Source organism: Gymnodinialimonas phycosphaerae, assembly GCF_019195455.1.
In the GTDB taxonomy this organism is placed as follows: Bacteria; Pseudomonadota; Alphaproteobacteria; order Rhodobacterales; family Rhodobacteraceae; genus Gymnodinialimonas; species Gymnodinialimonas phycosphaerae.
Genome location: NZ_JAIMBW010000001.1, coordinates 2,644,888 through 2,701,963, shown reverse-complemented (window position 1 = coordinate 2,701,963; position 57,076 = coordinate 2,644,888). Strand labels below are relative to the sequence as shown.

Annotated in this window: 53 protein-coding genes and 1 other RNA gene (2 of these 54 running past the window's edge); 43 read left to right on the top strand and 11 right to left on the bottom strand. The window is 62.3% G+C overall.

Annotated elements, in window-relative coordinates; all coding sequences use genetic code 11:
- On the bottom strand, nt 1–1,256 hold the 5' portion of the coding sequence (locus KUL25_RS13375; protein ID WP_257893395.1) for a DNA polymerase III subunit gamma/tau. 499 nt of this gene lie to the left of the window's left edge; 1,256 of the gene's 1,755 nt are visible here — the first part of the coding sequence; the start codon lies at nt 1,254–1,256; its stop codon lies off the left edge, out of view.
- A 282-nt stretch (nt 1,257–1,538) separates the two neighbouring features.
- Between KUL25_RS13375 and KUL25_RS13370 the strand changes: the two genes are divergently transcribed.
- Together KUL25_RS13370 and KUL25_RS13365 are read left to right on the top strand one after the other, a co-directional pair.
- Nucleotides 1,539–3,068 (top strand): ankyrin repeat domain-containing protein, encoded by a 1,530-nt coding sequence (locus tag KUL25_RS13370; RefSeq protein WP_257893394.1) that lies wholly within the window; start codon nt 1,539–1,541, stop codon nt 3,066–3,068.
- A 72-nt stretch (nt 3,069–3,140) separates the two neighbouring features.
- On the top strand, nt 3,141–3,494 hold the full coding sequence (locus tag KUL25_RS13365) for a DUF6404 family protein (protein WP_068359735.1): 354 nt from the start codon (nt 3,141–3,143) through the stop codon (nt 3,492–3,494).
- Nucleotides 3,495–3,505: 11 nt separating this feature from the next.
- Here KUL25_RS13365 and rsgA read toward each other — a convergent pair whose 3' ends face one another.
- Nucleotides 3,506–4,555, bottom strand: coding sequence for a ribosome small subunit-dependent GTPase A (rsgA, locus tag KUL25_RS13360; protein WP_282563168.1), 1,050 nt, complete (start codon nt 4,553–4,555; stop codon nt 3,506–3,508).
- 77 nt (nt 4,556–4,632) lie between these two features.
- Nucleotides 4,633–4,731, bottom strand: an RNA gene (gene ffs / locus KUL25_RS13355) — signal recognition particle sRNA small type.
- A gap of 186 nt (nt 4,732–4,917) precedes the next feature.
- Between ffs and KUL25_RS13350 the strand changes: the two genes are divergently transcribed.
- The 3 genes from KUL25_RS13350 to KUL25_RS13340 are packed head-to-tail and all read left to right on the top strand — an operon-like array spanning nt 4,918 to nt 7,114.
- Nucleotides 4,918–5,571 (top strand): lamin tail domain-containing protein, encoded by a 654-nt coding sequence (locus tag KUL25_RS13350; RefSeq protein ID WP_257894863.1) that lies wholly within the window; start codon nt 4,918–4,920, stop codon nt 5,569–5,571.
- Entirely contained in the window at nt 5,538–6,131 is a 594-nt protein-coding gene (locus KUL25_RS13345) for a Hint domain-containing protein (RefSeq protein ID WP_257893393.1), read from the top strand. Before KUL25_RS13350 ends, KUL25_RS13345 begins: the two co-directional genes overlap by 34 nt.
- 53 nt (nt 6,132–6,184) lie before the next feature.
- A complete protein-coding gene (locus KUL25_RS13340; RefSeq protein ID WP_257893392.1) occupies nt 6,185–7,114 on the top strand; it encodes a DMT family transporter in 930 nt (309 codons plus the stop codon).
- A gap of 92 nt (nt 7,115–7,206) precedes the next feature.
- On the opposite strand, the gene KUL25_RS13335 is transcribed toward KUL25_RS13340, so the two are convergent.
- Both KUL25_RS13335 and nudC read right to left on the bottom strand, forming a co-directional pair.
- Nucleotides 7,207–7,677 (bottom strand): SRPBCC family protein, encoded by a 471-nt coding sequence (locus KUL25_RS13335; protein ID WP_257893391.1) that lies wholly within the window; start codon nt 7,675–7,677, stop codon nt 7,207–7,209.
- Nucleotides 7,678–7,767: 90 nt separating this feature from the next.
- Nucleotides 7,768–8,751, bottom strand: a complete 984-nt coding sequence (gene nudC, locus KUL25_RS13330) for an NAD(+) diphosphatase (protein WP_257893390.1) — start codon at nt 8,749–8,751, stop codon at nt 7,768–7,770.
- 154 nt (nt 8,752–8,905) lie between these two features.
- Between nudC and KUL25_RS13325 the strand changes: the two genes are divergently transcribed.
- Complete coding sequence (locus tag KUL25_RS13325; protein ID WP_257893389.1) at nt 8,906–10,795, top strand: bifunctional 2',3'-cyclic-nucleotide 2'-phosphodiesterase/3'-nucleotidase; 1,890 nt, start codon at nt 8,906–8,908, stop codon at nt 10,793–10,795.
- A gap of 143 nt (nt 10,796–10,938) precedes the next feature.
- On the opposite strand, the gene KUL25_RS13320 is transcribed toward KUL25_RS13325, so the two are convergent.
- Nucleotides 10,939–11,769 carry a prephenate dehydratase gene (locus KUL25_RS13320; RefSeq protein ID WP_068359725.1) on the bottom strand — a complete coding sequence of 277 codons (831 nt, stop codon included), beginning with the start codon at nt 11,767–11,769 and terminating at the stop codon, nt 10,939–10,941.
- A gap of 108 nt (nt 11,770–11,877) precedes the next feature.
- Between KUL25_RS13320 and KUL25_RS13315 the strand changes: the two genes are divergently transcribed.
- The 5 genes from KUL25_RS13315 to KUL25_RS13295 all read left to right on the top strand — a co-directional run bounded on the left by KUL25_RS13315 (nt 11,878) and on the right by KUL25_RS13295 (nt 18,608).
- Entirely contained in the window at nt 11,878–12,390 is a 513-nt protein-coding gene (locus KUL25_RS13315; protein ID WP_257893388.1) for a c-type cytochrome, read from the top strand.
- Between the two features lie 224 nt (nt 12,391–12,614).
- Nucleotides 12,615–14,531 carry an extracellular solute-binding protein gene (locus KUL25_RS13310; RefSeq protein ID WP_257893387.1) on the top strand — a complete coding sequence of 639 codons (1,917 nt, stop codon included), beginning with the start codon at nt 12,615–12,617 and terminating at the stop codon, nt 14,529–14,531.
- A 6-nt stretch (nt 14,532–14,537) separates the two neighbouring features.
- A complete protein-coding gene (locus tag KUL25_RS13305; RefSeq protein WP_257893386.1) occupies nt 14,538–15,689 on the top strand; it encodes a microcin C ABC transporter permease YejB in 1,152 nt (383 codons plus the stop codon).
- Nucleotides 15,690–15,693: 4 nt separating this feature from the next.
- A complete protein-coding gene (locus KUL25_RS13300; protein ID WP_257893385.1) occupies nt 15,694–17,013 on the top strand; it encodes an ABC transporter permease in 1,320 nt (439 codons plus the stop codon).
- Nucleotides 17,010–18,608 (top strand): ABC transporter ATP-binding protein, encoded by a 1,599-nt coding sequence (locus tag KUL25_RS13295; protein WP_257893384.1) that lies wholly within the window; start codon nt 17,010–17,012, stop codon nt 18,606–18,608. The genes KUL25_RS13300 and KUL25_RS13295 overlap by 4 nt, the downstream gene beginning before the upstream one ends.
- Before the next feature lie 32 nt (nt 18,609–18,640).
- Here KUL25_RS13295 and KUL25_RS13290 read toward each other — a convergent pair whose 3' ends face one another.
- Nucleotides 18,641–19,984 (bottom strand): radical SAM protein, encoded by a 1,344-nt coding sequence (locus KUL25_RS13290; protein WP_257893383.1) that lies wholly within the window; start codon nt 19,982–19,984, stop codon nt 18,641–18,643.
- 87 nt (nt 19,985–20,071) lie between these two features.
- Between KUL25_RS13290 and fnrL the strand changes: the two genes are divergently transcribed.
- From fnrL to ccoS, 9 genes are all read left to right on the top strand, one after another.
- Nucleotides 20,072–20,821, top strand: a complete 750-nt coding sequence (gene fnrL / locus KUL25_RS13285; protein ID WP_257893382.1) for a transcriptional regulator FnrL — start codon at nt 20,072–20,074, stop codon at nt 20,819–20,821.
- A 253-nt stretch (nt 20,822–21,074) separates the two neighbouring features.
- Entirely contained in the window at nt 21,075–22,676 is a 1,602-nt protein-coding gene (gene ccoN, locus KUL25_RS13280) for a cytochrome-c oxidase, cbb3-type subunit I (protein ID WP_257893381.1), read from the top strand.
- Nucleotides 22,677–22,690: 14 nt separating this feature from the next.
- Nucleotides 22,691–23,413, top strand: coding sequence for a cytochrome-c oxidase, cbb3-type subunit II (gene ccoO / locus KUL25_RS13275; protein WP_257893380.1), 723 nt, complete (start codon nt 22,691–22,693; stop codon nt 23,411–23,413).
- Between the two features lie 14 nt (nt 23,414–23,427).
- Nucleotides 23,428–23,637: a cbb3-type cytochrome oxidase subunit 3 gene (locus KUL25_RS13270; RefSeq protein WP_068359704.1), complete on the top strand. Its 210-nt coding sequence runs from the start codon at nt 23,428–23,430 to the stop codon at nt 23,635–23,637.
- Complete coding sequence (gene ccoP, locus KUL25_RS13265; RefSeq protein ID WP_257893379.1) at nt 23,634–24,521, top strand: cytochrome-c oxidase, cbb3-type subunit III; 888 nt, start codon at nt 23,634–23,636, stop codon at nt 24,519–24,521. Before KUL25_RS13270 ends, ccoP begins: the two co-directional genes overlap by 4 nt.
- A 405-nt stretch (nt 24,522–24,926) precedes the next feature.
- Complete coding sequence (gene ccoG, locus KUL25_RS13260) at nt 24,927–26,348, top strand: cytochrome c oxidase accessory protein CcoG (RefSeq protein WP_257893378.1); 1,422 nt, start codon at nt 24,927–24,929, stop codon at nt 26,346–26,348.
- Nucleotides 26,345–26,827, top strand: coding sequence for a FixH family protein (locus KUL25_RS13255; protein ID WP_068359700.1), 483 nt, complete (start codon nt 26,345–26,347; stop codon nt 26,825–26,827). Before ccoG ends, KUL25_RS13255 begins: the two co-directional genes overlap by 4 nt.
- A complete protein-coding gene (locus KUL25_RS13250; protein WP_257893377.1) occupies nt 26,824–29,013 on the top strand; it encodes a heavy metal translocating P-type ATPase in 2,190 nt (729 codons plus the stop codon). Before KUL25_RS13255 ends, KUL25_RS13250 begins: the two co-directional genes overlap by 4 nt.
- On the top strand, nt 29,013–29,168 hold the full coding sequence (gene ccoS / locus KUL25_RS13245; protein WP_068359696.1) for a cbb3-type cytochrome oxidase assembly protein CcoS: 156 nt from the start codon (nt 29,013–29,015) through the stop codon (nt 29,166–29,168). The genes KUL25_RS13250 and ccoS overlap by 1 nt, the downstream gene beginning before the upstream one ends.
- A gap of 257 nt (nt 29,169–29,425) precedes the next feature.
- On the opposite strand, the gene KUL25_RS13240 is transcribed toward ccoS, so the two are convergent.
- On the bottom strand, nt 29,426–30,826 hold the full coding sequence (locus KUL25_RS13240) for a D-alanyl-D-alanine carboxypeptidase family protein (protein ID WP_257893376.1): 1,401 nt from the start codon (nt 30,824–30,826) through the stop codon (nt 29,426–29,428).
- Nucleotides 30,827–31,069: 243 nt separating this feature from the next.
- Between KUL25_RS13240 and hemF the strand changes: the two genes are divergently transcribed.
- From hemF to KUL25_RS13210, 6 genes are all read left to right on the top strand, one after another.
- Nucleotides 31,070–31,948, top strand: coding sequence for an oxygen-dependent coproporphyrinogen oxidase (gene hemF / locus KUL25_RS13235; protein WP_257893375.1), 879 nt, complete (start codon nt 31,070–31,072; stop codon nt 31,946–31,948).
- Nucleotides 31,939–32,991, top strand: coding sequence for a glycosyltransferase family 4 protein (locus tag KUL25_RS13230; RefSeq protein WP_427854434.1), 1,053 nt, complete (start codon nt 31,939–31,941; stop codon nt 32,989–32,991). The genes hemF and KUL25_RS13230 overlap by 10 nt, the downstream gene beginning before the upstream one ends.
- 61 nt (nt 32,992–33,052) lie before the next feature.
- The gene (locus KUL25_RS13225) at nt 33,053–33,760 is read left to right on the top strand and encodes an FkbM family methyltransferase (protein WP_257893374.1); all 708 of its coding nucleotides are present in this window, start codon (nt 33,053–33,055) and stop codon (nt 33,758–33,760) included.
- Nucleotides 33,757–34,515, top strand: coding sequence for a glycosyltransferase family 25 protein (locus tag KUL25_RS13220; RefSeq protein WP_257893373.1), 759 nt, complete (start codon nt 33,757–33,759; stop codon nt 34,513–34,515). The genes KUL25_RS13225 and KUL25_RS13220 overlap by 4 nt, the downstream gene beginning before the upstream one ends.
- Nucleotides 34,512–35,549, top strand: coding sequence for a glycosyltransferase (locus tag KUL25_RS13215; protein WP_257893372.1), 1,038 nt, complete (start codon nt 34,512–34,514; stop codon nt 35,547–35,549). The genes KUL25_RS13220 and KUL25_RS13215 overlap by 4 nt, the downstream gene beginning before the upstream one ends.
- Nucleotides 35,550–35,557: 8 nt before the next feature.
- Entirely contained in the window at nt 35,558–36,316 is a 759-nt protein-coding gene (locus KUL25_RS13210; protein WP_257893371.1) for a glycosyltransferase family 25 protein, read from the top strand.
- Nucleotides 36,317–36,347: 31 nt separating this feature from the next.
- Here the strand turns inward: KUL25_RS13210 and hemE are convergent, their stop codons facing one another.
- A complete protein-coding gene (gene hemE, locus KUL25_RS13205) occupies nt 36,348–37,379 on the bottom strand; it encodes a uroporphyrinogen decarboxylase (RefSeq protein WP_257893370.1) in 1,032 nt (343 codons plus the stop codon).
- A 102-nt stretch (nt 37,380–37,481) separates the two neighbouring features.
- Here hemE and hemC point away from each other — a divergent pair, with 102 nt between their 5' ends.
- From hemC to KUL25_RS13170, 7 genes are all read left to right on the top strand, one after another.
- Nucleotides 37,482–38,438, top strand: coding sequence for a hydroxymethylbilane synthase (gene hemC, locus KUL25_RS13200; RefSeq protein ID WP_257893369.1), 957 nt, complete (start codon nt 37,482–37,484; stop codon nt 38,436–38,438).
- A gap of 136 nt (nt 38,439–38,574) precedes the next feature.
- Nucleotides 38,575–39,141, top strand: a complete 567-nt coding sequence (gene rfbC, locus KUL25_RS13195; RefSeq protein WP_068359674.1) for a dTDP-4-dehydrorhamnose 3,5-epimerase — start codon at nt 38,575–38,577, stop codon at nt 39,139–39,141.
- Entirely contained in the window at nt 39,138–40,178 is a 1,041-nt protein-coding gene (rfbB, locus tag KUL25_RS13190; RefSeq protein WP_257893368.1) for a dTDP-glucose 4,6-dehydratase, read from the top strand. Before rfbC ends, rfbB begins: the two co-directional genes overlap by 4 nt.
- Complete coding sequence (rfbD, locus tag KUL25_RS13185; protein ID WP_257893367.1) at nt 40,175–41,020, top strand: dTDP-4-dehydrorhamnose reductase; 846 nt, start codon at nt 40,175–40,177, stop codon at nt 41,018–41,020. Before rfbB ends, rfbD begins: the two co-directional genes overlap by 4 nt.
- A 118-nt stretch (nt 41,021–41,138) precedes the next feature.
- Nucleotides 41,139–42,011 carry a glucose-1-phosphate thymidylyltransferase RfbA gene (gene rfbA / locus KUL25_RS13180; protein ID WP_257893366.1) on the top strand — a complete coding sequence of 291 codons (873 nt, stop codon included), beginning with the start codon at nt 41,139–41,141 and terminating at the stop codon, nt 42,009–42,011.
- A 7-nt stretch (nt 42,012–42,018) separates the two neighbouring features.
- Nucleotides 42,019–44,478 carry a glycosyltransferase gene (locus KUL25_RS13175; RefSeq protein ID WP_257893365.1) on the top strand — a complete coding sequence of 820 codons (2,460 nt, stop codon included), beginning with the start codon at nt 42,019–42,021 and terminating at the stop codon, nt 44,476–44,478.
- A complete protein-coding gene (locus KUL25_RS13170; RefSeq protein WP_257893364.1) occupies nt 44,475–45,284 on the top strand; it encodes a sulfotransferase family protein in 810 nt (269 codons plus the stop codon). The genes KUL25_RS13175 and KUL25_RS13170 overlap by 4 nt, the downstream gene beginning before the upstream one ends.
- Here the strand turns inward: KUL25_RS13170 and KUL25_RS13165 are convergent.
- Nucleotides 45,281–46,336 (bottom strand): ABC transporter ATP-binding protein, encoded by a 1,056-nt coding sequence (locus KUL25_RS13165; protein ID WP_257893363.1) that lies wholly within the window; start codon nt 46,334–46,336, stop codon nt 45,281–45,283. The genes KUL25_RS13170 and KUL25_RS13165 overlap by 4 nt on opposite strands.
- 21 nt (nt 46,337–46,357) lie before the next feature.
- A complete protein-coding gene (locus tag KUL25_RS13160) occupies nt 46,358–47,152 on the bottom strand; it encodes an IclR family transcriptional regulator (protein WP_257893362.1) in 795 nt (264 codons plus the stop codon).
- A gap of 184 nt (nt 47,153–47,336) precedes the next feature.
- Here KUL25_RS13160 and KUL25_RS13155 point away from each other — a divergent pair, with 184 nt between their 5' ends.
- The 10 genes from KUL25_RS13155 to KUL25_RS13110 all read left to right on the top strand — a co-directional run.
- Entirely contained in the window at nt 47,337–48,599 is a 1,263-nt protein-coding gene (locus KUL25_RS13155; protein ID WP_257893361.1) for an ABC transporter substrate-binding protein, read from the top strand.
- Between the two features lie 132 nt (nt 48,600–48,731).
- Nucleotides 48,732–49,229 (top strand): hypothetical protein, encoded by a 498-nt coding sequence (locus KUL25_RS13150; RefSeq protein ID WP_257893360.1) that lies wholly within the window; start codon nt 48,732–48,734, stop codon nt 49,227–49,229.
- 35 nt (nt 49,230–49,264) lie between these two features.
- The gene (locus KUL25_RS13145; RefSeq protein WP_257893359.1) at nt 49,265–50,299 is read left to right on the top strand and encodes a carbohydrate ABC transporter permease; all 1,035 of its coding nucleotides are present in this window, start codon (nt 49,265–49,267) and stop codon (nt 50,297–50,299) included.
- 4 nt (nt 50,300–50,303) lie between these two features.
- Nucleotides 50,304–51,155 (top strand): carbohydrate ABC transporter permease, encoded by an 852-nt coding sequence (locus KUL25_RS13140; RefSeq protein ID WP_257893358.1) that lies wholly within the window; start codon nt 50,304–50,306, stop codon nt 51,153–51,155.
- Entirely contained in the window at nt 51,155–53,263 is a 2,109-nt protein-coding gene (locus tag KUL25_RS13135) for an alpha-galactosidase (protein ID WP_257893357.1), read from the top strand. The genes KUL25_RS13140 and KUL25_RS13135 overlap by 1 nt, the downstream gene beginning before the upstream one ends.
- On the top strand, nt 53,260–54,030 hold the full coding sequence (locus KUL25_RS13130; RefSeq protein WP_257893356.1) for an SDR family NAD(P)-dependent oxidoreductase: 771 nt from the start codon (nt 53,260–53,262) through the stop codon (nt 54,028–54,030). The genes KUL25_RS13135 and KUL25_RS13130 overlap by 4 nt, the downstream gene beginning before the upstream one ends.
- Before the next feature lie 8 nt (nt 54,031–54,038).
- A complete protein-coding gene (locus KUL25_RS13125) occupies nt 54,039–54,950 on the top strand; it encodes a 2-dehydro-3-deoxygalactonokinase (RefSeq protein ID WP_257893355.1) in 912 nt (303 codons plus the stop codon).
- Entirely contained in the window at nt 54,951–55,568 is a 618-nt protein-coding gene (locus KUL25_RS13120) for a 2-dehydro-3-deoxy-6-phosphogalactonate aldolase (RefSeq protein ID WP_257893354.1), read from the top strand. It begins immediately after the preceding gene.
- Nucleotides 55,565–56,416 carry an SMP-30/gluconolactonase/LRE family protein gene (locus tag KUL25_RS13115; RefSeq protein WP_257893353.1) on the top strand — a complete coding sequence of 284 codons (852 nt, stop codon included), beginning with the start codon at nt 55,565–55,567 and terminating at the stop codon, nt 56,414–56,416. The genes KUL25_RS13120 and KUL25_RS13115 overlap by 4 nt, the downstream gene beginning before the upstream one ends.
- On the top strand, nt 56,413–57,076 hold the beginning of the coding sequence (locus KUL25_RS13110; RefSeq protein WP_257893352.1) for a beta-galactosidase. Its footprint extends 1,235 nt past the window's final position; the window shows 664 of its 1,899 coding nt (coding positions 1–664); the start codon lies at nt 56,413–56,415; its stop codon lies beyond the right edge, outside the window. Before KUL25_RS13115 ends, KUL25_RS13110 begins: the two co-directional genes overlap by 4 nt.

The window sequence follows — 57,076 nt, the reverse complement described above, 5'->3', positions numbered from 1 at the left end:
GACGCAGGCCCCGAAACCCGCGCCGTGGGCCCCGCGCCAACCGGAGACTGCCCTCCGCCACCGGACGGCGCACTGCCCGAAGGGCGTGGCGTCTCGGCCAGTTTTTTCACCAAATCGCCCGGCGTCGGCAGGTCTGCCACGTGAGTCAGGCGGATCACGGCCATCTCGGCCGCCATCATGGCGTTGGGGGCCATCGCGACTTCTTCCAGCGCCTTCAACAGCATCTGCCACATGCGCGTCAGCACCCGCATTGGCAGGCTTGATGCAAGGGCCAACCCTCGCGTCCGCTCATCGGGCGAGATCGTGGGATCTTCGGCGGCATCGGGCGTAATGGAAATCACGCTCAACCAATGGGTAATCTCGGCCAGATCACGCAGCACGGCCACGGGATCTGCGCCATCGGCATACTGCGCGCCCAGTTCGTCCAGCGCTTTCGCCGCGTCGCCTTTCATGATCGCCTCGAACAAGTCCAGCACCCGGCCCCGGTCGGCGAGGCCTAACATCGCGCGGACCTGATCGGCGGTAGTTTCGCCCGCGCCATGGGCAATCGCCTGGTCCAGCAAGGACATGGCATCGCGGACGGAACCCTCGGCCGCGCGGGTGATAAGGGCCAGCGCATCCTCGGCAATTTCAGCGTTTTCCAACCCGGCGATGCGCTGAAGATGCGCTATCATCACCTCGGGTTCTATCCGACGCAGATCGAAGCGTTGGCAGCGCGACAGGACCGTGACCGGGACCTTGCGGATCTCGGTCGTCGCGAACAGAAATTTGACGTGGGCGGGCGGTTCTTCCAGCGTCTTGAGAAGCGCGTTGAAGGCGCTGGTCGACAGCATGTGAACTTCGTCGATGATGAAGATCTTGTAGCGCGCTTGCGCCGCGCGGTAGCTGACCGTCTCAATAATCGCGTCGCGGATGTTCTGCACGCCGGTGTTTGACGCCGCGTCCATCTCCATCACGTCGACGTGGCGGCCTTCGGTGATTGCGACGCAATTCTGGCAGACGCCACAGGGGTCCGTCGTTGGCCCACCCTCACCATCGGCACCGATGCAGTTCAAGCCCTTCGCAATGATCCGGGCTGTCGTCGTTTTGCCCGTTCCCCGGATACCCGTCAGCATGAAGGCCTGCGCGATGCGGTCGGCATCAAACGCGTTCTTCAGCGTGCGCACCATTGCCTCTTGCCCGATCAAATCGGCAAACGTCGCGGGGCGGTATTTCCGCGCGAGGACTTGGTAGCCTTTTTCGGGGGTCTCGGTCATATCGCCTCACGCTTTCGTCGGCGTCAAACTAGGCCCCCGCTGGCGCGCCGTCCACCGGATTAGCAGAGCAGATGCTGCGCGGCGCGATCTGATACGGCAACACACTACTTGCACTTGCAAGGAACAGGGCTAGGTTTTATTCTACGGGTGCTGCTAGGGGCAGCATCCAGATCCGCGGAAAGCCGTCATCGGCACCCCTTATGAGCACACGACAGACACGTTCTCGGTGTCTCTCAGCCCTTCCAAGCGGATCGTGGGGCATGATTGAGGGAACCGAATATGATGACAATCGACCAACTTCGCCGTGATGCCACGGTGCTCAAGAGGGCGTACTCAGGGCAACATCCCGACGCTCTCTTGCGCGTGGCGGCGCACCGGCCCCGGCCGGACGGCGTGGCCTTGAAACACGCTGATTTCCTCCATGTGATCGCCCGCGAGCGCGGCTTTGCCTCTTGGCCACACCTGAAAGTGTCGGTCGAGACCCAGGGCATGGACCGCGCGCAGCGGCAGCAGCGTTTGGCGCTGGCCCTGAAGAACCGGCAGGATCATGTCGTACGACAGATGTTGGATACGGATCCGAGCTTGCCCGAGGGCAACCTTGCGCTGTCTTTGCTGATCTATGACCGCGCCGCCGTGGCGCAGATGATTGTGGAGGATCCGTCACGCGCCACGGCGCCTGCGCCGTTGATCCCACCCCTGACGGTCTTGGCGCAATCCACGGCGATCCACCTGTTCCCGGACCGCGAGGGTGAGATGCTGGCAATCGCCGATCTCTTGCTTGCCAACGGCGCGGATGTGAACCATGGGGTGCCGGAAGAAGACGGTCACGCCCTGTCGACCCTTTATTTTGCAATGGGCCACGCCAACAACATGGCGCTGTCGGAATGGCTGCTGGATCACGGCGCGGACCCGAACGATGGCGAGTCCCTCTACCATGCGACGGAGCTTGGGCATCACGGGGGCTTGCGGCTTTTGCTGGCCCACGGCGCTGACCCCAGGGGCAGCAATGCGCTGCTGCGGGCGATGGATTTCCACGATGTGGACGCCGTGCAGATGCTGCTGGATGCGGGCGCGCGGGCCGATGACTTCAACCCCGAGGAAGTCGGTGGCGAGGCCCCTTGGACTGTACCCGCCCTGCATCAGGCCGCCCGCCGCATGTCGCCGCCCGAGATGGTGACGCTTCTGCTGGACAACGGCGCTGATCCCCAGCGGATTTATGATGGGGTCACGCCCTACGCCTATGCGCGGATCTTCGGGAACACCGCCCTCGCGCAGCAGCTGGAGGCGGCGGGCCATGCCACTCCTCTGACGGAAGTCGAGGCGCTTCTGGCAGAGGTCGCTGACGGGGTAGTACCGGAAGGACGCTATATCGATCCCGCCAAGCTGCCGCCCGCCGCCCGCAACATCATCCGCGATATCCTGCATCTGCCGGGGAAGCTGCCTCATGTGCAGCGTCTGGTTGCAGTGGGGGTGGAATATGACCGCCCCGACGCTTCCGGCGTGACCCCGGTGCAGGCCGCAGGCTGGAGCGGTCTGCCCGACGTGATGGCGACATTTTTGCACCTGAAGCCGGATTTGGCGCATATCAACAGCTATGGCGGCACCCTTTTTTCAACCATTCTCCATGGGGCCGAGAACAACCCCGATCGCGAGGGCCGGGACTACATCGCTTGTTTGCGTTTGGCGCTGGAACATGGCGTGGCCTTGCCTCGCGCCGTACCGGATCGGGTCGGCGACCCGGAGATTGCGGCGTTCCTGCGTGATTGGGCCGAGGCCAAACCGGGCCAGGTGGTGGAGAACGGCCCCGTTTGACTTGCCCCTTGCGATCACCACGTTTACAAGAGGCGCGCCCATCAGGGCGTGCTTCAGCCAAGGAAGGCCGCCATGGACGACAGCTACGAAGATAGGCTCGCGCGCGCGTTAGCCGAGTTGGATGCCTCCTCCATCAGTGCCCTCAACTACGCGCCGCCCCTGTTCCGCATTGCGCGCCGGTTGGGCCTGCGCCCGCGCCCACCCCATTACATGAGCTTCCGCCGGGCGGTCCTGCTTCTGGGCCCTGCCTTTGGCGTGCTCTGGGGTGCGATGATGTGGCTTCTTCAATGGCAGAACGCCGAGGTGCCCACGGTTGTGGTCCTGCTTGCGTCCCTCCTTGCGGGGGCGTTGTTTGGCTTGGCGATGGCGGGATATTACCGCTGGGCCGGGTCACAAGCTGGCTTGTCGAAGTGGGAAGATCTCTAGGGCTGCCCAGGCTACTTCTTCCCACGCTTGTGCTTGGACGCGGACATCGCGGTCTTCACCATTTTCTTGAAGTCCTTTTCGCGCGCGCGCCGTTCGTGGATGGCTTCTTGGTTGATCTCATCCTCTTTGACCAGCTTCATGAATCGTTTCACGCGGTCGGCCTCCAGTTCACCTGCGGCAACGGCGGCTTGCACGGCGCAGCCCGGCTCGGACGCGTGGAGGCAATCGCGAAATTTGCAGGTCTCGGCCAATTCCTCGATATCGGCGAATACCGCGCCGATGCCGTCGGCGGCGTCATTCAGACGCAACGCGCGCATGCCCGGCGTGTCGATCAACCAGCCGCCGAAGATCGTCCGCGCCAGCCCGCGCGATGTGGTCGTGTGACGGCCCTTGGCGTCATCCTCGCGGATGCCTGCCGTGGCCTCGGTCGCACCGGTCAGGGCATTGGCCAAAGTGGTCTTGCCGACGCCGGAAGACCCAACCAAGGCAAGGGTCTGTCCGTCCTTGGACCATGGCTTCAACACCTCTGCCGCATCATCTGCCTTGGCGTTCAGCGCAATGGCAGAGGCAATTGGCGACAGGGCTTCAGCCCGCCGCTCATACTCGCGGGGGTCATCGGTCATGTCGGGTTTCGTCAGGATAATCAGCGGCAGGCATCCAGCAGACGCGGCCATTGCCAGATAGCGCTCCAGCCGCGCGACGTTGAAGTCCGCATTGCATGAAGTGACGATGCCGAGCGTGTCGACATTGGCCGCGATCAGTTGCGTCTCCATCCCCGAGCCCGCGGCGCGGCGAGTCAGCAAAGTGTCCCGCTCCAAGCGTCGAAGCACCAGGCCCGCCTGCGCATCGGCTAGAACCCAATCGCCGGTGACATACGCGCCCGTGCTCTCGTCCCCTTGGGTGACAAGCCGCAGAAGGCCATCGCCAGACAGCGCGGTGATACGGGTGCGAGAGACCTTGTTGACGCGTGCAGGCGTGGCGCCTGCGTCTTCATCGGTCAGCTGCGCAATGTGCCGCTGGGTCCAGCCGAGGTCGGCAAGGGAGAGGGTCAAGATGCGCATCCAAGGGTCATGGCGCATAGGTGCCCTGTTAGCAGGGCTCGGTCAACAAGACGATGACGCCTGCCGGGTGGGGGAATGGGTGAGAGGCTGGACAACGACCCAAGCGGGAATCGTTACGGCTGCTTCCTTCCGGATCTGACCGGGTTGGCGAAGTGCTTGCCCGCGCCAACCCCTCACCCCGGTAGATAGGCGCATCCCATGGAAATCGCAAGGTGCAGTTGCAGGACCGATTTGCGCCTTGTCGAAGCGGGGTCAGGCGGTGGGGTGTTGCGTCATCCTGTGGGTCTTATCCCCTCAATAATGCCATATTGGCCGGTATTGTTACCCAAAGGTAAACAATAGGACCTGACATTTTGGCCGACATGCTGCTTGGTGGCATTGTTATCAATGAGATTCTCGTTGATCCCAATGGCGCCATGAATTTCGACACGGACGGCAATGGTACGGCCGACGCGATGGATGAATACGTCGAGCTTTACAACGATTCCAGCAGCGCGATCGATATCTCCGGCCTCGAGTTGCGGGACGCTGGTGTTGGCAATTGGTTCACGTTTCCACCAGGCACAATCTTGCAGCCCGGCGCCCATGCAATGGTCATGTCGGGTGTTCAATCCGGCGGATCCCTTCCTACTGGCGGCACGGACGACCTGTTTTTTGATGCCGGACGCGGATCGCCGCTGATCAACAACGGCGGCGACAATGTCATCCTCTATGACCCCACCAATGACGAGTACATTCAGGCCACCTTCAATGGCGATGCGCAGGACGACCCAACCCTTGGGGCGGGCGGCTACAGTGGTTTCAGTGCCACTGCGGCAAAGGTCGGCACGGGTGAGGATTTCGGCAACGACACCGACGGGCAATCCCTTCAGCGTGACGCGACGGAGCGGATACCTTTGTCGATGGGGCACCCACGCCGGGGACCACGAACATCTGTTTCGCGGGCGGCACGTACCTTGCCATGCCCGACGGCGAACGAGTGGTGGAAGAGCTTTCCGTCGGTGATCTGGTACTGACCGCGGACCACGGGCCGCAACCTATCACGTGGATCTTCGCCAAGACATGGACCCCGGTTGAGGTTGCAGCCGCACCCAATCTGGCCCCGGGCTTGATCCAAGCCGACGCGCTGGGCCCCGGTGTACCGAGCCGCGATCTGAGGGTCTCCCAACTCCACCGCGTGTCGGTGCAGGGCAACATTGCGCGCCGGATGTGCGGCACGGATGAGGTGTTGATTCCGGCCAAGGCATTGCTTCCGCTTGTCGGGGTCACGCTCGACATGCCGACCAAGGACGTCACCTATTACCACGTCATGTTGGCGCGCCATGAAGTTGTTCTCTCCAACGCCGTCCGGACCGAGAGCTTGTTTCTTGTGCAGCAGGTGCTGACGTCCGTCCCTGCCGAGGCGCTGGAAGAGATTTGCACGCTGCTGGACCTGTCTCGCGAGCAGTTGAGCGATCAGAGCGGCGTGATGGCCCCCGCCCGCGCGCTTGTCGGTGGCAGACGGGCCGCGCGGTTGGTGCATCGGCACGTCAAGAACAGCCGTGCCCTGTCTCGCGCGTATGACAAGGTTGATTGAAACGGCCGCCGAAGCGCTTGCCGAGACGCCCTGCACAGGCGTAACCCTTGCCCATGGACACACCCCAAAATCCCCTGCGCGGGATCGCGCTCAAAATCGCCTCTGTTTGCGTATTCGTTTCCATGGCGTCGCTGATCAAGTCCTCGGCGGGCGCGATTCCTCCGGGGCAGGCCGTGTTCTTTCGTTCGTTCTTCGCAATTCCGGTGATCTTAGCGTGGCTGGTGATGCGGCACGATCTGGCCCATGGGCTGGAGACAAAGAACCCCATGGGGCACCTGTGGCGCGGATTGGTGGGGACCTCTGCCATGGGCCTCGGCTTCGCGGGTCTGGGATTTCTGCCCCTGCCAGAAGTCACGGCTATCGGCTACGCCGCGCCAATCCTTGTGGTGGTTTTTGCGGCGATGTTCCTGGGCGAAGAGGTAAGGCTTTTCCGCCTGTCGATGGTTGCGCTCGGCTTGGGGGGCGTGCTGATCGTTCTGTCACCCCGCCTGATCGTTGACCCCGAAACCGCGAACGTGGGTGAAGCGCTGGGGGCGGTTTTGGTCCTTATGGGGGCGGTTTGTGCCGCGCTGGCACAGGTCTTCGTGCGCAAACTCGTCCATATCGAAAGAACGGCGGCCATCGTCTTCTGGTTTTCGGTCACGGCATCGTGCCTGTCGCTCCTGACAATGCCCTGGGGTTGGGTTTGGCCGTCGACGACCCAATTCATCACGTTGGTCGCAGCGGGCCTGTCGGGTGGCGTGGGGCAGATCCTGTTGACGTCCTCTTACCGCCATGCCGATGCATCCCTGATCGCGCCGTTCGAATATACATCGATGTTGCTGGCGATCGGTGTTGGGTACTTCGTGTTCTCCGAAGTGCCGACGGGCTCCATGCTGCTGGGGGCTGCCCTGATCGTAATCGCCGGTATCGCCATCATCTGGCGCGAACGTCAGTTGGGTCTCAAGCGTGACGCGCGCAAGGCCGGAACGCCTCAGCCGTAGCGCCGTGTTCGGAGGGGCGCCTATCCGCTACCATTGTGCACCCCAAGGCTTTTGCAAAAGCCTTAACAAAGCCTTGCAAGGCTTTGAGCGCGCTAGCTGCGGGCGCGGCGGAAATCGTCTTCGGCAAGGTTTCCTTGGCGCGCCAACAGCCCCTGCAAGCGTTGCATGACACGACCACGGGCCAGCTTCAGCGTTTGAAGCGCCAGGCGGGCCGACAGCGTGTTGGCCGACAGGTCCAACACGACCTGCACGCGGGTCATGTCATCGCGCAGCGCCAGAAAGGTCATCTCGTAGACCGCGTCCATGCCGCCGATCACGGTCGTGATCTCGCACCGTTCCGGTGCACTCAACGCGCTGATCTCGGATGACACCGGCCGAACGCGCCCCCGGACCTTGGCCGACCCACGCCAACCGCAGCCCTCGGCGGCCGTCTCCCAATTGCCAACGCGCGACAGGTCCGCACCGCCACCGGTGACTTCCGCCTCGATACCCGAAAAATCGGTAAACCGCGCCCAAGTGATGTCCGCTGGCGCGTCTACGTCTTCAGAGACCTTGAATTTCATGCCCGTTCCATTTTTCTTGCTTGCCTTTGATCTGCCCGCCCCGGACCCTTTGCGTCAAGCCCGCTCTGGCTTGAAACCCGCCGGATCGCGTCAATCAAGCGTATCGGCAAGCCAATGCTGCAACAGAAAATGTGCAATGGCACCTTTTCGGGCGGGCAGCATGGCGGGATCATTGCCCGCGAAGACCTCCAGCATCTGCGATCGGGTGACCCATTTGGCGTCCTCGATCTCATCGGGATCAATCTCGATTTCGGTGCTGAGTGCCTCACCGCTGCAACCGAACATCAGCGAGGCCGGGAACGGCCACGGCTGGCTGGCAAGGTAATCGACCCGTCCCACGCGAATACCGGATTCCTCGAACACCTCGCGCCGAACTGCGGCCTCGATGCTTTCTCCGGGCTCCACGAAGCCTGCCAGTAGTGAGTACATACCCTCGGGCCAGCCGGGCGAGCGGCCCACCAGAACGCTGTCGCCGTGGGTGATCAACATGATCACCACCGGGTCGGTGCGGGGGAAATGCTTGCCGTGGCATGCCGCGCAATCGCGCTGCCATCCTGCTTGGGCCATGGCGCTTTTCGCGCCACATTTGGCACAGAACTGATGGGTCGAGTGCCACGTCAGGATCGCCCGCGCGGTGGCGGAGATCTCGGCCTCGCGACGGGTGAGGTGTGTCATCGTTGCGCGCAGCTCGCGAAATCCAGCGCTCGACAGGCGCTCGGCCGGATGGACCTGAACCGAGGGGTCCAGGAAAGCGTTCACTGCCGCCTGATCCACCGTCTTCGGGGTCCATGCTGAAATATCGAGCGCGAAGACCGGCGTTTCACCGTCCTCATGCAGGCCCAACAGGACTGGCATCTCGTCCGCTTTCGACAGGACCGGGTCCGCCATCGTGCGAAATGCCAAGGCCATATCGCCGGCCTCAGGCGTGCCCTCGACCATGATCTTTCCACGCCAGACGGGCAGAACCGGGGCGCCTGCTTTCAAGGTGGCACGCAACCGCTCGGGGTCTGCGCGCAGCGCCGCGGCCCGATCGAGGCCAGAGGTCCCGAAAGTCACATCTTCACTCACGCGCATGGGTTCCCTTCCCGTAAACGTAACCTGCCTAAGCTATGGCAATGGAGCAACATTGACGCCATTGCCACACCTATTTGGGGGCAGAAAGCGTGTTGTTTATCGACTTTGCCGCGCCGCAGATCATCTTTAGATCAAACAAGAGGCAAGGGCGAAGATGACCCTCCCAAAGCATATTGCAACCGCGCAGGGGACAGCGGCGGGCGTGACGGTGCACCTTCGGGTGCTCGGCACTACCGATTTGCATGCTCATCTTCTGCCCTATGACTATTTCACCGATAAACGCGACACGACTGTCGGTCTTGCCCAATTGGGTGAGATGATCGCCTCGGCGCGGGTGACTTCGCCCAATGTGCTTTTGCTCGACAATGGCGATACCTTGCAGGGCGCGCCGTTGGCGGACGCCGCCCTGGCCGAGATCGTGCCCGCCGGTCGCCTGCATCCCATGATCGCGGCGATGAATGCCTTGGGCTACGATGCCGCGACACTTGGCAATCACGATTTCGACTTCGGGCTGTCGCATCTGATGACGTCGCTCGGTGGTGCCGCCTTTCCGATCGTTTCCGCCAATACCCATCGCATGGACGGAACACCTCTTGTCCAGCCCCGGTGCCTGCTGACCCGAGAGCTCACCGATAGCCTTGGCGACACGCAGACCGTGCGGATTGGCATCACCGGGGCGGTGCCCCCGCAGGTGGCCCTGTGGAACAAGCCGCATCTGCACGGTCGCGTGGTGTTCGACGACATGGTCGCGTCTCTTACCACCGAGGTGGCAACCCTGCGTGCGGAGAGGGCGGACATCGTCCTTGTCCTCGCCCATTCCGGATTAGGCGCGAAGGACGCGCCCCCCGGCGCCGAGAATGTCGCACTGCAAGTATCACAGATCCCGGGTGTCGATGGGGTGATCGCAGGGCATACCCACAAGATCCGAGCCGAGTCCGGATATTCAGGTGTGCCGATTGTGCAGCCCGGTGCTTTCGGGTCACACTTGGGGTGTATCGATCTTGTCATCACACGCGACGATGCCACGGCGCCGTGGCAGACCCGCCAAAGCTTCGCCACCACTTTCGCAACGACCCAGCGACGCGCCTTGGGCGCGATCCCCGTGCGTCGGATGCTAAGTGATTATCCCAAGCTGCGCCTTGACGTGGCGCGTGAACACGCGGCCACCCGCCGCTACGTCGCGCGCCCCTTGGGTAAATGCGGCGTCGCGCTGGAGACCTACTTCTCGGTCCTCGCGCCCTGCGCTGCGACGCAGTTGATCGCCGAGGCGCAATGGGACGCGGCGCGCCCGCTGATCGCGGACACCCCGGCCTTGAAAGGCCTGCCGATCTTGTCGGCGGTCGCCCCCTTCAAGTCGGGCGGTCGCTCTGGCCCGCGTAGCTACACCGATGTGCCTCCGGGTCCCCTGCGCCTGCGCCACGCGGCGGATCTGTACCTCTATCCCAATATGCTCAGCGTGTTGCGGATCAGCGGGCAGGGCGTGCGCGATTGGTTGGAGCGCTCTGCCTCGCTTTTCCGCCAGATCGATCCCGGCATGGACCAGCCGCGACGACTGATCGACCACGATTTTGCACCCTACAATTTCGACCGCCTCGCGGGGTTGCGCTATCAGATTGACGTCTCTCGCCCCGCTCGCACCAACGCCGAGGGGGATGAGGTCCGCGACACGCCCGGCCGCATCCGTAATCTAACCTTGGCTGATGGGACGCCTCTGGGCCCACATGATGAGGTGGCCGTAATCACCAACTCCTACCGTTCCGCGGGGGGCGGGCACATGAAAGCGCCGCAGCAGGCAGAAGAGGTGATCGTTGCCCAATTCTCCGTCCGCGACGCGGTGGCACAATATATCAGCCACAGCGCAAGTGCCATTCATCCCGTGGTCGAGCGGACGTTTTCGCTGATGCCGCTGGGCGGAACCCAGGTCGTGGTCGAAACGGGTCCGGGCGCTTTGCAGCACAGATGTCGGCTTGACGCGCTCGGGTTGACGCCCATGGAAGGAACGGTCACCGACGACGGATTCCAGCGGTTCCTGATGCGGCTCTGACCCTCCTGACGATAGGTGTGCAACCTTTGAGTTGTCTGACCCGCGCCTGTTTGTTCAAAAGCTTTGCCAAGACAGGTCATCACGCCGAGCTTGTCCTGCTCCCCGGTCGGACCCGTTGGTTCCATGAGGGCGAACCCTTCGGGTTAATCCCGCGCGGTCGCCGTCGGGTACGTCCCGAGTATCTTCAGGTGGTCGGTGAAATACCCCAACTCTTCCATCGCCAGCTTCACGTTGGCATCATCAGGATGCCCTTCGATGTCCGAATAGAACTGTGTGGCCGTGAAAGACCCATCCACCATGTATGATTCGAGCTTGGTCATGTTCACGCCGTTGGTCGCGAAGCCGCCCATCGCCTTGTAGAGGGCGGCGGGAATGTTGCGCACGCGGAACACGAAAGTCGTCATCATCCGATCCGCGCGCCGGGTCATGTCGGCCTCGGGGGCCATCACCAGGAAGCGCGTGGTGTTGCGGTCGTGATCCTCGATGTGGCGGGCCAGCACGTTAAGGCCGTAGATCTCTCCGGCCAACTCGGACGCCAGCGCGGCCTTCGACAGATCACCCCACCCGGCCACATCGCGCGCGGCGCGTGCGTTGTCGCTGCTGACCTTTCCCTTGATGCCGTTCTCGGCCAGGAATTTGCTGCATTGAGGTAGTAAAACAAGGTGGCTGTGTGCCTCTTTCACGTCCTGCAACGTGGCACCAGGGACGCCTAGAAGATTGATATGCACCCGCACAAACGCCTCATCCACGATGTGCAGTCCCGATTCGGGCAGCAGGCGGTGGATGTCCGCGACGCGCCCATAGGTGGAGTTCTCGACCGGCACCATCGCCTGTTGCGCGGCACCCGATCGCACCGCTTCAATCACATCCTCGAAGCTGGCGCAGGGCAGGGCCTCCAGGCCGGGACGGGCGTCAAAGCAGGCCTGATGGGAATAGGCGCCGGGCTCTCCCTGAAAGGCGATACGGGCGGTCATAGGCAAATCCAAAGCAAAAAGGTCGTTTCGTCGCGCTCCCTACACCTTGCCATAGGCAGACGGAACACAATAGATACCCGCAACTAACGACATTCCCGTGGAGCCGACATGTTCGACACGATGACGATTACAAAAGCAGGTGCGTCCCTGTGCGCCGCCTTTCTGGTACTTCTTCTGGGCGGTTGGGCCGCGGAAGGACTCTATAACGTGGACACCCATGGTGAAGATCACGTCAGCGGTTACCGCGTGGCACTACCTGATGCCGATGCCCCCGCAGCAGAGCCCGAGCCCGAGATCCCGTTTGAGGAGGTCTACGCCGTGGCCGATGCCGGCGCCGGAGAGCGTTTGTGGCGTCAGTGTTCCGCCTGCCACGCGCTGAATGTCGGCCAGAACGGTGTGGGTCCATACCTTGCCGGCATCGTGGGGCGCCCCAAGCACACGGCCGAGGGGTTCGATTATTCCGACGGTCTGTTGGCGCTGGAAGGCGACTGGACGCCCGAGAATATCTCGAGCTTTATCGCAAACCCGCGTGGATACGCGCCCGGCACGTCCATGAGCTATGGCGGCATGGACGACATTGAGGATCGCGCCAACCTGATCGCATACCTCGCGACGCAGTAAGCGCGCGTCGCATGGCCGTTGAATGTGTAGAAAACGCCGCCCCCTGGGGTGGCGTTTTTATTCGACCGGTGGGCGGGCCCGGAAAATCGGGACTTCACCGCTTGATCACGAAATCTCAACTTGAACCTTGGGGGGGCTGGTCACTAACCTCACACGACCCATAGTATTGGGAATGAGACGTGCAGTAGCCGTCCAATGAACAAGACGCCCAGTGGGAGGTGCAGATGCAGAACCATGACGCCCCGAAAGTCGCCGTGAAAGCGCAGGTTGATACGCGCAGCCCATGGGCTGGCGCCGCCCTTCCGTTGGCAGGTGCCGCCTTGATCCTTGGGCTCACCGCCCTTGGCGCGAAGGCGCAGGACGAATTGATCACCACCCATGGCATCTCCACCTTTGGGGAACTCGCCTATGGCCCCGACGCCCCGCATCTGAACTACGTGAACCCCGACGCGCCGCGCGGCGGCGAAATGTCTTTCGCCTGGTCGTCCGGCTCTTTCGACAGCATGCATCCCTACACCCGCGTGGGCCGCCCCGCGATCTTGTCGAGCGTGTTCTTCGAGTCGATGCTGGAGGCCACCGCCGATGAAATCGGCTCTGCCTACTGCTTGCTGTGCGAAAGCTTCTCTTATCCTGAAGACCGCTCCTACGTGATCTTCACCCTTCGTGACGGCGTGACCTTTTCGGACGGCACGCTGATGACGGCGGAAGACGTTCTGTTTTCTTACGAGATCATGCGGACCGAGGGCCTGCCATCGTTCCGCGCCTCAATCCCGTTGACCATTGCGGGCGCGGAAATCGTGGACGACCGCTCTGTCCGGTTTGACTTCAACCCCGAGGCGCCCCTACGCGGCCGTATTGAGGCCGCGGGTGGCCTGCCGATTTTCTCGGAGGCCAGCCACATCGCCGCCGGTATTCCCTTTGAGGACAGCCGTCTGGAGCCGCTGATCGGGTCCGGTGCCTACGTATTGGGCGACGTCGAACCCGGCCAGCGCGTCGTCTACACCCGCGACCCGGACTATTGGGGCGATGACATCTGGATCAACCAGGGCCGCAACAACTACGACAGCATCCGCATCGAGTTTTACGGCGACAGCCTCGCCGCGTTCGAAGGCTTCACAGCCGGCAATTACACGTTCCGTCAGGAAAGCTCGTCTCAGGCATGGGCCAACAACTACGATTTTCCGGCCCTGCTCAACGGAACCGTGATCCGCGAGGAACTGCCCGATGGGTCCATCGCGCCGGGCCAGTCGTTCATGATCAACTTGCGCCGTCCGCAGTTCCAGGACGTCCGTGTGCGCAGCGCCATCGCGCATATGTTCAACTTTGAATGGACGAATCAGACGCTGTTCTACGGCCTCTATTCCCAGATCGACAGCTTCTGGGAAAACACCTGGATGGAGGCCGAAGGCATGCCATCGGAGGCGGAACTGGCCCTACTGGAACCCCTGCGCGACCGGCTACCTGAAACCGTCTTCACGCAAGAAGCCTTCGCGGTTCCTGCTTCGAACCCCGACCGAACGCTGGACCGCCGCCAATCGCGCCGCGCCACGGCCCTGTTGGAAGAGGCAGGCTGGACCCCCGGCGATGACGGCATGCTGCGCGATGCGGCGGGCAACACATTGGACGTGGAATTCCTGAACTCCTCGCCGCTGTTCGACCGCATTATCAACCCCTATGTCGAGAACCTGCGCGCCATTGGTGTTAACGCCTCACTCAATCGCGTTGACAACGCGCAGTTGCAGCAGCGCGAGCGGGACGCCGATTTCGACATGGTCACGGGTCACTTCCCCATGGGCTACGAACCCGGATCGGGTCTGCGCCAATACTTCGGCTCTCTCGGTGCTGATGAAAGCCTGTTCAACCAGCCGGGCCTTGCGGATGAGGCCATCGATGAGCTGATTGAAGTGGTCGTCAATGCGGAAACCCGAGAGGAATTGGACGTCGCCGTCACCGCGCTGGACCGGGTGCTGCGCGACCGGGTGATCCGGGTTGGCCAGTGGTACAACCCGAACCATTGGGTCGCCTACTACGACATGTACCGCTACCCCGAACAGCTTCCGCCCTATTCGCTTGGCTTCCTCGACTTCTGGTGGATCGACCCCGAGGCCGAAGCCGCCCTGCGCGAACAGGGTGCGTTCTAAGCCACCATGGGATCCTATATCCTCAGACGCCTGTTGCTGATCATCCCGACGTTGCTTGGGGTGATGATCGTCAATTTTGGCCTGATCCAATTCGTGCCCGGCGGCCCGATTGACCAAGTGATCGCGCAGTTGGAAGGCGAGGGCGACGTCTTCGCCGGGATCTCGGGCGGCGGGTCCGAGAACGTCGGTGAAAGCGACTTCGACAGCGGCTACCAGGGCGCGCGCGGCCTGCCGCCGCAGTTTCTCGAAAGCCTTCAGGTCGAATTCAACTTCGCCCGCATCGTCTGCGAAGAAGGCTATACCGGCGAGCCCGATCTGGAGGCCGAGGAATGCTTCTCTGAAGAAATCCCTATGGTGGAGCGTTTTGTTCTGATGATGGGCGACTATCTGCGCTTCGATTTCGGGGAAAGCTACTTCCGCTCCATCGGTGTTTTGGAACTGGTGAAGGAAAAACTTCCCGTCTCGATCACCCTGGGCCTCTGGTCGACGCTGATCGCCTATGTCGTCTCCATTCCACTTGGCATCCGCAAGGCGGTGCGCGACGGCTCTGGCTTCGACAGCTTCACCTCGGCGCTGATTATCGTGGCCTACGCGATCCCCGGCTTCCTCTTTGCGATCATGCTTCTCGTGATCTTTGCGGGCGGGCGGTACCTGCAGTGGTTCCCGCTCCGCGGGCTCACGTCGGATGGGTTCGAGGACATGACGCTGATCCAGCAAATTGGCGATTACTTCTGGCACATCACCCTGCCGGTGCTGGCATCGACAATTTCCGCCTTCGCCACGCTGACGCTTTTGACGAAGAACTCCTTCCTGGACGAGATCAAGAAACAATACGTGATGACCGCCAAGGCCAAGGGCTTGGCCGAGCGCCGCGTGCTTTATGGCCACGTCTTCCGCAACGCCATGCTGATTGTGATCGCGGGTTTCCCTGCCGTATTTGTCGGCGTCTTCTTTGGCGGCAGCCTGATTATCGAGACGATCTTCTCGCTCGATGGTCTGGGTCGCCTCGGGTTCGAGGCGGCTGTCAGCCGCGACTACCCGGTGATGTTCGGCACACTCTATGTCTTCGGCCTGATCGGCCTGACCGTCGGCATCATTTCGGACCTGATGTATGTGTGGATTGACCCGCGCATCGACTTCGAAACGCGGGAGGGGTAGCACCATGGCCCTTCCGTCGGATCAGCCCGTCTCGCCAGCCATCCCCGATGATACGCCGCCCCCGCCGCAGCGGCCGTTGGACGCGCCGGGGGGATGGATCAGCCCGCTCAACCGGCGCCGCTGGCGCAACTTCAAGGCCAACCGTCGGGCGCTGTGGTCGCTGTGGATCTTTGTGGTGCTTTACGGTCTCAGCATGTTCGCGCCCCTTCTGGCCAACGACCGCCCCCTGATGGTCACCTATCAGGGCGAGCGGTATTTCCCGATCTTCAGCTTTTACCCCGAGACCACCTTCGGCGGCGATTTCCGGACCGAGGCCGTCTACCGCGATATCGAGGTGCAATGCCTCATCATCTCGGCCGGGCTGGAAGACTGCTGGGATGACCCCGACGGCGTCATCGAACAGGTCGAGACGACGGGCCAATTCGCGGGTACCGATGTATCCGTGGGTGCGATCCTCTGGCCGCCTGTACCCCACGACTTCTCGTCCATCGTGGACCGCCCCGGCGTCGCGCCTGCGCCGCCCAACATCATCAACGGCTGGTACACCTCCGACGTGGACCCGGACGCTCCGCCCGTGTTCCAACTCCCCCCCAATGCCGATCGCGACGAATGGTCTTACCACTTTGGCCTCGTGCCAGAGCCGTTGGCGGGCACCAACCTACTGGGCACAGACGACACGTCCCGCGATGTCATGGCGCGGGTGATCTACGGGTTTGAGCTCTCAATCAGTTTTGCGCTGATCGTGACGGTGGTCGCTTCGGTCATCGGTATTGCGGCGGGGGCCTTGCAGGGCTTCTTCGGCGGCTGGGTCGATCTTCTGTTCCAGCGCGTGATCGAGATCTGGTCGGCGGTTCCAATGCTTTACGTAATCATCATCGTCGCCTCGATCTTCACGATGAATTTCTGGCTTCTGGTCTGGCTGATGGTGGCCTTCGGGTGGACCGGCCTTGTGGGTGTGGTGCGCGCCGAGTTCCTGCGCGCGCGCAATTTCGAATACGTCCGTGCCGCCCGGGCCCTTGGCGTCGGGTCGATGACGATCATGTACCGCCACGTCCTGCCCAACGCGATGGTCGCCACGCTCACCTTTCTGCCCTTTATCGTGACGGGCACCATCGGAAGCCTCGCCGCACTCGATTTCCTGGGCTTCGGCCTGCCGTCTTCCGAGCCTTCGCTTGGCGAGATGACCCTTCAAGCCAAGAACAACCTGCAAGCACCCTGGCTAGGCTTCACCGCGTTCTTCACGCTCGCCATCATGCTCTCGCTTCTGGTCTTCATCTTCGAGGGGGTCCGCGATGCGTTCGACCCCAGAAAGACCTTTTCATGACAAAGCGCGTTCTGGACGTCCAAAACCTCTCCGTCGATTTCGCCCAGGACGGGCGCACCGTCCACGCCGTGCGCGGTGTGTCCTTCCACGTGGACAAGGGCGAGACGGTGGCACTGGTGGGCGAAAGCGGCTCGGGCAAATCCGTTACGGCGCTGTCGTCGGTGGACCTGCTGCCGCCCTCGGCCACGACCAGCGGGTCGATCACTTACAACGGCGCCCAAATGATCGGCGCGTCGGAGGCCGAGTTGCGCCGCGTACGCGGCAACGACATCAGCTTCATTTTTCAGGAGCCCATGACCTCGCTCAACCCGCTCCACACGCTGGAACGCCAGATCGCCGAAAGTCTCTCGTTGCATCAGGGCCTCAGCGGGCAGGCGGCACGTGAGCGGATCGTTCAATTGCTCCACAAGGTGGGCATTCGCGACCCTGAAAGCCGTCTTGGGGCCTATCCTCACCAGCTGTCCGGCGGGCAACGTCAGCGCGTGATGATCGCCATGGCGCTGGCCAATGGGCCGGAACTGCTGATCGCGGATGAGCCGACGACGGCGCTTGACGTCACCATTCAGGCGCAGATCCTGGAGCTTTTGGCCGACTTGAAGCGCCGCGAAGGCATGAGCCTTCTGTTCATCACCCACGACCTTGGCATCGTGCGCCGCATCGCGGACCGTGTCTGCGTCATGCAAGGCGGTGAGATCGTGGAACAGGGGCCCACGAAAGAGATTTTCGACAACCCCACTCATCCCTACACCCGCAAACTTCTGGGGGCAGAGCCGTCAGGCACGCCCGAACCGGTGCCGGAGGATGCGCAAGAGATCCTGACGACCCATAAGTTGCGCATCTGGTTTCCGATCACCCGCGGCCTTCTGCGCCGCACGGTGGGCCATGTAAAAGCGGTGAACGAGGCCACGATCTCTGTCCGTCAAGGCGAGACCCTGGGCATCGTCGGCGAAAGCGGCTCGGGCAAGACCACGCTGGCGTTGGCGATCATGCGTCTGATCCGGTCAGAGGGTCCGATCGATTTCCTGAACCAACATGTGCCGGACCTGGGCAAGGCCGACTTGCGGGCCCTGCGCCGTGACATCCAAATCGTGTTCCAGGACCCTTTCGGCTCTCTCAGCCCCCGCATGACGATCGAACAGATCGTGGCCGAGGGTCTTACGGTGCAAAACGTCAACAAGACGGGGCGCCGTCGGCGGGTCGGCGAAATCCTTGAAGAAGTAGGGCTCGATCCCGCGATGATGCACCGTTACCCGCACGAGTTCTCGGGCGGGCAACGCCAGCGCATTGCCATCGCCCGCGCGATGATCCTGCGCCCGAAACTGGTGGTGCTCGACGAGCCGACGTCAGCACTCGACATGACGGTTCAGGTTCAGATCGTGGACCTGCTGCGGCGGCTGCAAAAGGACCACAAGCTGGCGTACCTGTTCATTTCCCACGACCTGCGCGTCGTGCGCGCACTCAGCCATCAGGTGATCGTGATGAAGCAGGGCGATGTGGTGGAAGCCGGCCTTTCCAAGGACATCTTCGCCAGCCCGCGCACAGCCTATACCCGCGAGTTGATGAAAGCCGCTTTCGGGGATGTCAGCGTCGCCTGAATGGGGCGCGCGCTTCCGCCCCAGCTTGATCGTCAGCCTTCCTTGGTGGGCTTGGTATAAGCGTCCAGATCCCGTGCGATCACGCGGGCCAGCGGCTTGGCGTGACGAGGGATGACGATTCCGTCTGGCGTGGGGATGACCTGGCCTGTGAAGGTGCGCACCAACTGCGCCAGCAATTCGGTGATCAAACGTTGCGGGCCAAGCCCCTCGGTCAACAACTGCGCTGTGTCGATCCGGAAATCGCACAGAACCATCTCGATCATCCTTCCGCGCAAGGCGTCCTCGCCCTGCGTCTGATGTCCTCGCGTAATTGGCAGACCTCCGGCGGCGACGGCCTTGAGGTAGGCGGTCGTGCTGGGAGCGTTTTGGGCGTAGCCTTGGGGAAACCGCGAAATCGCGGAGGCCCCAAGCCCGATCAGCACGCCGTCCGTGTCGTCTGTATAGCCCTCGAACGACCGGCTTAGGCGTCTCACTTTCGCGGCTTGCGCCAAGCGATCCGAGGGCAGCGCGAAATGGTCAATGCCGATCGGCTCATACCCGTCCCAAGTCAGGATCTGGCTAGCTGTATCGAACAGTTGCAACTGCGTCTCGGGCGGCGGCAGATCTTCGGTGGGGATCAAAGACTGTCGTCGCGCAATCGTCGGCACGTGGGCATAGGGTTGCACCGCCACCCGGTCTGGCGTCAGTGACAGCATCATTTGGGTCGTCAGTGTCAGGCGTGCGCGGGTCTGTCGGGGCAGACCGTACAGAAGGCCCATGGTGAGCGTCCGCAGGCCGCGCGCGCGCAACCCCTCGACCGCCGCTTTCGTGGCCTCGAAACTCTGTTCGCGCCCGATGAGCTTCTGAGTTTCGGGATCAAAATCCTGCACGCCGATAGAGGCATGGGTCAGGCCCATCGCGGCCAACGCATCGAGGCGCGCGTCATCCAGCTCGGTTGGGTCGATCTCGACCTTTAAGTCAGAGGTATCGCTCAGCGGAAGCGCCTCGAACAGTGCGGTAGACAGGCGATTGATGTCCGCCGGGGACAGAATCGTCGGCGTTCCGCCACCCCAGTTGACACGCTTGGCATGGACACCCTGCGGCAAAATCGCACGTAATGCATCAATTTCTTGAAGCAATGCATCGACATAGGCGGCTACAGGCGCGCCCCCCGGCGCACCTTGGGTCCGAGCCGAGCAAAACCAGCATAACCGTTGGCAGAAAGGGATATGCAGGTAAATCGAGACGCCCGTGTTCGCCGGGATCTGTGAAACCCAAGCGCTAACATCACGGGATTTCACGCCATCCGTGAACCGCGGGACAGGCGGATAGGAAGTGTACCGCGGCAGATTTGCGTCGAGGAGTCCGAAACGCCGCAGTTGAGAATACTGATCCATATGGTACCATTTCCACACGACCGGACCAACTGCTTTGACATGGATCAAGCAGAGACATCCGTGGTTCACGCGAACAGGAGCCACGCCATGAACGACAGACCGATATCCTTCAGGGTCGGCACTGATTGTGCCGACTGCCCTATTCGTCACAAAGCCGTCTGTGCCCATTGCGACGCGGATGAGTTGGTGCGGCTTGAGCAGATCAAGACCTATCGCACCTACTCGGCTGGCGAGGTGATCGTTTGGGCTGGCGACGAGATGGATTTTGTCGCCTCGTTGGTGTCGGGTGTTGCGACCTTGACCCAGACCATGGAAGACGGTCGCCGCCAGATGGTGGGTCTGTTGCTGGCGTCGGATTTCATCGGACGCCCCAATCGATCATCGGTTTCCTATGACGTGACCGCGACAACGGATGTCACGCTTTGCTGCTTCCGGCGCAAGCCGTTCCAGGAAGTGATCACGAACACACCCCACGTCAGCCAGCGCTTGTTGGAGATGACGCTGGACGAATTGGATGCGGCCCGCGAATGGATGCTGATCCTTGGCCGCAAGACGGCCCGAGAGAAGATCGCCAGTTTCCTTGCGATCTTGGCACGCCGCAATGCTGGCGCCTCGGACTTGGGTCCCGGCATCGACATTCAGTTTGAATTGCCCCTGACCCGAGAGGCGATGTCTGAATACCTCGGCCTAACGCTTGAGACGGTGAGCCGGCAGATGTCCGGGCTGAAACGCGACGGTGTGATCTTGCTGGAAGGCAAGCGCCGGATCGTGGTGCCGGACTTCGATGCGCTTCTCAACGAAACCGGCGATGACGCCGATGGCGGCATGCTGGCCTAGCGTGCCTGCCCCTCTTTTTGGGGCGTTTCCCAAGAACCTTCCTCGGTAAATCACAACGCCTTTCGGGCGAAGTGGTTGCTTTTTAATCGTTTTCAAGGATGAGCAGCAGCCGACGTATTCTCATACGTAGCTTGACCCAGATCAAGGTGCGTTGCGACGCGATCCGCGATCAAGGCCCTGATGGAACAGCTTTGGCGACTCGCATTGGGACTCCCCGATTGCAGGGCCAGGGCACGAACGAAGGGGACGATCGATGCTTGATTACGTGAAGCTTGCGATCCTTGGGCTGATTGCGGTCCTGGCGGCGATTGCCGCGAATTACGGACTGGACCTGGCCTACAAGGTGCATGCGGTCCTGATCATGCTGGTGGCTGGTGGCCTTTTCCTGTGGCAACTGCGCCGCACCGGGGAAGAGAAAGTACCAGCACCTGTTGGAGAATACATGGATGGCCCGGTGAGGGCGGCGGCGATTGCCACCGTGTTTTGGGGTTGCACGGGCTTTCTGGTGGGGGTGTTCATCGCCTTCCAACTGGCATTCCCGGTCCTCAACTTCGAGTGGGCGCAACCCTACCTCAACTTCGGTCGCCTTCGGCCCCTTCACACCTCTGCGGTGATTTTCGCGTTTGGCGGTAACGCCCTGATCGCAGCCACCTTCTACATCGGCCAACGCACCTGTGCGGTCCGCCAATGGGGCGGCAACCTAAGCTGGTTCGTCTTCTGGGGCTACCAGCTGTTCATCGTTCTGGCAGCGACCGGCTATCTTCTGGGCGCCACGCAAAGCCAGGAATACGCAGAGCCCGAGTGGTACGTTGACCTTTGGTTGACGGTCGTCTGGGTCGCTTTCCTGATTACCTACATGGGCACCATCCTGACCCGGAAAGAGCCGCACATCTACGTGGCCAACTGGTTCTTGCTGTCGTTCATCGTAACGGTCGCCATGCTGCACCTGGTCAACAACATGTCGATCCCGGTCAGCATCTATGGCTCCCGCTCGGTGCAGGTGATGTCGGGCGTGCAGAACGCCATGACGCAATGGTGGTACGGCCACAACGCCGTGGGCTTCTTCCTGACGGCGGGCTTCCTTGGCATGATGTACTACTTCGTGCCGAAGCAGGCAGGCCGCCCCGTTTATTCCTACAAGCTGTCGATCATCCACTTCTGGGCCCTGATCTTCTTGTACATCTGGGCGGGTCCGCACCACCTGCACTACACCGCTTTGCCGGATTGGGCCTCGACCCTTGGCATGGTGTTCTCGATCGTGCTGTGGATGCCCTCCTGGGGCGGCATGATCAACGGCCTGATGACCCTGCAAGGGGCATGGGACAAGCTGCGCACCGACCCGATCCTGCGGATGATGGTCACCTCGCTGGCGTTCTACGGCATGTCGACCTTTGAAGGTCCGATGATGTCGATCCGCGCCGTGAACTCCCTGTCGCACTACACCGACTGGACGATCGGCCACGTGCACTCCGGTGCGCTGGGGTGGAACGGCATGGTGACCTTCGGGATGCTCTACTACCTTTTCCCCAAACTGTGGAACCGGCGGGCGCTCTATTCCATCAAGGCAGTCAGCATTCACTTCTGGCTCGCGACCGTGGGGATCGTTCTCTACGCCTCGTCGATGTGGGTGAGTGGCATCATGGAAGGCCTGATGTGGCGTGAAGTCGATGCGCAAGGCTTCCTCGTGAACTCGTTTGCCGACACGGTGGCTGCGAAATTCCCGATGTATGTGGTCCGGGGCTTGGGTGGAATCATGTTCCTCGCCGGTGCGCTGATCATGGCCTGGAACCTGTGGATGACTGTCAGAAGTGGTGAGGCTGTAGCCGACACCAACTCTGCAGTTCCAGCAGAATAAGGAGATCCGGAGTTATGGGAATTCTAGACAAACACAAGAAGATCGAGACCAACGCAACGCTGCTTCTGGCGCTGAGCTTCGTGGTCGTGGCCGTCGGTGGCGTGGTGGAGATTGCGCCGCTGTTCTACCTGGAAAACACCATCGAGGATGTTGAGGGCGTTCGCCCCTACTCTCCGCTGGAGTTGGCAGGGCGTGAGATTTACATCCGGGAGGGCTGCTACAACTGCCACTCCCAGATGATCCGCCCGATGCGCGATGAGGTGGAGCGGTATGGTCACTACTCTCTGGCCGCCGAAAGCCGCTACGATCACCCGTTTCAGTGGGGGTCGAAACGAACCGGGCCCGACTTGGCCCGGGTCGGGGGGCGCTACTCGGATGAATGGCACTATGATCACTTGATCAGCCCGCAATCCGTGGTGCCCGAAAGCGTCATGCCTCCCTACGCCTTCCTCGCGGACGTGGACGTCGATGGCGCGCGGATCGCCGATCTGATGACGACCCACCGCTTCGTGGGCGTCCCCTACACCGATGAGATGATCGAGAACGCGCAGTTCGACTTCATCGAACAGGCCACCGACTTCGGTGACGGGGGTGTGACGGATCGCTACCCCGGCGCGCAGCAACGCGACTTCGACGGCAACCCGGACGTGACAGAAATGGACGCGCTGATTGCCTATCTGCAAGTGCTCGGCACGATGGTTGATTTCTCGACCTTCACGCCGGACGAAAGCCGCTAGGGGAGGGGGGAGCCATGCAAGACTATACCGTTCTCCGCGAGCTTTCCGGCAGCATCGGCACCGTGTTTCTGGTGCTCAGCTTCCTGGGCTTCGTCCTCTACGCCTTTCGGCCGGGATCTCGCTCTGTCCATGAGGACACCGCCGATATTCCCTTCCGTCACGATGACAAACCCGCGTCAGATCAAGACATCTCTGCGGCCCATTCCAAGGAGGCCCGCCAATGACCGACAAGAAAACCAATCCCTCGAACCTTCAAGAGGGTGATCCCGAAACGACGGGTCACGTCTGGGACGGCATCCAGGAATTCAATAACCCGCTGCCGCGTTGGTGGCTGTGGTGTCTCTACATCACCATCGCCTGGGGCGTGGTCTACACGATCGCCTACCCCGCATGGCCGATGATTTCCGGGGCGACGCCGGGCCTTCTCGGGTTCTCCACCCGCGCCCAAGTTGCCGAAGATATCGAGCGTTATGATGCGCTTAACACCAATCTGCGTACGCAGCTGGTCGATGTGGAACTGGCGTCTGTGACGCAGACTGACATGCCGGACCTCTACAACTACGCGATCCAGTCCGGCAGCTCGACCTTCGCCAACTGGTGTTCCCAATGCCACGGTCGCGGTGCGGCTGGCGTGCAAGCGGGTGGCTATCCGAACCTTCTGGACGACGATTGGCTCTGGGGCGGCACGGTGGAGGACATCCAGATGACCATCGCCCACGGCATCCGCAACGAGGATGACCCCAGCGCGCGTTGGTCCGAGATGACGGCGTTCGACGAGATACTGACCGATGAAGAAGTCTCTCAGGTGGTCAACTACGTCTTGAGTGTGTCCGAACAAGAAGCCGACGCGACCCTGGCTTCGGCGGGGGAAGAGGTCTTCCTCAACAATTGCGCCGCCTGCCACGGGGACAACGCCATGGGGGACCGCTTCCTTGGCGCGCCGAACCTGACGGACCGCATCTGGCTTTACGGTGGTACGCCTGAGGCGATCGAGGAAACGGTGCGCTATTCCCGCTTCGGCGTGATGCCCCCGTGGTCCGGTCGTCTGAGCGAGGCCGAAGTCAACGCTGCGGCGATCTACGTTCACAGCCTTGGCGGCGGTGAATAACGCGGCCGCGTGAGTTTGCGACCGGGGGCGGTGATCCAAATCGGCGGCGCCCCTCGATACTGGACAACCTGTGGCTTCCATCGCCGCAGGTTCAGCACCAGCCCCCTCGTCCTGTTCGCGCTTTATCGGGGGAGCTGGTGTTTTTGCTTTTGGGGCACCTGTCAGCCCGCCTTTCCTGATTCTGATGAGCTACCGCAAACAGATGAAGCACCGCAAATGATCGTGTGCATCTCGGCGCGCGTGAGGCGCTTGAACCAAGATCAGTGGCCACGACATGTGGCCTTTACCGCCCTCCATATCGGGGGGCGCTTTGCGTCTGGCCTTTGATCCACGTCAAGGTTGCGCAAGGGGATGGCAGCTACACCTGAAGAGCGAACAGAAACCGATTCTCAGGACAACCAGAACATGTCATCTACTGACCTCCCGCCAAAGCTCTATGCGGCGCAGGAGCCGATCTTTCCCAAGAAGGTCAAAGGCAATTTCCGAAACCTCAAGTGGGCGATCATGATCGTCACTCTCGGGATCTACTATATCACGCCATGGATCCGTTGGGACCGGGGTCCCAACCTGCCTGACCAGGCTGTCCTCGTTGATATGGGAGGCCGACGCTTCTTCTTCTTCTGGATCGAGATCTGGCCCCACGAATTCTACTTTGTGGCGGGCCTTCTGATCATGGCGGGCCTTGGGTTGTTCCTGTTCACCTCTGCACTGGGTCGGGTCTGGTGCGGCTATACTTGCCCGCAGACTGTCTGGACGGACCTTTTCTACACGGTAGAACGCTGGATCGAGGGCGATCGAAATGCCCGCCTGCGCCTGTGGAAATCGAAATGGGATTTCCACAAATGGCGTCTTCGCGTGACCAAGTGGATCGTCTGGCTGCTGATCGCGGTCGCCACCGGCGGCGCCTGGGTCTTCTATTTTGCAGACGCGCCCACGCTGTTGCGTGACCTTCTTACTGGCCAGGCCGCGTTCGTGGCTTATGCCACCGTGGGTGTTCTGACGGCCACGACATTCTTCTTCGGCGGCTTCGCCCGCGAGCAGATCTGCATCTACGCCTGCCCATGGCCCCGTATACAGGGGGCCATGATGGATGAGCATTCCATTACGGTCGCCTACCGCGATTGGCGCGGTGAGCCTCGGGGCAGGGGCAAGGACCGCGATAACCTGGGCGATTGCATCGACTGCAACGCCTGCGTGAACGTCTGCCCCATGGGCATCGACATTCGCGATGGTCAACAGATGGAGTGCATTACCTGCGCGCTTTGCATCGACGCCTGCGACGAGATCATGGACAAGACGGGCCGCGAGCGTGGCTTGATTGACTACCTCGCGCTGACCGATGAAGCCTACGAGCGCGCGGGCAACAAGAAAATCCCGATCCTGCGGCATATCTTCCGCCCCCGGACGCTGATCTACACCGCCCTGTGGTCCGCTATTGGCATCGGACTTGTGGTCGCGCTGTTCATCCGGTCCGAGATCGATCTGACCGTCGCCGCCGTGCGCAACCCGCAGTTCGTGACGCTGTCCGATGGTTCAATCCGCAACACCTACGACCTCCGCATCAGGAACATGTCCGGCGACGATACCGTGTTCCGCGTCGGCGTCACGTCGGAAGAGATCCTGCGCGTGGATCTGGAAGGGAGCCAGGACTTGATGGTAGAGGTTCCGGCAGATGAAAGCTTCCTTCAGCGGGTCTACGTGATCGCGCGGCCCGACGATCCCGCCGCCACGCAAGAGCGCACAGACCTCCGCTTCTGGGTCGAGGAATTCGGTACCAATGAGCGTGCCTATCAATCGCAAACCTTCTTTGGACAGGCAGCACAATGACCACAGATACGCCCACTACCCCGCGCAAACTCAACGGCTGGCATGTCCTCGGAATCTTCGGTGGCGGCTTCGGTATCATCATCGGCGTGAACCTGTTCATGGCGTTTCAGGCGGTTTCGACTTTTCCGGGGCTGGAGGTGTCCTCCAGCTACGCCGACAGCCAGACCTTCGATGTCCGCCGCCATGCCCAAGAGGCGCTTGGATGGGAGGCCTCGGTCGAGACCACTGAGACCCAACTGACCCTTACGCTTGTCGATACGGAAGGACGGCCCGTCTACCCGGCCGAATTTGAAGCGTTGTTGACCCGCCCCACCACGCGGGCCAACGACCAGATGTTGGAACTGACGCGGGGTCCCAATGGCACCCTCATCGCCCCGGCCGAGCTTGACGTGGGCCGCTGGCGTCTGCGGATGACCGGAACGTCGCGTGACGGGATCGATTATCGCCACAACATCACCTTCACGATCCCGGCCCGATGACCGCCTTCGCAGACCCCGCGCGCCCGTCAGCCTGCCCCGCCTGCGACGTGGCCCCATTGGCCGAGCAAATCGCAGGCTCGGCGCCGACCGAGGCGCGCCTGATGCTGGCCGTGCCCGGAATCCATTGCGCGGGTTGTATTTCGGGGGTTGAACGGGCGCTGCAAGCCTTGCCCGGTGTCCATGACGCGCGCGTAAATCTGACGCTCCGCCGCGTGGCGGTGGAGGCGGATCTTGACGTTGACGTCGACACCCTTTGCGCGGTGTTGACCGAGGCGGGCTATGAAGCCCATGAACTTGATCCTGGCGTCCTCGCCGCGACCGAGGTTGACGCGCGGGGTCGTGCCCTTCTGATGCGTCTGGCCGTCGCTGTTTTCGCGATGATGAATGTCATGCTTCTGTCCGTGGCTGTCTGGTCCGGCGCCGAGGGCGTGACCCGCGACATGATGCATTGGATCAGCGCTGCAATCGCCATTCCAGCGGTGATTTTCACCGGCCAGCCGTTCTATTCCTCGGCGCTTCAAGCGCTCAAGGCGGGCCGTCTGAACATGGACGTGCCGATCTCTCTTGCCATCATTCTTGCCGTTGGCACTTCGCTCTATGAGACGATGCTGTCGGGCGAGCACGCCTATTTCGACGCCGCGATCGCGCTGTGCACCTTTCTTCTGGCGGGGCGCTACCTGGATCACCGCACCCGCGCCAACGCGCGCTCTGCCGCACAGGAATTGGCCGCTCTGGAAGTCCCGCGCGCCCTGCGTCTGAACGGGCAGGTGACGGAAACCGTCGGCGTTGCCGACTTGGCGCCCGGCGATCTGGTGCGCGTGTTGCCCGGTGGTCGCATCCCTGTCGACGGGGTGGTGACGGAGGGCACGACCGAGCTGGACCGCTCTTTGATGACCGGTGAAACGCTTCCTGCTGCCGCCGCTCCCGGCGACGCGGTGCACGCTGGTGAGTCCAATCTGACCGGCCCGATCACGGTCGAAGTGCAAGCTGCGGGTCGTGATACGGATCTTGCACGGATCACTGATTTGATCGCCGTGGCCGAGGCCGGGCGCAACAATTACACCTCTCTCGCGGATGCCGCCGCCAAGCTTTACGCGCCGGGTGTCCACATCATCTCGGCCCTTGCGGCCATCGGTTGGTTTGTCGCCACATGGGACCTGCGCGTGGCGTTGAACATCGCGGCGGCGGTGCTGATAATCACCTGCCCCTGTGCGCTTGGGTTGGCCGTGCCAGCCGTGACCACTGCGGCCTCGGCGCGCCTGTTTCGCAAGGGCCTTCTAATCAAAAACGGTACCGCATTGGAGCGGCTGGCCCAGGTCGACACGGTGGTGTTCGACAAGACCGGCACGCTAACCGACGGCGCGCCCGAGCCTATGGGTCTTGATCAGTTTGATGCCCAAACAGGCGGCATTGCACTCGCCCTTTCGCAGGGCTCTGCCCATCCGTTGGCTGCGGCCATTGCGCGGGAATTGACCGCGCAAGGGGTCCGGCCCGTGCAGGTGGATGACATCCGCGAGCAGCCGGGGTTTGGTGTGGAAGGTCTGTGGGAGGGAAAACCCGTTCGACTGGGGCGCGCGGCCTGGGTCGGCGGCGGTGAGGCTGTCGGAACAACTGCCACGTACCTTCGCATCGGCGAGGCACCCGCACAGGCCATCACCTTCACCGATACCTTGCGCGAAGGCGCGGCAGAGCTGGTCGCGGGCTTGCAAGCTCAGGGCAAGCGCGTCGTGTTGGTGTCCGGCGATGTCGAGGCCGCCGTAACCCGCTTCGCGGCCCGCATCGGCATTGAAGAGGTCATCTTCGAGGCGCACCCTGCCGCGAAGGCCGAGGCGATTGCGGCCTTGTCGGCCGAGGGGCGGCGCGTTCTGATGGTGGGTGACGGGATGAATGACACGGCGGCGCTGGCGGCGGCGGATGTGTCGATCTCACCGGCCTCGGCGTTGGAGGCGGCGCGCGCTGCATCGGATATGGTGTTGACGGGCGGCAGCCTTGCGCCGATCCTGGATGCCATGGCGACAGCGGTTTCTGCTCGTCGCCGCATAAAGGAGAATTTCACCATCGCCTCCGTTTACAACTTGCTCGCCGTGCCACTGGCGGTTGCGGGCCTCTGTTCGCCGCTGATCGCGGCTTTGGCGATGTCCAGCTCGTCTCTGACCGTGTCGCTAAACGCCTTGCGACTGCGCTGATGGATGTTTTGGGCATACTGATCCCCGTCAGTCTGGGTTTGGGGGCCGTGGGTTTGGCCGCGTTCTGGTGGTTGTTGAAAAAGGGTCAGTTTGATGACCCGGAGGGCGACGCGCACCGCATTTTGCGCGATGACTATGACGATAAGCCGAAATAGGGACGGGGAGACGCTGGTCTACGGTTTTTGCTATACAAAAACGTAGACCTCGCCCCTCCCACCGTCCCGTAGGGGCGCGAGGGTATCGCCCCGAAGGGGCGTGTTGAAGCCAGTCCCGAGGGGGCGCGTTGAAGCCAGTCCCGAAGGGGCCTGGAGCAAGGAGCTCCAAAGGCGCGCGCGACCTGAACCCCGGAGGGGCATACAACGAAAAACGGCGACCGATCAGGCCGCCGTTTTTTGTTTTGATGGGTGGCCCGTCAGGGCCCGAAGGTCTCACATGGCACGTCACGCGCTGACAGGCGAGCACAGGCCCGGCTGGCTTGATCTTCGGTCATGCCGGCAAAACGCGCGTCGTAGCCTCGGCTCACGTTGACCACACGCCTCAGGGCGGTATCGAAGGTGCCCAACTCGGCGAGGGCCGTGCGCAACAACAGCCGCTCGGCGGCGTGGTGCGAAACTTGCGGCCCCAATGACACGCCATAAAGACGCGACCCGGTGGAAGACGCCCGCGTCACCAATTCGGGCTCGGGCGGTGGGATCGGGGCGGGTTCCGGCTCTTGCATAGCTTGCGGCTCGGGACGGGGCTCTGGCCTGTCGGAGGGGACTTCCAATGCGCTCAGCGCCGCTTCCACGGCGGCAGCGACGTCTGCGCCAGGCTCCAGCGCTTCGCCTACTGCATCATTGATCGCGGCTAGGACTTCCGCGTCCACACCGCCGCCCCTGGGACGTACCATGGGTCGCACCGACCGCTCGGGCGCGCGTTGCCCTCGAGGGGTGGAACTGGTCCCGGACGGCCCGCCATCGTCGGCGTATGTCGGCAAAGGCGGGGTACGCAAAGCCACCGAACTGGGCGCGCGCTCGAACCCCATATCCAGCAGATCCATCACCCGTTGGTTGCGCCAGGCCGAGCTTCGCCCGCCAAAGACGGTCGCGATGATCCGCTCTTCGCCGCGTTGGGCCGAAGCCACGAGGTTGAACCCCGCTGCGCGGGTATAACCCGTCTTGATCCCGTCCGCCCCGCGGTAGGTCGTCAGAACGACGCGGTTGGTGTTGCGCACCGTGGCGATCCCCGCATCGGCGGTCACGCGCGAGAACAGGTTATAATACTGAGGATAATCGTAGATCAGCCGCCGTCCCAACATCGTCATATCACGCGCTGTGGACAGGTGTCCTTCTTCCGTCAGCCCGTTCGCGTTGCGGAAGGTCGTCCGGGTCATTCCCAACGCGCGCGCCGTACGGGTCATGCGCCGTGCGAACGCTGCCTCGGAGCCCGAGATCGCCTCACCAATTGCGGTGGCCGCATCATTGCCAGAGCGAATTGCCGCCGCGCGGATCAGATAGCGGAATCGGATGGTGGAACCCGCCGTCAACCCCAAGCGAGAGGGAGGTTCGTTCGCGGCATTTGCCGAGATCCTCACTTCCGTATCAAGGGTAATTTCCCCCAACCGGATCGCTTCGAATGCGATGTAGATGGTCATCATCTTGGTCAGCGATGCGGGATGCAGCCGGGTATCGGCGTTGCGCGAATGCAGTACCTCGCCGTTGCGGGCGTCCATCACCATCGCGGCGTAGGGCGCGGCAACGGTTGCCCCGGGCGCCAAAACGCCAAACACGATAAACACACCCAGAAGGGCGGCGTAAAAATTCCGTACGAACATGAGATGCTCTATCTGCCTCTGGTGCCGTCTGATGCGGCGATTGCCTACATTTGTAGGATAAATGATTTTGAAAATCCATGCTCTCGTGAGGAAAATCCCAATAGATGCAAGGAATTGGCAGATGTGGTTCTTCGGGCAACACTTGGGCCAAGATGTGGCGCTGCAAACACGCCCCAGTGTGTGGTGAAGGCGGATTTGCTCTGCTAATAGTTGACTGACTGTTGCAAAAGGATCGCCCCCAAGATGAATGACCTGTCCCCCGACCACAAAACGCGGGCAGCCGCCTGGTTCCGCAGCTTGCGCGACGAGATCGTCGCGGCGTTCGAGCAGGTGGAGCAGACCCAGGGGGGCGATGCAAAGCCGGGTACGTTCGACGTCTCGGAAACCAAGCGCACGTCCGAAGATGGCTCGGACGCGGGCGGCGGGTTGATGAGCGTCATGCGCGGGGGCCGGGTGTTCGAAAAGGTCGGCGTCAACGTGTCCGAGGTCTACGGAGAATTGGGCGAGCGCGCCCAAAAGGCCATGGCAGCGCGCGGCGTGCCGGGTATGGCGGACGACCCACGGTTCTGGGCCTCGGGCATCAGTCTTGTCGCCCACATGCAGAACCCGAGGGTTCCCGCCGTCCACATGAACACGCGGATGTTCTGGACGCCGGGCGCGTGGTGGTTCGGCGGCGGGTCTGACCTGAACCCGGCGATTGAATACGACGAGGACACCGCGTTTTTTCACAAGACCTTGAAGGATCACTGCGACCCCCATGGGCCGGACCTGTATGATCGCTACAAGAAATGGGCGGATGAGTATTTCTACGTCCCCCACCGCAACCGCGCCCGCGGCGTCGGCGGCATCTTCTACGACGACCACAATACCGGTGATTGGGAGGCTGATTTCGCCTTCACCCAAGACGTGGGCCGTGCCTTTTTGCCCGCCTTCCTCGGCTGTGTGGAGCGCAGACGGCACGAAGTCTTCACCGAGGAAGACCGCGAAAAGCAACTGGTCCACCGTGGCCTCTATGCCGAGTATAACCTTGTCTATGACCGGGGGACCAAATTCGGTCTTGAAACGGGCCACGACGCCAACGCCGTCCTGATGTCTCTGCCGCCGATTGCCAAGTGGACCTGAACCCCAAAGATCTTGACGTCTTGGTGCCGAACTTCAAGAAGCGTCTCAGCGGGGTCACAGCCACTATCGTCCGTCTTGTGCCCATTCAGGCGCAACAGATGGCGGTTGCTGCCGTCTCCCCCGATTTGCCCGATCACGTCCCCCAGATCCGCCTTTCGCAGCTGCTGACAATGCCCCGCAACGGCCCCCACGGTGCCCGCATCTGGCATGCCCGCCGCAACACGGAAATGCTGGCGGGCCTCGCGTTAAAGCACCTGTTGCGCAAGCGGTTGAAGCTCGTCTTCACCTCAGCCTCGCAACGCAAGCATACCGGCTATACCAAGTGGCTTATCGGGAAGATGGATCACATCATCGCAACGTCCAAAAAGACCGCCAGCTATCTGGAGCGTCCCGCTGATGTCATCCTTCATGGCATCGATGTGGACAGCTTCTCACTGCCCACCGACCGCGCGGCACTGCGGGCGCGTCTGAACCTGCCCGATGCTATGCTGATCGGCTGCTATGGTCGCATACGCGCCCAGAAGGGCACGGGCGATTTCGTCGACGCGATGGTCCCGGTCCTTCAGCAAAATGCAGGCGTCCACGGCCTTATCATGGGTCGCGCAACCTCGGAACACGCGGAATACTTGGAAGCGCTTCGCACGCAGATTGCTGAGGCGGATCTGACCGACCGCCTTCATATCCTGCCAGAGGTTCCTGTTCACGAGATTGCTGATTACTACCGCGCCCTCGACCTTTTCGTCGCGCCGCAGCGGTGGGAGGGCTTCGGCCTGACGCCACTTGAGGCCATGGCCTGCGGCGTTCCTTGCGTGGCCACCACCGTCGGCGCGTTTCCTGAGCTGATCACCCCGGAAACCGGCAGCCTGATCCCGCCCCAAGACATGCCGGCAATGACCCGGGCCGTCACCCGCTATGTGGATGACCCGGCACTGCGGACGACCCAAGGCCACGCCGCGCGCGCCCATGTCGATGCGCACTTTCGCATCTCCCAAGAGGCCGAGGCGATCATGGACATCTACCGCCGCCTGCTGTCGCAGCCCTAAGCCTCTTTCCCCACGCCGCCATTCTCGCTAAACGACAAGCGCCCCCAAGACAGGTGAACCCATGGCCGACCCCCTCCGTAATCTGCGCCGCGCGTGGCACCTTGGCCTCGGCACGGCCCGATATAGCCACTTCGGCGTGCGCCTGAAGACAGGGGCCTCGGACCTGCCTAAATCCGTGCGCGGTCATATTTTCAAAGGTGGATATGAGGACGTAGAGGCCGAACTGGCCTTGGCCATCGTCAAACCCGGTGACCGTGTGCTGGAGGTCGGCACTGGCATCGGCTTCGTCTCCATCCTCTGCGCCAAGCTGGCGGGTGAGGGGCGGGTGACCTCATTCGAGGCCAATCCTGTGCTGGAACCGATGATCCGCGCCAACTATTCCGAGAACGACCTGACCCCGGATTTGCGCATGCGCGCCGTCACTGTCGACGGTACACCGATCCGTTTCTTCGCGGATCCCGGCATCTTGTCGTCTTCGATGATCGACAGGGACCTCCCGTCCGACGAAATCACTGTCGAAAGCACCCCCATCGCCGACGCGATGGCAGAGGTCGCCCCCGACGTCATCGTCATGGACGTGGAAGGGGCCGAGGTGGACCTTCTCACCGCCGCGGATCTTTCCGGCGTGCGCGCCCTGATCATCGAGGTTCACCCCCATATCGTCGGGCCCGACCAGATCGCCGCGATGGATGCATCTCTTGCCGAAAAGGGTCTTCACCCCACGGAGAAGCGCCATAAAACAGTTCTGTATCAGCGCCGTACCTCATGATAGAGATCTGGCCCTCTTACGTGATCAACCTCGCCGATAACGTCGCGCGGATGCAGAACGCGCGCGCGCAACTCGATGCCGCCATGCTTCCTTTCCACCGCATTGATGCAGTTAACGGCTGGCAACTTCCCCCGGACGAGATCACCCGCGTTTACGACGCGACCGCCAACGCCAAACGCGCGCGCCATGACCTCGTGCCGGCCGAAATCGGCTGCTACCTTTCCCATATCGATGCATGGCGCGCGATCGCGGAGGGCGATGCGCCGGGCGGCTTCATTTTCGAGGATGACTTCGAGGCTGACGCCACCTTGGCACCCACCCTGAAAGCACTGACCGAGGATGGCGGGAGCGACTGGGATATGGTGAAACTCTTCACCTTCGACCCCGACGCCAAGACCGTCAGCAGCCGTCGTCTGACCGACACTATCCGCCTCGTGATCCCTTTCCGCGTGCCGACCTGCCTTATCGGGTACGGCCTTACGAAACCCGCCGCGCAGCGCCTTGTCGCGCGCGCCGTCCCCTTCTTCCGCCCCGTGGACGAGGACCAGAAGTATTTCTGGGAAACCGGCCTGCGCGTTGCCTTGACCCTGCCTGCGCCGATCAAGGTCGGCGACCAACAAGCCGTTACCGGGACCATCGGCAACGCCCGCCGGGACGCGGCATCCTCTGGCCCAAGACGTCTCTGGCGTGGCTTGCGCACGCAGATTTCCTATCAAATTGCCCTAAGGTGGCACCGTGCGCGAGGCCCCAAATGAGCGCTCCGAAAGTCCTCCATATTCATTTCGGCAAGGAAGGCGGGGCTGAGCGGTTCTTCGTCAACCTCGCCAAAGCCTTCGACAGGCGCGGGGTCGAGCAGCGCTTCGCCATTCGCCCGAACCGATCGTGGGAGGGGGAAATCGCCGCGCTCGGTCCGGTGATCCGCGACAATTACCGCTATTTGTCCCTGAGCCGCTTCTGGCTGGAGTGGAAGCTGCGCCAGACCTGCCGAACATGGCAGCCCGACGCTATCCTCGCCTGGATGCCCCGCGCCGCCCGCGCCATTCCCGATTGGCCGGGTGCGGTGAAAATGACCCGACTGGGGGATTATCCTCAGCACCTCGACCACTTCCAACGCTGCGACGCGCTTGTTGCCAATACGCCCGACATTATCAAGCATTGCCAGGGCCTTGGATGGAAGAAAGCCGGTCTTGTCATAAGTAACTTCGCGCGTCCCGTGACGCCCAAGCCCGTTTCTCGCGCCGCCCATGACACGCCGAACGATGCCTTCCTCATCGCCGGCGCAGGTCGTTTCGTGAACCGCAAGGGCCTTGATCTGGCGATCCGCGCGGCAGCAGGTGTCGATGGCGCCTACCTTTGGCTTATTGGAGACGGGAAGGAGCGTCCCGTACTCGAATCCCTCGCGCAAGAGGTCGGCATCGCCGAGCGTACGCGTTTCATCGGTTGGGTGGACGAGCCGGTCCACCATCTGGCGGCCGCCGACGCCGTGGCCTTCCCGTCGCGCCATGAGCCGTTGGGCAACGTCATCCTTGATGCATGGCAAGCAGGCGTTCCCGTCGTCAGCACCCGCGCCGAGGGGCCCGACTGGTTTCTGCGCAATGAGACCGATGGGATCATGGTCGAGATTGATGATCTGGAGGGTTTGACCGCCGGCCTCCAATCCCTGAAAGACGATCCCGCCTTGCGTGCCAAATACGCGGCTGCGGGTCCGGCCCGTCTTGCCGAAATGTTCAGCGAAGATGCTGTCGTGGACGCTTACCTTGCGGCCTTTAGGGGGGAGTTAACCCGTTGAAGGCGCTGGTGATAAACCTCGACGGTGAAGTTGCGCGGATGGCCTTCATGGCCGAGCAATTGGCGGCCCTTGGCATTGCGTTTGACCGGCTACAAGCCACGACGCCGGACACCCTGTCGCCGCCACCAAATGACCCTTACTGGAGCCTTTGGGAACGCCCCCTGCGGACCACGGAAATGGCGGCGATGGCCTCTCACCGGGCGGCGTGGAGCCGCGTGCTGGAAGAGGACGCGCCGATGCTGATTCTGGAAGACGACGCCTTGTTGCACGGGGTAACGCCATCATTTCTTGGAGCGGTTGCGCCGATCGACGAGGCCGAATTGGTTTCTTTGGAAACCCGAGGTCGCGCCAAACTCATCTCTCGCAAGAACCATCCGCAGGCCCTCATCCATCGACTTTGGCAGGATCGCTCTGGCGCGGCTGCCTATGTTTTGCGCCCGGCGGGGGCGCGCAAGTTACTGGCGCGGGTTGCGAAGGCGCCGGGCCTCGCTGATGCCATTTTGTGTGCGGCCTACGACGTTTCAGCATGGCAAGCCGTGCCCGCGATCGCTTGTCAGTTGGACATGTGTGAAGCTTATGGAATGTCTCCGCCGCTTGCGACCGTCAGCGTCATTGACTCAGAACCGCGCCCCACAGGTCCCAAGTCGCGCTCGCAGAAGCTTAGACGCATCTGGTCACAGACCCGCATGGGCCTGCGCCAATTGATCCGCTGGCCCGGTGCGACGCGGCTTATCGTACCTTATGGAATGGTCAACAGTGACAGGTGAACCTGTCGCAAAAAGCTCGCTAGATCCGGGTTCAGTTGCGGATCGCATCCAGTAGGACGTGAACGTTTTCCGGGTCCGCATCGGGGGTGATTCCGTGGCCCAGATTGAAGATATGCGGGCCGCCTTTCAGCGCATCGCGAATGCGCTTGGCTTCTGTCACCAGGGCGTTACCGCCTGTCACCATCAGTTTGGGGTCGAGGTTGCCCTGAACGCAGCCGTCGACCTGCAGATTCTCCGCCGCCCACGTGGCATCGACCGAGGTGTCGATGGCAAGGCAGTCAGCCCCTACAGCCTTGGAAAAGCCCACATATTTCTCTCCGGCTTCACGGGGGAAGGCAATGATCGGAAGGTCTGGGTGGCGGGATTTCAGTTCGCCAATGATGCGTTTTGTGGGGGCAAGGGCGTATTTGTCGAACGCCTCTCCCTTCAGGGACCCGGCCCAGGAATCGAAGATCTTCACGACCTCGGCGCCCGCCTTCACCTGCATGTCCAGGTATTCGATCGTGGCAGCAGTGATCAGGTCCATCAGCGCGTCAAACGTTGCAGGATCACCCTCGCGCAGCTTGTGGGCAGGGGCCTGATCCGGCGTACCACGCCCGGCAATCATGTAGGTCGCCACGGTCCAGGGCGCCCCCGCAAAGCCAATGAGCGTGGTTTCCTTGGGCAGTTCTTCTGCAAGGATCTTCACGGTCTCATAAATTGGGTTCAGGTGAGCGTGCACGTCATCCGCCGTCTTCAGCCGCGCCATGCCGGAGGCGTCGGTGATGGTCGACAGGCGCGGGCCTTCGCCCGTGACGAACCAAAGATCGGCACCAAGGGCCTCCGGGATCAACAGGATGTCGGCGAAAAGGATCGCGGCGTCGAACCCGAAGCGGCGAATCGGCTGCAAGGTAACTTCTGCCGCCAATTCAGGGTTGTAGCACAGCGACAGGAAGTCGCCGGCCTGGGCCCTGGTGGCACGATACTCAGGCAAATATCGGCCCGCTTGGCGCATCAACCATACGGGCGGCACATCCATGGCCTCGCCCGCGAGTGAGCGGAGAAGTTTTTTCTTGTCGGCCATGTCAGATATCCTCAGGGTCGTAAGGGTGGTCGGGTTTCTCGCCTTATGAGTGTCACACGGAACAGCGTTGTCAACCCAAGTTGACACATCTAAAGAGGGACTATGACGACCGATTTGCCAACCCCCGCCGCACCCCTCCGAATCGGAACCCGAGGGTCCCCCCTCGCCTTGGCACAAGCCCGAGAGACCAGGGCCCGCCTGATGGCGGCTTGGGATTTGCCCGAGGAAGCTTTTGAAATCGTTGTGATAAAAACGACGGGTGATGACCGCTCCTTGATCGATGCGGACGTTGCGTTGAAAGAGCTTGGTGGCAAGGGCCTGTTCACCAAGGAAATCGAAGAGGACATGATCAGTGCCTCCATCGACATCGCGGTCCATTCGATGAAGGACATGCCGACGGTGCAACCCGAGGGGCTGATGCTCGATTGCTATCTGCCGCGCGAAGATGTGCGCGATGCCTTTGTGTCGATCAACCATGACGGGCTTCACGCCTTGCCGGAAGGGGCTGTTGTCGGCTCGTCATCGTTGCGCCGCCGCGCGCAGCTGTTTGCCCGCAGGCCTGACCTGAACGTGGTGGAATTTCGCGGGAATGTGCAGACGCGGATGAAGAAGCTTGGGGACGGCGTGGCCGATGCCACCTTCCTTGCCATGGCAGGTTTGCGCAGACTTGGCATGGAAGATGTCGTGAAGTCTGCGATCGAGGTCGAAGATATGTTGCCGGCTGTAGCCCAAGGGGCCATTGGGATTGAGCGGCGGGTGAGTGATACACGCGCCGCCGACATGCTGGCCGCGATCCATAATGTCGAGACAGGACAAAGGCTTGCGGCAGAGCGGTCGTTTCTCAAGGGCCTCGACGGATCCTGCCAGACGCCCATTGCGGCGCTGGCGGAACTGGACGGCGGCACGTTGCGGCTGCGCGGCGAAATCTTGCGCCCCGATGGCTCTGAAGTGTTGACTGACGATCGTACGGCGCCCATCGAGGACGGTGCAGCGCTTGGTGCTGATATGGCCCGCGACTTGCGCGCGCGGGCAGGGGTCGGGTTCTTCGACTGGCATTGAAGCGCCAAGGGTCCAGCCAGGCCCAAACCCTTGCAAGGGTTTGCACAAAGCCTTCGAAGGCTTTGGTTGCGCCTGTTGCGAGGGGCGCGCGCCCGTGGCATTGTCGCGCAAAACAAGCGGCAGAGCAGGCGACCCGATGGACATTGAGCAGACCGGCCTTGACGGCCTTGTGGTGATCACCCCACCGCGCTTTGGCGATGCCCGGGGCTTTTTTGCCGAGACCTACAGCGCAACCAAGCTGGCGGACCACGGCATCACCACCACTTTCGTGCAAGATAACCATTCCCTGTCGGCTGAAGTCGGTACGATCCGGGGCCTGCATTTTCAGGCCCCGCCCCACGCTCAGGCCAAGCTGGTCCGCTGTGGGCGCGGGCGGCTGTTTGACGTGGCCGTGGATATCCGCAAGGGCTCGCCCACTTACGGTCACTGGTTCGGGATCGAGTTGACGTTCGAGAACGGCAAGCAATTGCTGGTCCCGGCAGGCTTCGCCCATGGGTTCGTTACGCAAGAGCCGGGGACGGAAATCATCTACAAATGCAGTGACTTCTACGCGCCCGAGACGGAGGGCGCGGTGATCTGGAATGATCCGGATATCGGGATCGATTGGCGCCTGGAGGCCGCGCCGGTGCTGTCTGACAAGGATGCTGTCGCCGGGCGTCTGAAAGACCTCGACAGCCCTTTCACCTATGAGGCTACGCCATGAAGATCCTGATCACGGGCGGCGCGGGTTTTATCGGATCCGCCGTCGTGCGCCTTGCTGTGGCACGCGGCCATGAGGTCATCAACCTCGATGCCCTGACTTATGCCGCGTGCCTAGAGAATGTCGCACCCGTCGCCTCTTCCAACCTCTACACCTTCGAGAAGGCTGATATTTGTGATCGAGAGGCGGTCGATACCCTTCTTGCCCGTCACCAACCGGATGCGGTTCTGCACCTTGCGGCGGAATCCCATGTAGACCGCTCCATCGACGGTCCGGGAGCCTTCATCCAGACCAACGTCACCGGCACCTACACCCTGCTCGACGCTGTCCGCGCCCATTGGGAAGCGCGCGGCAAGCCCGTGGGCTTTCGCTTCCATCATGTCTCCACCGACGAAGTCTATGGCACCCTGGGCGACATTGGTCTCTTCACCGAAGACAGTCCCTATGCGCCCAACTCGCCCTATTCCGCCTCCAAGGCCGCGTCGGACCATTTGGTTCGCGCCTGGGCCGAAACCTATGGTCTTCCGGTCCTGCTGACCAATTGCTCCAATAATTATGGGCCCTATCACTTCCCCGAAAAATTAATTCCCGTGGTGATCCTGAAGGCCTTGGCCGGAGAGCCGATCCCCGTCTACGGCGATGGCCTCAACATCCGTGACTGGCTCTATGTCGAAGATCACGCCGACGCGCTTCTGTGCGTGTTGGAGAAGGGCGCGGTCGGGCGCAGTTACAACATCGGCGGCCACAATGAGCGGACGAACATCGATCTTGTGCGCACCATCTGCGGGTTGTTGGACGCTCGGCGTCCTGAAAAGGCGCCCCACGCGGACCTGATCACCTTCGTGACAGACCGCCCCGGTCACGACATGCGCTATGCGATTGACGCAAGCCGCATTCAGGAAGAGCTCGGGTGGACACCCTCCGTGACGGTCGAAGAAGGCCTTGCCAAGACCGTGGACTGGTTTGTCGCCAACGAGGATTGGTGGCGCGCGTTGCAAGCTCGCGACGGTGTAGGTCAGCGGCTGGGGACGAGCGCATGAGCCTGTTGGCGTTCGGCCAAACCGGCCAGGTCGCAAAAGAGTTGGCGCGCCTTGGGGTGCAAACGGTAGGCAGGGCCGAAGCGGATCTTAGCGATCCACAGGCCTGCGCTGATTTTATCGCGGCAACGGACGCTAATGCCATCATCAACGCCGCCGCTTACACTGCGGTGGACCGTGCCGAAACCGAGGAGGCCTTGGCCCAAACCGTCAATGGGGACGCGCCAGGCGCCATTGCGCTTGCCTGCGCGGCCAAGGGCATTCCACTGGTCCATATCTCCACCGATTATGTGTTTAATGGGGCAGGGCAGGCGCCATTCGCGCCGGATCACCCGACCGCGCCGCTGGGGGTCTATGGGCGCACAAAACTGGCCGGGGAAGACGCGGTACGTGCCTCGGGCGCTGCCCATGCAATCCTGCGCACGTCTTGGGTGTTCTCGGCCCATGGCGCCAACTTCGTCAAGACCATGCTCCGCTTGGGCGCAGAGCGGGACGCCTTGACCGTGGTGGCGGACCAGATCGGTGGCCCAACCTCGGCCCGCGCCATCGCAATGGCCTGCGTAACGATGGCCAAAGCGCTGCAAAGTGACCACTCGAAATCCGGCACCTACCATTTCTCCGGCGCGCCGGATGTCTCATGGGCCGAGTTCGCGCGGGTGATTTTCAAGGAGGCGGGGCTCAGCGTCTTGGTCACGGACATACCCTCGTCCGATTATCCCACGCCCGCCAAGCGGCCCCTGAATTCACGGCTTGATTGCGCGGCCACCAGCGCGGGCTTCGGGATCGCCCGTCCCGATTGGCGCGCCGGTCTGCGCGATGTCTTAGCGGAAATCCAAAAACCCTGAGCGTGTTCAGCACATGTAAACTCTGTCGGTGCACTAGAGGCATCGTGGTGTGCCACATTGGCAAGGCCTTCCAAACACGCTACCCGTGGCGAAAGCTCACGAGACGGAGACGCTAAGAATGGCGCGAAAAGGAATTGTTTTGGCAGGCGGGTCCGGCACGCGTCTCTACCCGGTGACGGTTGGCGTCTCGAAACAACTGCTGCCGATATACGACAAGCCGATGATCTATTACGCGCTGTCGGTCCTGATGCTGGCGGGGATCCAAGAGATTGCCATTATCACCACCCCGGAAGACCAGGCGCAATTCCAGCGCACCCTGGGTGATGGCAGCCAATGGGGCCTCAGCCTGACATATATCGAGCAGCCCAGTCCCGATGGGTTGGCGCAGGCGTACCTTCTGGCGAAGGATTTTCTCAATGGCGCGCCCTCGGCGATGGTTCTGGGCGACAACATCTTCTTCGGCCACGGCTTGCCGGAGGCCTTGGCCGCCGCCGATGCGCGCGCCACGGGCGGTACGGTCTTCGGCTACCGCGTGACGGACCCCGAGCGTTACGGCGTCGTCGATTTCGCCGCCGACGGCAGCGTGACCTCGATTATCGAAAAGCCCGAGGTGCCGCCGTCAAACTATGCGGTCACGGGCCTCTATTTCCTTGATGGCACCGCGCCCGAACGCGCCGCCGCCGTCATCCCTTCCGCAAGGGGGGAGTTGGAGATCACCAGCCTGTTGGAAAGCTACCTGAAGGAAGGCGCCTTGACGGTGGAACGCATGGGCCGGGGCTATGCGTGGCTTGATACAGGCACCCATGAAAGCCTTCTGGACGCTGGCAATTTCGTGCGCACGCTGACCCAACGGCAAGGCTTGCAGGTGGGGTCTCCGGACGAGATCGCCTTCGCTGCGGGATGGATCGACGCCGACGGTCTGGCCGAGCGCGCGAAATTATTCGGCAAGACCCAATACGGCCGCTATCTGGCGACCACCGCGAAAGGATAGACCTGCGGTGCTCCGTCGTCTCCAAGCGCTTTATCTGCGGTATGCGGCGGTCCATGAAGACCGATTGAGGGGCGTGGCCCTCGGGCGTATTGGGCGACGTATCGGACAGGTCGAGCAGGTCGTGCGCCGCGATGACCGGGTCCAGATCACCGGCTGGGCTAACGCCGACAGGATCCGTGTGACATGGCCTGACGGCGAAGTGGTGATGATCCCCGACATCTATCGCGGCGACGTGGCAGCGCAGATCGGCATTCGGCCTGACTCCGGTTTTGAGGGCGCGGTCCCCGCCGGTGCGCGCCCTTTGACCTTGCATGTCGAGGGCCCCGGCGGCGTATTCTCCGTCCCCTTGCCCCACCCGGCAGAACCTGCACCCGCGTCAGCCCACCGCCGCCTGCGTCGGGCGTTCCTGCGGGACCTGGCCCGCGCCATGCCCGCGCTGATCCGCTACCGCAGGACGCCCTCGCAGCAGACCAAGACCGCCGTGAAGCGCGACCTGGGTCTAGAGGTCGTGGCCCGGGGGCATCTCATCGATCCATCGTGGTTCTCTGCGCGGCGCGCTCCGATGGTTGCGACTGCCGAGATCACGATCGTCCTGCCGATCTACAACGCGCTGCCCTACTTGCAGAAATGCCTCGCGCGGGTGGAGGCGCATACCGATTTGCCATGGCATCTGATCGCCGTGGACGACGGCTCCACTGATCCCGAGCTTGCCCCTTGGCTTACGACCTGGGCCGCCGCCCGTCCCGGCAAGGTCACGCATTTGCCTCAAGCGCGGAACCTCGGGTTCATCGGTGCCGTCAACGTGGGGCTTGAGGCGGCAGAGGCGCGGGGCGGCAACGGCCCGGTGGTGCTGCTGAACACCGACGCCATGGTGCCGGACGGCTGGGCCAGCGGCCTGACCGCCCCGCTTAGCGACCCCAGCGTGGCTTCGGTCACGCCGATGTCGAACGCGGCAGAGGTTCTGTCGGTCCCGACCATGGGGCCAGGGATCAGCTTGGGCGAAGGCGACGGTGACGTGATCGACCGCGCCGCCGCCGCGCTGGGTGGCGAGACATGTCCCGATGTGCCCACGGGCGTCGGTTTCTGCATGGCGATGGCGCGAAGTTGGCTGGCAAAGGTGCCGCGCCTCGATCCCGCCTTCGGACGCGGTTACGGCGAGGAAGTCGACTGGAGCCAGAAGACCAAGGCGCTTGGCGCACGGCACCTTTGCCAGCCTCGACTGTTTGTAGAGCATATCGGCGGCCAAAGCTTTGGCTCGGAAGAGAAGTCGCGCCAGATGCGAAAATCCAACGCTCTGATCTCAAAACGTTATCCTGTGTTCGACGCCAATGTGCAGCGATTCATTGCTGAGGACCCGCTGGCCACGCCACGCCTTGCGCTGGGGATCGTTCTGGCCGCGTGCCGGGCAGCGAAGGCCGAAGGCGGGCGACTGCCAGTCTATCTGGCTCATACACTCGGCGGCGGGTCCGAGATCGCCATGCAGATGGAGATCGAAAAACGCGGTGTCGCTGTAATCCTGCGGGTTGGTGGCCCGCGCCGGTGGCAGGTCGATGTGCAAGTCGATGGGCAACTGATGGCAGGGCAGACCGATGATCTTGAGACGGTCGCGCGGCTTCTGAAGCCGGTGCCTGCCCTTGAGCTGATCTATTCCTGCGGTGTCGGTGATCTGGACCCGATCACCTTGCCCGGGTCTCTGATGGCCCTGCGCCGCGAGGGCGCGGGCGATACCATCGCCTTGCATTTGCATGACTTCTATTCCGTCTCGCCATCCTACACGTTGCTGGAGCAGGGCGAATTCAACGGCACGCCAGACCTCGACAACACGGACCCGACGCACACCGTGCTTCGCCCCGATGGCACAACGGCCTCATTGGCCGAGTGGCGCGCGGCTTGGGGCGCGCTTATCGCCACTGCCGATGAGGTGACGGCGTTCTCCGCTTCCTCCGCCGCGCTGTTTGCGCAGGCCTACCCTGACGCGCCTATCAAGGTGCGGCCTCATAGCTTGCCGACGCCCGTGCGCATGGCCCACCCGACCCATGCAGGCTGCATCGCCGTGTTGGGCAACATCAATCACCAGAAGGGCGCTTGGGTGTTGCGAGAGATTGCCCTGAACTCCCCCGAGCAGTCTTTCGTTGTGATCGGTAACGCAGACAGCACGATTCCGCTGCCGCGTAACGTCACGCTCCATGGGGCGTACGCACGAGAAGAGATCGCAGATCTCGCAGAGTACTATGGCGTGGCCGGTTGGCTGGTGCCCGCGATCTGGCCCGAGACGTTCTCGTTCACCACCCATGAGGCGCTGGGAACGGGCCTGCCCGTGGCGGGGTTCGCCCTTGGTGCGCAAGGTGACGCGCTGGCGGCGGCAGCCAACGGCTTTGCCGTGCCGTTGGAGCCCAAGGAGACCTGCACCGCGCGTCTGATCGAAACGCTGCGCATGCGCATTGCCTCGAAGGAAGCCGCAGAATGACCGCAACGCTCCCGCCGCTGGCCTCGGACAAGATGCCTCTGTTCATCGTCGGGTCGATGCGATCCGGAAGCACGTGGTTGCGGGACATGCTGCGGCGCGTGCCTGATTTCATCTGCCCGGAAGAGACGCATTTTCTGCGCTGGTCGGAAGCCTTCCGCTCGCCCGGCGGAATGGCGCCGCATGTCCACAATCGACTGTTGCGCAAGCACCGGGAAATGGATGGCGTAACCCAAGATGTCTTCGACCTTATCTTGAAACGCAGCCCGTCGAAGGTGCATCTGCAACGGCGCTACATCAGCGCGTTCGCCGCCGCCAAGGGCGTGTCCGAACCATTTCGCTGGTTCGACAAGACACCTCAGAACATCTACGGACTCCCGATGATCCTGTCCGAGTTTCCGCGCGCCCGCATCGTGCATCTGGTGCGCAACCCCCTCAACGTGGTGGCCAGCTTGCAATTGGGCCGCCAAGTTCTGATCCCTGACCTGCATGGCGCGATCAACTGCTGGTTGGAAGCCGTGACGATCTGGGACGCGATCGCAAAGTCAGCGCCTCGGCGGATGATCGAAGTCCGCTACGAGGATATTCTGGACAACGTGCCCGGCACCCTCTCGGATTTGATGGAATTCGCTCAGGTGCCGTGCTCCGAAGGCCTGTGGGAAGCGTCCGACGCCCGGCGCGAAAAAAACCAATGGAAGACGGTCCTGTCGCATCGTGACGCCGCCATTGTCGCGCGCCGGTGTGACAAACTGGCGTCCCTGCGAGGCTATGATCTGCCCGCGCAAGTGCGCGCGGCAGAGGATCGCTAGCGCAACCGCGCTTCCGACTTTGTGTCGAAGAAATAGGCATCGGCGACGTCGAACGCGATTCCCGTGGGCGTGCCGGGCGGTGGAGCTTCCTGGTCATGGGCCTCGACGACGATCCTGGACCCGTCGGCGGCAGAGACGTAGTGATAGCTCACGCCGCCCAACCGCTCGGACAAGTCTACGCGGTGGGTATCGCCCTCGGACAGCGTTACCTTGTTGGGACGCACGCCTACGGTCACGGGGCCGTCGCCGACCATCGACAAAGGCGCTGCAAATTCCGCGCCGCCAAGGGCAGACACAGTGATCAAGCCGCCCGCGTTCACGCCATCGAAGAAATTCATCGCGGGCGAGCCGATGAAGCCCGCCACGAATTTGTTGTCCGGATCGTTATAGAGGTCCAATGGTGCGCCGACCTGTTCGATATAGCCTGCACGCAGCACAACGATCTTGTCGGCCAGCGTCATCGCTTCGACCTGGTCGTGTGTCACGTAGATCATCGTGGCCCCGATCTCCTTGTGCAGGCGCGCGATTTCCACCCGCATTTCCACCCGCAGCTCGGCGTCAAGGTTTGATAGCGGTTCGTCAAACAGGAACACCTCTGGCCCCCGTACAATCGCGCGGCCAATGGCGACACGCTGGCGCTGACCGCCGGACAGGGTCTTGGGCTTGCGCGCCAGATAGTCGTCCAGCTTCAGGATGCGCGAGGCTTCCGCGACCTTTTCGGCGATTTCAGCCTTGGGGTAGCCGTTCATCTTCAGGCCAAAGCCCATGTTCTCGGCCACTGTCATATGCGGATAAAGCGCGTAGGTCTGGAACACCATCGCCACACCGCGGGCGGCGGGATCGGCGCGGGTCACGTCGCGCCCGCCTATGTCAATCGTGCCTTCCGTGGTTTCCTCCAGCCCTGCAACCATGCGCAGAAGCGTGGATTTGCCACAGCCCGAGGGACCGACGAAGACGCAGAATTTCCCGTCTTCAATCGTCAGGTCGATTCCGTGGATTACCTGGGTCTTGCCATAGCGTTTGATCACGTCTGTGAGTTGCAGGCCCGACATGTGCCGCGTCCTCCCCTTGGGTTATTCTGCTGCGTCGGGGAAGCGCCAGTCCTGGGCCTCCCCCGCGATGGATGAGACCGCAGCGTGGATGCGCGGCAGGTGGGCATCGAGCCCTTGAAGCGTGGTGCGTTCCGTCGAGGATGTGACCGAGACCGCGCCCAACACGCGGCCCGCACGGGTCAGGATCGGGACCGCAACGCAGATGATTCCCGGCTCGTGCTCCTCTCGGTCATAGGCATGGCCGCGCTTGGCGATGGCGCGCAACTCGGCGCGCAGGGCATCGGCATCGGGATAGGTGTGTGCGGTGAACACGTGATAGCTTTGCTGGCGCAGGATCGGCTCCAACTGCGCGTCGGGCAGGAAGGCGAGCATCGCTTTACCCACGCCCGTGCAATAGCACGGCGCCACTTTTCCGGCCTGGGAATACATCTGCAACGGGTCACGGGCGTTGATCTTGTCGACGTAAAGCACGCTGCCGCCATCAAGCTGTGCAAGGTGGATCGTCTCTCCGACCTCAGCCGAAAGGGCCTCCAGGTATGGGCGTGCCACCGGAGCCAGCGACGTCGTTTGCCACGCCGCATGGGCAAGCCGCACAAGGCGCAGGCCGGGGGAATAGGTCTGGCGATCTGGATCATAGACGAGCATCGATTGCTTGGTCAGGACCTGCACCAATCGATAGAGCGTTGCCTTGGGATAGGGGCTTTCGGTCAGAAGTTCACCGAATCGTACGGGCCGCCCGAAAGAGGCCACGGCGTCCAGCACCGACAGGGCCTTGCCCACCGTTCCGTCTTGGCTGTCGGCAACGTCGCCCACCACTGTCTTTCCTCCCTTATGGTGCTGGTTGATGTCCTCCACATCTTCCAGCCGTCTGCCGCGATTTGCGCGAAGCCGCCGCGCTTAGGTGTTGACAAGACTAGGCAGGTTCGGCCTAAGATTTCAATATAAGAAACCGAGTTTCACATAGTGGAACCAGATTTTTTACGATCCTAGGGAGGACACCATGCGATCCATTTACAAGACCGGTGCCGCAGCACTGGCTGCAGCGACCATGCTTACGGGCGTTGCCTATGCAGAAGGCCACGGCGTTTCTGGCCCCCTGCGCATCTTCTCGGACATGTCGAACCCGGCACCGCGCGCGGTCATGGAAGGCATGGTCGAGCGTTTCACCGCCGAGAACCCCGGCGTTGAGGTGGAACTGGTCATCACCGACCGCGAAGCGTGGAAGACACAGATTCGCAACGTCTTGCAGTCCGGCACCGCCGACGTGGTGAACTGGTACGCTGGCAACCGCATGGGCCCCTACGTGGATGCGGGCCTGTTCATGGATATCTCGGACCTCTGGGAAGAGGGTGGCTTGTCGGAAACGCTCGCCTCCACCCAAGGCGCGATGACCATGGATGGCGGCATCTGGGGCGTGCCGTACACGTATTACCAGTGGGGCGTGTACTACCGTGAAGACATTTTCGCCGAACTCGGTCTTGAAGCTCCGACGACTTGGGAAGAAGAGCTGGCAAACTGCGCCGCTATCGTTGAATCGGGCCGTTCCTGCTATACCATCGGCACGCAGTTCCTATGGACTGCTGGCGGCTGGTTCGACTACCTCAACATGCGCACCAACGGCTATGACTTCCACATGGCCCTGACCGCTGGTGAGGTCGAGTGGACGGACCCGCGCGTGCGCGCAACCTTCGAGAACTGGCAGACCCTCATCGACATGGGCGCCTTCATCGACGACCACCAGTCCTACTCCTGGCAGGAGGCGTTGCCGTTCATGGTCAACGGGGAGGCCGCCGCCTACCTGATGGGCAACTTCGCCGTGGCGCCGCTGCGTGAAGCGGGTCTCAGCGACGATCAGTTGGGCTTCTACCAGTTCCCACAGATCGATCCGGCGATTGAGCCGGGCGAAGATGCCCCCACGGATACCTTCCATATCGCGGCCAACGCCGAGAACGTGGAAGCGGCGGAAGCCTTTCTTCTGTTCGTGACATCCGCTGAAAACCAGACACTCATCAACAACGGTGACAACCTGGGTCAGCTGCCGGTGAACTCCGGATCCGCAGTCGATGACGACGAGTTCCTGAACGCGGGCTTCGACATGCTGTCGAACAACGCGGGCGGTGGCATCGCGCAATTCTTCGACCGCGATGCTCCGGCGGAAATGGCGCAGGTCGCCATGCAGGGCTTCCAGCAGTTCATGATCGATCCCTCCACCCTGGACCAGGTCTTGATGATCCTGGAGCAGGCACGCGGCCGGATCTACTAAAACGGCTGACACATGCTTCGGGCGGCTCCTTTCTCGGGGCCGCCCGACCGCGCGGCGGGCCAGGGTCCGCCCTACGGCTACCCCCATCGGGCGCACCAGATGGCCCATGAAAACCAACCCAAGGAGAGCTTGATGCTGCGTAATCTGCTATTCTGCTTTGCAGGCGCCCTTGGACTTTCGGCCAGCAGCGCCTTTGCTGAATTGTCGATTGACGGGCCGTGTTCCCAAGGCCACCGCTGGACTGCCACGCTGATCAACCAGGGCGGCGGCGGCATCGCGAGCTACAACACCTGCACGCCGGAATTCGACATGGTTTACCTGCGTTGCACCCCAGGCTCACCGGCTGTGGATATCACCATCGAAAACGCCTTCCCCGGCCTTGGCCCGCAAGAACGCCTGACGGCTAATGTCGTGGTGGACGGCAGCGCCTTTCCCGTCAGCGGCACGGTGGTCTATTCCGAGATGACCGGATCGGGCCACCCGGTGTTCACCCTTGACCAAGCCGACCCGCTGTTCGCTGCGTTGGGGCAGGAATCCCGCGCTTCTGTCAGCTTGGCGGGAACGACATTTGCCATGCACCTCTCGGGCTCGTCCGATATCCTGTCGGCGATGTTTGAAGGTTGCCAATAGGATCCCGATCCGACCCCACGTTAAGGACCATTCAGATGGCCACTGTCGCGACCAACATTACCAACGATCCGGCCCCACGGTCCAAGATCAGCCAGCAGGCGATCGCGCCGTGGCTGTTCCTGCTGCCAGCGTTCATCTTCTTCGCGACCTACGTGCTCTATCCGATCATCCAGTCGTTCTATATCTCGCTTTACGAATGGAACGGCCTCTACTCCCCCCAATACCGCGGCATCGACGGCTTCACCGACCAGCAATGCCTTGAGCTTGGCAACCGCGCCGGACGCGAGCCGGGGTGCGAGTTGACAGGCGACACCGTCTGGAACGCCGAATACGTCGGGATGGAGAACTACCGGAACCTCTACGCCGATCCGTTTTTCTGGACCTCACTGAAGAACAACGTGATCTGGCTTCTGCTCTACTTCCTCGCCATCCCTGGCGGACTGATGATTTCGCTGTTCCTGAATCAGAAGGTCTTCGGGATGCGGCTTTACAAGTCGCTGTTCTTCTTCCCCTTTGTTCTGTCCCAGGTCGTCGTGGGTCTGGTGTTTTCCTGGTTCATGTTGCCCGGTGCGGATGAAGGCTTGCTGAACGTGATCCTTGGGTGGTTCGGCGCAGGCCCGGTGAACATCCTTGGTAACAACGACACCGCCACCTACGGCATCATCGCCGCGGGCCTATGGCCGCAAACCGCCTATTGCATGATCCTGTACCTGACCGGCCTGAACGCCGTGGACCCCGAACAGATCGAGGCGGCGAGGCTGGATGGGGCCAAGGGGCCGAAGATGCTGTGGTACGTGGTCCTCCCGCAGCTTTGGCCTGCCACATTCATCGCCATCGTCGTCACGGTCATCGGCGCGCTGCGGTCGTTCGATCTGATCACCATCATGACCAACGGCGGGCCGGGGTTCTACAACACCTCTGTGCTGGCGTTCTACATGTACGACGTGGCGCTGTCCGAGTTCGGCTTCCGCATGGGCTACGGCTCGGCCATCGCCGTTATCCTGTTCCTGATCATGATGGTCTATATCGCCGGCTTCCTGTGGAAGATGTGGCGGGACGAGAAGGTATAGCCCCATGTTCCCACGTCCCATCGAACAATATTCCGCCCCCGTCCGCATCGGCTACCAATTGCTTTTGCCGTTCATGCTACTGGTCTGGTTGATCCCGCTGCTGGCGGTCATGTTCTTCTCGATCAAATCCGGGAACGACTTCACTCAGGGCAATTACTGGGGCATCGGCGAGGATGGCCTGCAAGGCCTTGGCAACTACTGGACCGTCTTCACCGGGTCCGACATGCCGCGCTATCTGTGGAACTCGGTCGTGATTACTGTGCCTACGATGATCGGCGCAGTGGCGCTGTCGTGCATGACGGGCTTCGCTTTGGGCGTGTACCGCTTCAAGGGCAACCTGTTGATCTTCTTCATGTTTGTGGCGGGCAATTTCGTTCCGTTTCAGATCCTCATGGTGCCTGTGCGCGACCTGACAGACCAGATGGGCCTTTATGACACGCGCATGGGTCTGATCCTTTTCCACATCGCGTTCCAGACGGGATTCTGCACGCTGTTCATGCGCAACTTCATCCGCGCCTTGCCCCGTGAGCTCATCGAAGCCGCCCGCGTGGAAGGTGTCAGCGAATACCGCATCTTCTGGTACGTCGTTCTGCCGCTGATGCGCCCTGCCATTGCGGCGCTGTGCGTGCTGATCTTTACCTTCATCTGGAACGACTTCTTCTGGGCCGTGGTCCTCACCCAAAGCCCTGAATCCCAACCCGTCACCGCAGGCATCACCGCGTTCAACGCCCAATTCCGCGCCATGTATCACATGATGAGCGCGGGCAGCATCGTCGCGGCCATCCCGCCCGTCGCGATGTTCTTCCTGATGCAAAAGCACTTTATTGCGGGTCTCACCCTGGGCGCGGTGAAGTGATGGACGGCACGCTGACCACCAGCATCCGCACGTGGCGGCTCGATGATGATGGGCGTCAGACCATGGTGCTGGCGGCGACAGGCGACCGCCTTCCGCAGGTCGTCTATTGGGGGGCGCCGCTGCCGTTGGACGAGGATCTGCGCGTTCTTCATGCGGCCCATGCCCTCGACGTGACCGGCGGCATGCTGGACGAAAACCCGGACCTATCGCTGTGCCCCGAGGCGGTCCGTACCTTCCCCGGCCAGCCCGGCCTGATCCTGCGCGACGGCGACGGCACGCCCTTGTTGCCCAAGTTCTGCTACACCTGCGAGGAGCGCAGCGAGGAGGGGTTGGCGCTGACCTACGCCGATGAGGTCAACGGTCTGACGCTGACCTTCACCTTCGCCACCGATCGCTCGACCCGCATCATCACCGCGCAAACGCGCCTCGACGCCACGCGCCCCGTGCACCTGCATTGGCTAGCCGCGCCCGTCCTTCCTGCCCCTCAGCAAGCGGAAGAGATGATCGACTTCTCTGGCCGGTGGTGTGGTGAGTTTCAGCCCAACCGCACCGCCTGGTCGCCCGGCATGCGCTACCGCGAGAACCGCACGGGCCGCACGGGGCACGAACACTTCCCCGGCCTCCTCGTGCCGCTCAAGGGCTGCACCAATACGCAAGGCGAGGCCTACGGCTTCCACTACGGTTGGTCTGGCGGCCACAAGATGATTGCAGAGGAACTCCCCGATGGCCGCCGTCAGATCCAGTTCGGCCATGCCGCCCGGATGGAGACGCAGGCCGCCAGAACGTTTCAATCCGCGACGCTTTATGTCACCTATTCCAGCCACGGTCTGAACGGCTGTGCCGTCAGTTTTCAGCGCCACCTGCGCGACCGCATCGTGACTTGGCCAGACCGCGACCGCCTGCGCCCTGTGCATTATAACTGCTGGGAAGCCGTCTACTTCGACCACAAGCTGCCCGTCCTCAAGGACATCGCTGAACGCGCCGCTGACCTCGGGGCCGAGCGTTTCGTGCTCGATGACGGCTGGTTCGGCCAACGCGATGACGACACCCGCAGCCTGTCCGATTGGGAGGTCGACATTCGCAAATACCCCGATGGCCTCGGCCCTCTGATCGACCATGTTCATGCGCTCGGGATGACGTTCGGCATTTGGTTCGAGCCCGAGATGATCAATCCCGACAGTGACATCCACCGCGCCAATCCCCATTGGGCCTTGGGGGGCGAGGATCAGACGCTGGGACGTCAGCAAAAGGCGCTCAACATGGCGCTGCCGGAGGTGCGTGATTTCATCTACGACCGCATGGCCGCGATCCTTGCCGCGCATCCGATCGACTACATCAAGTGGGACCATAACCGTGTCTTGCCGATGCCCGACGCGGACCAAACGCGCGGCTCCTACGCGCTGATCGACCGCCTCCGCGCCGACTTCCCGCAAGTGGAGGTCGAGTCCTGCGCCAGCGGCGGCGGGCGCATCGACTTCGGCATCATGCAGCGTACCCAAAGGGTTTGGCTCAGCGACAGCAACGACGCCCTCGAACGCCTCCGCATTCAGCACGACGCGGCGCTGTTCCTGCCCGTTGCCGTCACCGGGTCCCACGTCGGCCCGCGCCGCTGCCATACTTCCGGCCGCATCTTCGACATCTCATTCCGCGCATGGGTTGCCGCGCAGCGTCACATGGGGTTCGAGATGGATCCGCGTGAGCTGGATGACCATGAGGCGGCGGTTCTACGAGAGGTCACGGCGTGGTGGAAGTACAACCGCGACTGGATGTTGCAGGCGGATATCCTGCGCCTCGACAGTGCTGATCCAGCGGTCATCGCTGAACAGCAGATGTCACCTGAGGGTGACAGGTTCGTCGTCTTCGCAGGCAAGGCCGCGACGTCCCATCAAATCGTACCGCGTCCCTTGCGCTTGACGGCTTTGGACGCCACGGCGCGCTACAAGATCACCCTGATGAACCGTGGCACCGCCCCGGCGCTCAGCCGGGGGATGCCTGCGCTGAAGAATGGGCCCGTTGAGGTCTCAGGCGCATGGCTGATGCATCATGGCCTGGTCTTGCCGTGGAATTACCCTGATACCATGTGGGTGTTGGAGGGCGAACGCCTATGACAGAAATCGCGACATACCCCGACCTCAACGGCGCCTCGGTGTTCATCACGGGCGGCGGCTCCGGCATTGGTGCCAGCCTGACGGAAGGCTTCCTGCGGCAAGGCGCGAAGGTGGCCTTCGTTCAACGCTCGGACGCCACACCCTTCGCGGATGAGATGGAGGCCAAGACCGGCAATCGTCCGCTCGCGCTGATCTGCGACATCACCGATACCGAGCGTCTGCGCGCTTGCATCGCAGAGGCCGCTTCCGCCCACGGTCCCATCACCGTTCTGGTCAACAACGCCGCCAATGATCAGCGCCACAAGACCCTGGACGTCGATGAGGCGTTCTGGGATTGGTCCCAATCCATCAACGTCAAGGCCTATTTCTTCGGCTGCCAGGCCGTGATCGAGGGTATGCAGGATGCCGGCGGCGGCTCGATCATCAACATGTCGTCGATCAGCTACATGATGGGCAACTCGGGATACCCCGCCTATACCACGGCGAACGGCGGCATCACCGCGATGACCCGCTCCCTTGCGCGGGAATTCGGGGGCGACCGCATCCGCGTCAACGCGCTGGCGCCGGGATGGGTGCTGACCGACAAGCAACTGGAACTTTGGGCCTCTCCCGAAGATCTTGATGCGCATATGGAGAAGATGTGTCTGAAGGAACACCTGAAGCCCGAGGATATCGTTGGCGGCGTGTTGTTCCTGGCCTCCAAGGTGTCCAGGGCGATGACCGGACAGACCATGGTGATCGACGGTGGCGTGGTGACGACAGGATGAACCGGGGGATGAGCAGCAACACGACATACGCCGACTGGATCGCCGTTGATTGGGGCACGACGCATCTGCGCGCGTGGGCCATGGTGGGTGACACAGCGAAGGCCGAGGCCACCAGCGACGACGGCATGGGCACCCTGGAGCGTGACGCCTTCGAGCCTGCCCTCCTGCGCCTGATCGAGCCGTGGCTGGGGCAGGGCACGATGCCCGTCGTCGCCTGTGGTATGGTCGGCGCGCGCCAAGGTTGGTTGGAGGCACCCTACGTTGCCATCCCCGCCAAGCCTTGCGACCTGGCGCCCGTACAGGTTCCCACACACGACGCGCGCCTCAACATGATGATTATTCCTGGTCTCAAACAAACTGACCCGGCCGACGTTATGCGCGGCGAGGAAACCCAGATCGCCGGGTTCCTTGGGGCGAACAAGACATTTGATGGTGTTCTTTGTCTGCCCGGCACCCACACCAAGTGGGTGCGCATTTCGGCCGAAGAAGTCGTCAGCTTCCAGACCTGCATGACCGGCGAATTGTTCCAGCTGCTGTCCGAAAAATCTGTTCTACGTCATTCCATCGCCCCGGCGGGCGAGGACGCGGGGGCCTTTGCGCAGGCCGTCTCGGATATCATATCGCGCCCCGAGAAACTGGCTCAACGGCTGTTTTCCCTGCGCGCCGAGAACGTCATCAACGGGTTGGAGGGCACCACCGCACGCGCCCGCCTGTCGGGTTGCCTGATCGGCGCGGAACTGGCCGCGACCAAGCCCTATTGGCTTGGCCAAGACGTGGCGATTGCAGGAAGCCCCGTGCTGATTGACGCCTATAGCAAGGCGCTCATGACCCAGGGGGTCGAGGCGCGCACCTTTGACGCTGCTCCTCTCACGCGGGCGGGCCTCGCGCGCGTCCACACCACCTTGACGGAGACCGCGTAGATGTCCCGCCCCCTGATCGCCATCCTGCGCGGCATCACACCGCCCGAGGCCGTCCCCATAACCGAGGCCTTGATCGCCGCCGGAATTGACCGGATCGAAGTACCGCTCAATTCGCCATCTCCGCTCGACAGCATCGCCGCCATGGCGCAAGCCTGTGGCGACCGCGCCCTGATCGGGGCTGGCACGGTGCTGACCAGTGATCAGGTCGTTGCCGTGCAAAATGCCGGCGGCAGGTTGATCGTGTCGCCCAATTGCGATGTGCGCGTCATCGAGATGGCCGAAGATCTTGGCATGGCCTGCTGGCCTGGCATTTTTACTCCGACGGAGGCGTTCACCGCCATCCAGGCAGGGGCAACCGGGCTGAAACTCTTCCCCGGCAACATGGCAGGGCCGGGTGGGCTGAAGGCCCTGCGTGCCGTCTTGCCGTCCGGCACCAAGGTCTATGCCGTGGGTGGCGCGGGGCCAGAGAACTTCGGCGAATGGATCGCCGCCAGTGCGGATGGTTTCGGCATCGGCTCGGCCCTCTACAAACCCGGCCTAGCGGTGGACGAGGTCGCGGCGCGCGCCGCCAAGATTGTCGAGGCCTACGACACGGCGATCAAAGGCCCGATGGTATGACGGTCGAGGTCTTCGACGATCGCCCCTGCGCCCTTGGGGAAGGGCCGCTTTGGCACCCGATCCGCAAACAGCTGTTTTGGTTCGACATTCTCGGCCAACGCCTTCTGACGCGGGACGCCGACGGTCCGCAGGAATGGCAATTCGATCGCTGCGTTTCGGCCGCCGGGTGGGTGGACGAAGACCGCCTGCTGATCGCCTCGGATGAGGATCTGTCCGTCTTCGATCTGCGCGAAAGCACCTCCGAATACGTCGCCTCGTTGGAGGCTGACAATCCCATGACCCGTTCCAACGATGGCCGCGCTGATCCGCAGGGGGGATTCTGGATCGGCACAATGGGTCACAATGCAGAACCTGGGGCAGGCGCGCTTTACCGCTACCATCGCGGAGAAATTCGCAAGCTTCGTGCCAATGTCACGATCCCCAATGCCACCTGTTTTACCCCCGATGGTTGCCACGCCTACTTCGCCGATACCGCCAAGCACCTTGTCTGGCGCTACGCCTTGGACGCCGACGGCTGGCCCCAAGGCGCAGCCGCCGTCTACCTCGATCACCGCGCAACCGGCCTCAACCCCGACGGTGCTGTCGTCGATGCGCAAGGCAACTTCTGGTGCGCCGAATGGGGTGCGTCGCGGGTAGCATGCTATGACCCATCGGGGAAACTTGTAGAAGAAGTCGCCCTTCCGGTTCCACAACCGACCTGCCCGGCACTTGCGGACGGCCACCTTTACGTGACGACCGCGCTGCAAGGCCTCCCCGATGCGGCGAAAGACGACGCGCCGTTGTCGGGGCATACCCTCCGCGTGGCGGTCGCGGCCCAAGGCCAGGGCGAACATCAGGTGCAGCTATGAGCCTGCAACGCACCCTTGGCACCTGCTACTACCCCGAACATTGGCCCGAAGATTTCTGGGAAGAGGACGCCGCCCGCATGGCCGACCTTGGCCTCACATGGGTGCGCATCGGTGAATTCGCCTGGAGCCGGTTGGAACCCGCCCCCGGCGACCTTCAATTCGACTGGCTCGACCGCGCCATCGACATACTGCACGGTGCCGGCCTGAGGGTCGTGCTTGGCACCCCCACCGCCACGCCGCCGCGCTGGATGCTGACCAAGCACCCCGACATGCTGGCCGTGGACGATGAAGGGCACCCTCGCAAATTCGGCTCCCGCAGACACTATTGCTTTTCCCACGACGGCTACCGAGACGAGGCGATCCGTATAACCCGTCTGCTGGCCGAACGGTTCGGCGGGAAGGTCGAGGCCTGGCAAACCGACAATGAATACGGCTGCCACGACACGATCTACAGCTACTCCGACGCGGCGCGCGTGGCATTTCGTGACTGGCTGGCTCAAAAATACCAATCGACGGACGCCTTGAACCGCGCTTGGGGTAACGTGTTTTGGTCGATGGAGTACGACAGCTTCAACGACATCGACCTCCCCAACCTGACCGTCACAGAACCCAACCCCGCCCACGCGCTGGATTTCCGCCGCTTCTCCTCCGATCAAGTCG

Excerpts from the sequence above, each read along its gene's own strand:
- KUL25_RS13165 (WP_257893363.1), bottom strand. The coding sequence starts at position 46,336 with ATGTCGGGCCTGCAACTCACAGACGTGATCAAACGCTATGGCAAGACC.
- fnrL (WP_257893382.1), top strand. The coding sequence starts at position 20,072 with ATGAACGACAGACCGATATCCTTCAGGGTCGGCACTGATTGTGCCGAC.
- rsgA (WP_282563168.1), bottom strand. The coding sequence starts at position 4,555 with ATGCGCATCTTGACCCTCTCCCTTGCCGACCTCGGCTGGACCCAGCGG.
- KUL25_RS13335 (WP_257893391.1), bottom strand. The coding sequence starts at position 7,677 with ATGAAATTCAAGGTCTCTGAAGACGTAGACGCGCCAGCGGACATCACT.
- KUL25_RS13300 (WP_257893385.1), top strand. The coding sequence starts at position 15,694 with ATGGCCCTTCCGTCGGATCAGCCCGTCTCGCCAGCCATCCCCGATGAT.
- KUL25_RS13225 (WP_257893374.1), top strand. The coding sequence starts at position 33,053 with ATGGCCGACCCCCTCCGTAATCTGCGCCGCGCGTGGCACCTTGGCCTC.
- KUL25_RS13340 (WP_257893392.1), top strand. The coding sequence starts at position 6,185 with ATGGACACACCCCAAAATCCCCTGCGCGGGATCGCGCTCAAAATCGCC.
- KUL25_RS13320 (WP_068359725.1), bottom strand. The coding sequence starts at position 11,769 with ATGACCGCCCGTATCGCCTTTCAGGGAGAGCCCGGCGCCTATTCCCAT.
- ccoN (WP_257893381.1), top strand. The coding sequence starts at position 21,075 with ATGCTTGATTACGTGAAGCTTGCGATCCTTGGGCTGATTGCGGTCCTG.
- KUL25_RS13155 (WP_257893361.1), top strand. The coding sequence starts at position 47,337 with ATGCGATCCATTTACAAGACCGGTGCCGCAGCACTGGCTGCAGCGACC.
- KUL25_RS13220 (WP_257893373.1), top strand. The coding sequence starts at position 33,757 with ATGATAGAGATCTGGCCCTCTTACGTGATCAACCTCGCCGATAACGTC.
- KUL25_RS13350 (WP_257894863.1), top strand. The coding sequence starts at position 4,918 with ATGCTGCTTGGTGGCATTGTTATCAATGAGATTCTCGTTGATCCCAAT.
- KUL25_RS13270 (WP_068359704.1), top strand. The coding sequence starts at position 23,428 with ATGCAAGACTATACCGTTCTCCGCGAGCTTTCCGGCAGCATCGGCACC.
- KUL25_RS13115 (WP_257893353.1), top strand. The coding sequence starts at position 55,565 with ATGACGGTCGAGGTCTTCGACGATCGCCCCTGCGCCCTTGGGGAAGGG.
- rfbA (WP_257893366.1), top strand. The coding sequence starts at position 41,139 with ATGGCGCGAAAAGGAATTGTTTTGGCAGGCGGGTCCGGCACGCGTCTC.
- KUL25_RS13310 (WP_257893387.1), top strand. The coding sequence starts at position 12,615 with ATGCAGAACCATGACGCCCCGAAAGTCGCCGTGAAAGCGCAGGTTGAT.
- KUL25_RS13370 (WP_257893394.1), top strand. The coding sequence starts at position 1,539 with ATGACAATCGACCAACTTCGCCGTGATGCCACGGTGCTCAAGAGGGCG.
- ccoG (WP_257893378.1), top strand. The coding sequence starts at position 24,927 with ATGTCATCTACTGACCTCCCGCCAAAGCTCTATGCGGCGCAGGAGCCG.
- KUL25_RS13150 (WP_257893360.1), top strand. The coding sequence starts at position 48,732 with ATGCTGCGTAATCTGCTATTCTGCTTTGCAGGCGCCCTTGGACTTTCG.
- KUL25_RS13365 (WP_068359735.1), top strand. The coding sequence starts at position 3,141 with ATGGACGACAGCTACGAAGATAGGCTCGCGCGCGCGTTAGCCGAGTTG.
- KUL25_RS13325 (WP_257893389.1), top strand. The coding sequence starts at position 8,906 with ATGACCCTCCCAAAGCATATTGCAACCGCGCAGGGGACAGCGGCGGGC.
- KUL25_RS13125 (WP_257893355.1), top strand. The coding sequence starts at position 54,039 with ATGAGCAGCAACACGACATACGCCGACTGGATCGCCGTTGATTGGGGC.
- KUL25_RS13315 (WP_257893388.1), top strand. The coding sequence starts at position 11,878 with ATGTTCGACACGATGACGATTACAAAAGCAGGTGCGTCCCTGTGCGCC.
- ccoO (WP_257893380.1), top strand. The coding sequence starts at position 22,691 with ATGGGAATTCTAGACAAACACAAGAAGATCGAGACCAACGCAACGCTG.
- hemC (WP_257893369.1), top strand. The coding sequence starts at position 37,482 with ATGACGACCGATTTGCCAACCCCCGCCGCACCCCTCCGAATCGGAACC.
- KUL25_RS13135 (WP_257893357.1), top strand. The coding sequence starts at position 51,155 with ATGGACGGCACGCTGACCACCAGCATCCGCACGTGGCGGCTCGATGAT.
- KUL25_RS13255 (WP_068359700.1), top strand. The coding sequence starts at position 26,345 with ATGACCACAGATACGCCCACTACCCCGCGCAAACTCAACGGCTGGCAT.
- KUL25_RS13170 (WP_257893364.1), top strand. The coding sequence starts at position 44,475 with ATGACCGCAACGCTCCCGCCGCTGGCCTCGGACAAGATGCCTCTGTTC.
- nudC (WP_257893390.1), bottom strand. The coding sequence starts at position 8,751 with ATGCGCGTGAGTGAAGATGTGACTTTCGGGACCTCTGGCCTCGATCGG.
- ccoS (WP_068359696.1), top strand. The coding sequence starts at position 29,013 with ATGGATGTTTTGGGCATACTGATCCCCGTCAGTCTGGGTTTGGGGGCC.
- rfbC (WP_068359674.1), top strand. The coding sequence starts at position 38,575 with ATGGACATTGAGCAGACCGGCCTTGACGGCCTTGTGGTGATCACCCCA.
- KUL25_RS13305 (WP_257893386.1), top strand. The coding sequence starts at position 14,538 with ATGGGATCCTATATCCTCAGACGCCTGTTGCTGATCATCCCGACGTTG.
- hemF (WP_257893375.1), top strand. The coding sequence starts at position 31,070 with ATGAATGACCTGTCCCCCGACCACAAAACGCGGGCAGCCGCCTGGTTC.
- KUL25_RS13145 (WP_257893359.1), top strand. The coding sequence starts at position 49,265 with ATGGCCACTGTCGCGACCAACATTACCAACGATCCGGCCCCACGGTCC.
- KUL25_RS13215 (WP_257893372.1), top strand. The coding sequence starts at position 34,512 with ATGAGCGCTCCGAAAGTCCTCCATATTCATTTCGGCAAGGAAGGCGGG.
- KUL25_RS13120 (WP_257893354.1), top strand. The coding sequence starts at position 54,951 with ATGTCCCGCCCCCTGATCGCCATCCTGCGCGGCATCACACCGCCCGAG.
- ccoP (WP_257893379.1), top strand. The coding sequence starts at position 23,634 with ATGACCGACAAGAAAACCAATCCCTCGAACCTTCAAGAGGGTGATCCC.
- KUL25_RS13295 (WP_257893384.1), top strand. The coding sequence starts at position 17,010 with ATGACAAAGCGCGTTCTGGACGTCCAAAACCTCTCCGTCGATTTCGCC.
- KUL25_RS13140 (WP_257893358.1), top strand. The coding sequence starts at position 50,304 with ATGTTCCCACGTCCCATCGAACAATATTCCGCCCCCGTCCGCATCGGC.
- KUL25_RS13290 (WP_257893383.1), bottom strand. The coding sequence starts at position 19,984 with ATGGATCAGTATTCTCAACTGCGGCGTTTCGGACTCCTCGACGCAAAT.
- KUL25_RS13250 (WP_257893377.1), top strand. The coding sequence starts at position 26,824 with ATGACCGCCTTCGCAGACCCCGCGCGCCCGTCAGCCTGCCCCGCCTGC.
- rfbB (WP_257893368.1), top strand. The coding sequence starts at position 39,138 with ATGAAGATCCTGATCACGGGCGGCGCGGGTTTTATCGGATCCGCCGTC.
- rfbD (WP_257893367.1), top strand. The coding sequence starts at position 40,175 with ATGAGCCTGTTGGCGTTCGGCCAAACCGGCCAGGTCGCAAAAGAGTTG.
- KUL25_RS13240 (WP_257893376.1), bottom strand. The coding sequence starts at position 30,826 with ATGTTCGTACGGAATTTTTACGCCGCCCTTCTGGGTGTGTTTATCGTG.
- hemE (WP_257893370.1), bottom strand. The coding sequence starts at position 37,379 with ATGGCCGACAAGAAAAAACTTCTCCGCTCACTCGCGGGCGAGGCCATG.
- KUL25_RS13130 (WP_257893356.1), top strand. The coding sequence starts at position 53,260 with ATGACAGAAATCGCGACATACCCCGACCTCAACGGCGCCTCGGTGTTC.